The sequence below is a fragment of the Nocardia vermiculata NBRC 100427 genome (genome assembly GCF_001613265.1).
GTDB classification, from domain to species: domain Bacteria; phylum Actinomycetota; class Actinomycetes; order Mycobacteriales; family Mycobacteriaceae; genus Nocardia; species Nocardia vermiculata.
In genome coordinates this window covers 1-57,671 of the sequence record NZ_BDCA01000003.1, presented here as the reverse complement: position 1 = coordinate 57,671, position 57,671 = coordinate 1, and the positions used below count along the sequence as shown (strand labels likewise).

General features: G+C 67.4%; 53 protein-coding genes, 1 tRNA gene and 1 pseudogene (1 of these 55 running past the window's edge). 36 read left to right on the top strand and 19 right to left on the bottom strand.

Annotated features, from left to right (window positions below):
* Positions 1 to 829, top strand: the 3' portion of a protein-coding gene (locus NV2_RS06125) for an ESX secretion-associated protein EspG (RefSeq protein ID WP_067870479.1). Its footprint begins 5 nt before the window's first position; 829 of the gene's 834 nt are visible here — the last part of the coding sequence; its start codon lies beyond the left edge, outside the window; its stop codon occupies positions 827 to 829.
* Between the two features lie 41 nt (positions 830 to 870).
* On the opposite strand, the gene NV2_RS06120 is transcribed toward NV2_RS06125, so the two are convergent.
* The 3 genes from NV2_RS06120 to NV2_RS06110 form a co-directional block, all read right to left on the bottom strand.
* On the bottom strand, positions 871 to 1,572 hold the full coding sequence (locus NV2_RS06120) for a histidine phosphatase family protein (RefSeq protein WP_067870478.1): 702 nt from the start codon (positions 1,570 to 1,572) through the stop codon (positions 871 to 873).
* On the bottom strand, positions 1,569 to 2,489 hold the full coding sequence (gene pheA / locus NV2_RS06115) for a prephenate dehydratase (protein WP_067870477.1): 921 nt from the start codon (positions 2,487 to 2,489) through the stop codon (positions 1,569 to 1,571). Before pheA ends, NV2_RS06120 begins: the two co-directional genes overlap by 4 nt.
* Positions 2,490 to 2,577: 88 nt before the next feature.
* Positions 2,578 to 3,039: a hypothetical protein gene (locus NV2_RS06110; protein ID WP_084474041.1), complete on the bottom strand. Its 462-nt coding sequence runs from the start codon at positions 3,037 to 3,039 to the stop codon at positions 2,578 to 2,580.
* A 107-nt stretch (positions 3,040 to 3,146) separates the two neighbouring features.
* Here NV2_RS06110 and NV2_RS06105 point away from each other — a divergent pair, with 107 nt between their 5' ends.
* From NV2_RS06105 to NV2_RS06090, 4 genes are all read left to right on the top strand, one after another.
* Positions 3,147 to 3,920, top strand: a complete 774-nt coding sequence (locus NV2_RS06105) for a DUF2470 domain-containing protein (protein ID WP_067870474.1) — start codon at positions 3,147 to 3,149, stop codon at positions 3,918 to 3,920.
* A 41-nt stretch (positions 3,921 to 3,961) separates the two neighbouring features.
* Positions 3,962 to 4,756, top strand: a complete 795-nt coding sequence (locus NV2_RS06100; RefSeq protein WP_067870473.1) for a CPBP family intramembrane glutamic endopeptidase — start codon at positions 3,962 to 3,964, stop codon at positions 4,754 to 4,756.
* A gap of 313 nt (positions 4,757 to 5,069) precedes the next feature.
* On the top strand, positions 5,070 to 6,299 hold the full coding sequence (locus NV2_RS30675) for an LCP family protein (RefSeq protein WP_210749062.1): 1,230 nt from the start codon (positions 5,070 to 5,072) through the stop codon (positions 6,297 to 6,299).
* 200 nt (positions 6,300 to 6,499) lie between these two features.
* The gene (locus tag NV2_RS06090) at positions 6,500 to 7,048 is read left to right on the top strand and encodes a ferritin (protein WP_067870472.1); all 549 of its coding nucleotides are present in this window, start codon (positions 6,500 to 6,502) and stop codon (positions 7,046 to 7,048) included.
* Positions 7,049 to 7,162: 114 nt separating this feature from the next.
* On the opposite strand, the gene NV2_RS06085 is transcribed toward NV2_RS06090, so the two are convergent.
* From NV2_RS06085 to NV2_RS06070, 4 genes are all read right to left on the bottom strand, one after another.
* The gene (locus NV2_RS06085) at positions 7,163 to 8,089 is read right to left on the bottom strand and encodes a DUF5926 family protein (RefSeq protein ID WP_067870471.1); all 927 of its coding nucleotides are present in this window, start codon (positions 8,087 to 8,089) and stop codon (positions 7,163 to 7,165) included.
* 56 nt (positions 8,090 to 8,145) lie between these two features.
* The gene (locus NV2_RS06080) at positions 8,146 to 8,913 is read right to left on the bottom strand and encodes a glycerophosphodiester phosphodiesterase (protein ID WP_067870469.1); all 768 of its coding nucleotides are present in this window, start codon (positions 8,911 to 8,913) and stop codon (positions 8,146 to 8,148) included.
* On the bottom strand, positions 8,910 to 9,902 hold the full coding sequence (locus NV2_RS06075; protein WP_245662470.1) for a DUF4328 domain-containing protein: 993 nt from the start codon (positions 9,900 to 9,902) through the stop codon (positions 8,910 to 8,912). Before NV2_RS06075 ends, NV2_RS06080 begins: the two co-directional genes overlap by 4 nt.
* A 74-nt stretch (positions 9,903 to 9,976) precedes the next feature.
* Complete coding sequence (locus NV2_RS06070; RefSeq protein ID WP_067870679.1) at positions 9,977 to 10,354, bottom strand: rhodanese-like domain-containing protein; 378 nt, start codon at positions 10,352 to 10,354, stop codon at positions 9,977 to 9,979.
* Between the two features lie 453 nt (positions 10,355 to 10,807).
* Here NV2_RS06070 and NV2_RS06065 point away from each other — a divergent pair, with 453 nt between their 5' ends.
* The 4 genes from NV2_RS06065 to NV2_RS06050 all read left to right on the top strand — a co-directional run bounded on the left by NV2_RS06065 (position 10,808) and on the right by NV2_RS06050 (position 14,244).
* The gene (locus NV2_RS06065) at positions 10,808 to 11,416 is read left to right on the top strand and encodes a hypothetical protein (protein ID WP_067870467.1); all 609 of its coding nucleotides are present in this window, start codon (positions 10,808 to 10,810) and stop codon (positions 11,414 to 11,416) included.
* A gap of 238 nt (positions 11,417 to 11,654) precedes the next feature.
* A complete protein-coding gene (locus tag NV2_RS06060) occupies positions 11,655 to 12,278 on the top strand; it encodes a superoxide dismutase (protein WP_067870466.1) in 624 nt (207 codons plus the stop codon).
* A gap of 284 nt (positions 12,279 to 12,562) precedes the next feature.
* On the top strand, positions 12,563 to 13,099 hold the full coding sequence (locus NV2_RS06055; protein ID WP_067870465.1) for a peptidase: 537 nt from the start codon (positions 12,563 to 12,565) through the stop codon (positions 13,097 to 13,099).
* Positions 13,100 to 13,491: 392 nt separating this feature from the next.
* The gene (locus NV2_RS06050; RefSeq protein ID WP_084473998.1) at positions 13,492 to 14,244 is read left to right on the top strand and encodes a TMEM165/GDT1 family protein; all 753 of its coding nucleotides are present in this window, start codon (positions 13,492 to 13,494) and stop codon (positions 14,242 to 14,244) included.
* Between the two features lie 156 nt (positions 14,245 to 14,400).
* Here NV2_RS06050 and NV2_RS06045 read toward each other — a convergent pair.
* Positions 14,401 to 15,351: pseudogene (locus tag NV2_RS06045) on the bottom strand (helix-turn-helix transcriptional regulator); the annotation flags it as partial.
* A gap of 61 nt (positions 15,352 to 15,412) precedes the next feature.
* On the opposite strand from NV2_RS06045, the gene NV2_RS06040 reads away from it, so the two are divergent.
* Both NV2_RS06040 and NV2_RS06035 read left to right on the top strand, forming a co-directional pair.
* Positions 15,413 to 15,982, top strand: a complete 570-nt coding sequence (locus NV2_RS06040) for a DinB family protein (RefSeq protein WP_067870463.1) — start codon at positions 15,413 to 15,415, stop codon at positions 15,980 to 15,982.
* A gap of 1 nt (position 15,983) precedes the next feature.
* Positions 15,984 to 16,421, top strand: a complete 438-nt coding sequence (locus NV2_RS06035; protein ID WP_067870462.1) for a VOC family protein — start codon at positions 15,984 to 15,986, stop codon at positions 16,419 to 16,421.
* Between the two features lie 97 nt (positions 16,422 to 16,518).
* Here NV2_RS06035 and NV2_RS06030 read toward each other — a convergent pair whose 3' ends face one another.
* On the bottom strand, positions 16,519 to 17,295 hold the full coding sequence (locus tag NV2_RS06030) for a TetR/AcrR family transcriptional regulator (protein WP_067870461.1): 777 nt from the start codon (positions 17,293 to 17,295) through the stop codon (positions 16,519 to 16,521).
* A gap of 203 nt (positions 17,296 to 17,498) precedes the next feature.
* Here NV2_RS06030 and NV2_RS06025 point away from each other — a divergent pair, with 203 nt between their 5' ends.
* Together NV2_RS06025 and NV2_RS06020 are read left to right on the top strand one after the other, a co-directional pair.
* On the top strand, positions 17,499 to 18,266 hold the full coding sequence (locus NV2_RS06025; RefSeq protein ID WP_067870460.1) for an SDR family NAD(P)-dependent oxidoreductase: 768 nt from the start codon (positions 17,499 to 17,501) through the stop codon (positions 18,264 to 18,266).
* 283 nt (positions 18,267 to 18,549) lie between these two features.
* Positions 18,550 to 19,839 (top strand): lipase family protein, encoded by a 1,290-nt coding sequence (locus tag NV2_RS06020; RefSeq protein ID WP_067870459.1) that lies wholly within the window; start codon positions 18,550 to 18,552, stop codon positions 19,837 to 19,839.
* Positions 19,840 to 19,956: 117 nt separating this feature from the next.
* Here NV2_RS06020 and htpG read toward each other — a convergent pair whose 3' ends face one another.
* Positions 19,957 to 21,963, bottom strand: coding sequence for a molecular chaperone HtpG (htpG, locus tag NV2_RS06015; RefSeq protein WP_067870458.1), 2,007 nt, complete (start codon positions 21,961 to 21,963; stop codon positions 19,957 to 19,959).
* A complete protein-coding gene (locus NV2_RS06010; RefSeq protein WP_245662486.1) occupies positions 21,960 to 23,669 on the bottom strand; it encodes a TM0106 family RecB-like putative nuclease in 1,710 nt (569 codons plus the stop codon). The genes htpG and NV2_RS06010 overlap by 4 nt, the downstream gene beginning before the upstream one ends.
* Before the next feature lie 292 nt (positions 23,670 to 23,961).
* On the opposite strand from NV2_RS06010, the gene NV2_RS06005 reads away from it, so the two are divergent.
* From NV2_RS06005 to rraA, 6 genes are all read left to right on the top strand, one after another.
* Positions 23,962 to 24,603, top strand: a complete 642-nt coding sequence (locus NV2_RS06005) for a DUF6474 family protein (RefSeq protein ID WP_067870456.1) — start codon at positions 23,962 to 23,964, stop codon at positions 24,601 to 24,603.
* 684 nt (positions 24,604 to 25,287) lie between these two features.
* The gene (locus NV2_RS06000; protein ID WP_067870455.1) at positions 25,288 to 25,962 is read left to right on the top strand and encodes a YcnI family copper-binding membrane protein; all 675 of its coding nucleotides are present in this window, start codon (positions 25,288 to 25,290) and stop codon (positions 25,960 to 25,962) included.
* The gene (locus NV2_RS05995; protein WP_067870454.1) at positions 25,959 to 26,522 is read left to right on the top strand and encodes a copper resistance CopC family protein; all 564 of its coding nucleotides are present in this window, start codon (positions 25,959 to 25,961) and stop codon (positions 26,520 to 26,522) included. Before NV2_RS06000 ends, NV2_RS05995 begins: the two co-directional genes overlap by 4 nt.
* Positions 26,519 to 27,460, top strand: a complete 942-nt coding sequence (locus NV2_RS05990) for a CopD family protein (RefSeq protein ID WP_067870453.1) — start codon at positions 26,519 to 26,521, stop codon at positions 27,458 to 27,460. The genes NV2_RS05995 and NV2_RS05990 overlap by 4 nt, the downstream gene beginning before the upstream one ends.
* 27 nt (positions 27,461 to 27,487) lie before the next feature.
* Positions 27,488 to 27,946: an SRPBCC family protein gene (locus tag NV2_RS05985; RefSeq protein WP_067870451.1), complete on the top strand. Its 459-nt coding sequence runs from the start codon at positions 27,488 to 27,490 to the stop codon at positions 27,944 to 27,946.
* A gap of 33 nt (positions 27,947 to 27,979) precedes the next feature.
* A complete protein-coding gene (gene rraA / locus NV2_RS05980; protein WP_067870450.1) occupies positions 27,980 to 28,465 on the top strand; it encodes a ribonuclease E activity regulator RraA in 486 nt (161 codons plus the stop codon).
* Between the two features lie 39 nt (positions 28,466 to 28,504).
* On the opposite strand, the gene NV2_RS05975 is transcribed toward rraA, so the two are convergent.
* The gene (locus NV2_RS05975; protein ID WP_067870449.1) at positions 28,505 to 28,726 is read right to left on the bottom strand and encodes an RNA-binding S4 domain-containing protein; all 222 of its coding nucleotides are present in this window, start codon (positions 28,724 to 28,726) and stop codon (positions 28,505 to 28,507) included.
* A gap of 72 nt (positions 28,727 to 28,798) precedes the next feature.
* Between NV2_RS05975 and lysX the strand changes: the two genes are divergently transcribed.
* The 6 genes from lysX (at position 28,799) to NV2_RS05945 (ending at position 35,300) form a co-directional block, all read left to right on the top strand.
* Positions 28,799 to 32,197, top strand: coding sequence for a bifunctional lysylphosphatidylglycerol synthetase/lysine--tRNA ligase LysX (lysX, locus tag NV2_RS05970; RefSeq protein ID WP_084473996.1), 3,399 nt, complete (start codon positions 28,799 to 28,801; stop codon positions 32,195 to 32,197).
* 96 nt (positions 32,198 to 32,293) lie between these two features.
* Positions 32,294 to 32,926 (top strand): histidine phosphatase family protein, encoded by a 633-nt coding sequence (locus tag NV2_RS05965; protein WP_067870448.1) that lies wholly within the window; start codon positions 32,294 to 32,296, stop codon positions 32,924 to 32,926.
* A gap of 139 nt (positions 32,927 to 33,065) precedes the next feature.
* Positions 33,066 to 33,359: a hypothetical protein gene (locus tag NV2_RS05960; protein WP_067870447.1), complete on the top strand. Its 294-nt coding sequence runs from the start codon at positions 33,066 to 33,068 to the stop codon at positions 33,357 to 33,359.
* A gap of 137 nt (positions 33,360 to 33,496) precedes the next feature.
* Positions 33,497 to 33,931 carry a VOC family protein gene (locus NV2_RS05955; protein WP_067870677.1) on the top strand — a complete coding sequence of 145 codons (435 nt, stop codon included), beginning with the start codon at positions 33,497 to 33,499 and terminating at the stop codon, positions 33,929 to 33,931.
* A 35-nt stretch (positions 33,932 to 33,966) separates the two neighbouring features.
* Positions 33,967 to 34,431, top strand: coding sequence for a GNAT family N-acetyltransferase (locus NV2_RS05950; protein WP_067870446.1), 465 nt, complete (start codon positions 33,967 to 33,969; stop codon positions 34,429 to 34,431).
* A gap of 8 nt (positions 34,432 to 34,439) precedes the next feature.
* Positions 34,440 to 35,300, top strand: a complete 861-nt coding sequence (locus NV2_RS05945) for an aminoglycoside adenylyltransferase domain-containing protein (RefSeq protein WP_084473994.1) — start codon at positions 34,440 to 34,442, stop codon at positions 35,298 to 35,300.
* Here NV2_RS05945 and NV2_RS05940 read toward each other — a convergent pair.
* From NV2_RS05940 to aroQ, 5 genes are all read right to left on the bottom strand, one after another.
* Positions 35,232 to 35,849 carry a histidine phosphatase family protein gene (locus tag NV2_RS05940; protein ID WP_067870445.1) on the bottom strand — a complete coding sequence of 206 codons (618 nt, stop codon included), beginning with the start codon at positions 35,847 to 35,849 and terminating at the stop codon, positions 35,232 to 35,234. The two genes, NV2_RS05945 and NV2_RS05940, sit on opposite strands and share 69 nt — an antisense overlap.
* A gap of 10 nt (positions 35,850 to 35,859) precedes the next feature.
* Positions 35,860 to 36,783 carry a cutinase family protein gene (locus NV2_RS05935; protein WP_067870444.1) on the bottom strand — a complete coding sequence of 308 codons (924 nt, stop codon included), beginning with the start codon at positions 36,781 to 36,783 and terminating at the stop codon, positions 35,860 to 35,862.
* Positions 36,784 to 37,006: 223 nt separating this feature from the next.
* Positions 37,007 to 38,476 carry a glutamate synthase subunit beta gene (locus NV2_RS05930; protein ID WP_067870443.1) on the bottom strand — a complete coding sequence of 490 codons (1,470 nt, stop codon included), beginning with the start codon at positions 38,474 to 38,476 and terminating at the stop codon, positions 37,007 to 37,009.
* A complete protein-coding gene (gene gltB, locus NV2_RS05925) occupies positions 38,469 to 43,157 on the bottom strand; it encodes a glutamate synthase large subunit (RefSeq protein ID WP_084473991.1) in 4,689 nt (1,562 codons plus the stop codon). The genes NV2_RS05930 and gltB overlap by 8 nt, the downstream gene beginning before the upstream one ends.
* A gap of 714 nt (positions 43,158 to 43,871) precedes the next feature.
* Positions 43,872 to 44,555 (bottom strand): gamma subclass chorismate mutase AroQ, encoded by a 684-nt coding sequence (aroQ, locus tag NV2_RS05920; RefSeq protein ID WP_168436084.1) that lies wholly within the window; start codon positions 44,553 to 44,555, stop codon positions 43,872 to 43,874.
* A 195-nt stretch (positions 44,556 to 44,750) separates the two neighbouring features.
* Between aroQ and NV2_RS05915 the strand changes: the two genes are divergently transcribed.
* From NV2_RS05915 to NV2_RS05895, 5 genes are all read left to right on the top strand, one after another.
* Entirely contained in the window at positions 44,751 to 46,544 is a 1,794-nt protein-coding gene (locus NV2_RS05915; protein ID WP_067870438.1) for a DUF4407 domain-containing protein, read from the top strand.
* 241 nt (positions 46,545 to 46,785) lie between these two features.
* Entirely contained in the window at positions 46,786 to 47,706 is a 921-nt protein-coding gene (locus tag NV2_RS05910) for a hypothetical protein (RefSeq protein ID WP_067870436.1), read from the top strand.
* The gene (locus tag NV2_RS05905; protein WP_067870434.1) at positions 47,703 to 48,746 is read left to right on the top strand and encodes a DUF4129 domain-containing protein; all 1,044 of its coding nucleotides are present in this window, start codon (positions 47,703 to 47,705) and stop codon (positions 48,744 to 48,746) included. Before NV2_RS05910 ends, NV2_RS05905 begins: the two co-directional genes overlap by 4 nt.
* A gap of 10 nt (positions 48,747 to 48,756) precedes the next feature.
* Positions 48,757 to 49,740, top strand: coding sequence for an AAA family ATPase (locus NV2_RS05900; RefSeq protein WP_067870432.1), 984 nt, complete (start codon positions 48,757 to 48,759; stop codon positions 49,738 to 49,740).
* A gap of 2 nt (positions 49,741 to 49,742) precedes the next feature.
* Positions 49,743 to 51,035, top strand: coding sequence for a DUF58 domain-containing protein (locus NV2_RS05895; RefSeq protein WP_067870430.1), 1,293 nt, complete (start codon positions 49,743 to 49,745; stop codon positions 51,033 to 51,035).
* On the opposite strand, the gene NV2_RS05890 is transcribed toward NV2_RS05895, so the two are convergent.
* A complete protein-coding gene (locus NV2_RS05890) occupies positions 51,013 to 51,831 on the bottom strand; it encodes an RDD family protein (protein ID WP_067870428.1) in 819 nt (272 codons plus the stop codon). The two genes, NV2_RS05895 and NV2_RS05890, sit on opposite strands and share 23 nt — an antisense overlap.
* An 89-nt stretch (positions 51,832 to 51,920) precedes the next feature.
* Between NV2_RS05890 and NV2_RS05885 the strand changes: the two genes are divergently transcribed.
* The 3 genes from NV2_RS05885 to NV2_RS05875 all read left to right on the top strand — a co-directional run bounded on the left by NV2_RS05885 (position 51,921) and on the right by NV2_RS05875 (position 54,268).
* The gene (locus tag NV2_RS05885; protein WP_067870676.1) at positions 51,921 to 52,922 is read left to right on the top strand and encodes a stage II sporulation protein M; all 1,002 of its coding nucleotides are present in this window, start codon (positions 51,921 to 51,923) and stop codon (positions 52,920 to 52,922) included.
* A 690-nt stretch (positions 52,923 to 53,612) separates the two neighbouring features.
* Entirely contained in the window at positions 53,613 to 53,951 is a 339-nt protein-coding gene (locus tag NV2_RS05880; protein ID WP_067870426.1) for a GNAT family N-acetyltransferase, read from the top strand.
* Between the two features lie 86 nt (positions 53,952 to 54,037).
* Positions 54,038 to 54,268: a LapA family protein gene (locus NV2_RS05875; RefSeq protein ID WP_067870424.1), complete on the top strand. Its 231-nt coding sequence runs from the start codon at positions 54,038 to 54,040 to the stop codon at positions 54,266 to 54,268.
* Between the two features lie 88 nt (positions 54,269 to 54,356).
* Here NV2_RS05875 and NV2_RS05870 read toward each other — a convergent pair.
* Positions 54,357 to 54,439, bottom strand: a tRNA-Leu gene (locus tag NV2_RS05870).
* 305 nt (positions 54,440 to 54,744) lie between these two features.
* On the opposite strand from NV2_RS05870, the gene NV2_RS05865 reads away from it, so the two are divergent.
* The 3 genes from NV2_RS05865 to NV2_RS05855 all read left to right on the top strand — a co-directional run.
* Positions 54,745 to 56,193 carry an FhaA domain-containing protein gene (locus NV2_RS05865; RefSeq protein WP_067870422.1) on the top strand — a complete coding sequence of 483 codons (1,449 nt, stop codon included), beginning with the start codon at positions 54,745 to 54,747 and terminating at the stop codon, positions 56,191 to 56,193.
* 184 nt (positions 56,194 to 56,377) lie between these two features.
* Positions 56,378 to 56,845 carry an FHA domain-containing protein FhaB/FipA gene (locus NV2_RS05860; RefSeq protein ID WP_067870420.1) on the top strand — a complete coding sequence of 156 codons (468 nt, stop codon included), beginning with the start codon at positions 56,378 to 56,380 and terminating at the stop codon, positions 56,843 to 56,845.
* On the top strand, positions 56,842 to 57,671 hold an 830-nt coding region (locus tag NV2_RS05855), incomplete at its 3' end, for a PP2C family protein-serine/threonine phosphatase (protein ID WP_169811550.1). The genes NV2_RS05860 and NV2_RS05855, both read left to right, overlap by 4 nt.

Below are 57,671 nucleotides of genomic sequence, written 5' to 3'. Positions count from 1 at the left end.
GGTTCTCGGTGCGGGCCGCGGGCCATCCATGCTCGATGCCGTCGTATTGTCGCTCGACGAAATGCAGTTTCTGCTCGAGAAGCTGGAAATCGACGAGGTGCCGGTCGTGCTGGACGCGATCGGCCGCTACGACAATGTCGACACGCACGATGCGGCGATGGCCGCGGCCGCCGAATCACTCACCGCGCGTGAGTTACTCGTCGACGATGAGGTTCATCGCGACCTCGAGGACCGGTTGCGGGGACTGTACCGCCCACACTGGGCGATCGCGCTGCGCTGGTACATCGGTGAGCGGGTGAACCGCTTCTGCCTGGCCAAGGGCGACGACATGGAGGTCATCGCCCTGCGCGGCCCCGATTCCTACACCATCGACGAGGCCGGGCACGATCTGCCGGGCACCATCATGGCCGCACTGGGCGCTGCCGACCCACTCGAGCTGAGCGGAATGAACGTCCTCACCGAGGAACTCAAGCCGATCCTCGCCGACGCCGGGGATGCGGCGAGTACCGCGCAACGCCTGAGCCGGGTCGGACGTCCACCCCGCGACGCGCAGACGCTGGCCTCGGCACTGGTCGAGATCCATTCGCACGCTTCGATCGTCGGCGTCGTCTACAACGATGCCAGTCGCGATGTCGCCGACGGCATGATCGCGGTGTACAACACCCGCAACGGCCGGTTCATTGCCGTCACCACCCGTTCCGAGGACGAAGTGATGTGGACGTCGCTCGCCGGCGGCACCTCGGGCCGGTTGCGTACCGCCCTCAAGGATCTCATCGACAAACTGCCGCTGCGCGCGGATTTCGATCCCACCACACCCGGGCTGTCCTGAGCCCGGGGTGGCGCTGACAACCGCTGACAACCGCTAGAAACTCAGCCCATCGGATCGTCGGGCGTCGGCTCGACCTCGTATCCGAACGGCGGTGTGTAGCGTCCCCAGCGAACGCAGGTCCAGCCACCGTCGGCGGTGGGGAGCAGTTCGATCGTCTCGGTGTTGTCCAGATGGTTGTTGGTGGTGAACGGCGGTGCGATACCGGAGAGTTCGCGGGCCACCAGTCGCATCGCCGCGCCGTGGCTCACCAGCATGACGTCATGGGGGTCGGTCGCGGCGGTCAGGCAGCTCCCGCGCAGGGCGTCCACCGCGGGCAGATACCGCGCGAGCACCTCCTCGCCCGATTCGCCACCCGGTAGCCGCGTGTGCAGTTCGCCCAGATGCCAGGAGCGGTAGATCCGCTGGAACTCCCGATGCGCGGCCTGGGAGTTCTGCCCCTCCAGCTCCCCGACCTGGACCTCGTACACACCGTCCAGTACATCGGCAGCGATACCGGTCACCGACTCGACATGTTCGGCCGTCTGCCGTGCCCGCAGCGCGACCGAGGAATACAGCCGCACCGGCGGCACCGTGAGGCGCGCGGCGAACGACTTCGCCTGTGCTACTCCACGTTCGGTGAGCGGCAGGCCAGGCACGCGAGTATCGAGCACCTTGGCGACGTTGCCCTCGGTCTCGCCGTGCCGCACCAGAATCAACTTGCCCGGCGGGCGGGCGGTGTCGCGGCGTGCCCCGGATTCGCTCATAAGGCGTCCACCCCCTTCTTCAGATCGTCCAACCACGCTGCGGCCGGCTCGTCGGCGGGCGGCCGCGAACCACTCGGCGACCGTGTCGGCCACGAACCCAGGTAGCGGATTCGTCCCGCGGTGCGGTGCAGTGCTTTGAGCGCCTCGGCGACCGCGGTGTCCTCGATATGCCCCACACAGTCCAGATAGAAACGATAAGTGCCCATCCCGGTTCGGGTGGGGCGGGATTCGATACGGGTCAGATCCACGCCCCGGGTGGCGAATTCGGCGAAGACCCGCATCAGCGAACCGGGCTCGTTGGCCAGCTCGAGCACCACCAGTGAGGTGCGGTCCGCGCCGGTCCGTTCGGGGGCCCGGCGCGGGCGCGTGACCAGAACGAATCTGGTGACGGCCTGCTCGTGATCGGCGACGCCGGTAGCCAGTTCGATCAGCCCGAGCCGGCGGCCGGCCAGTGTGGTCGATACCGCGGCGTCGGCGTGCCCGGCCACGACATCCTCGGCCGCGGCCGCATTGGACGCCGAGGTATACGTCCCGGCCTGCGGAAGCCGGTCCGCCAGCCACAGTCGGACCTGGGCGGCGGCCACCGGATAGGCCGCGACCGTGCGCACCTGCGACAGTTCGGTACCGGGTTTCGCCACGATCGTGAACGCCACATCCAGTTCGGTTTCCGCGATGATCTGCAGGCGCGGTCCCGTCGCGAGCGCATCCAGGGTCGCCGAGATCGATCCCTCCACCGAACTCTCGATCGGGACCACCCCACCGTCGACCTCGCCGGAGCGGATCATCTCCAGCGTGGCGCCCTGACTGGGGGCTGCGATCCGTTCGACGGGGTCGTCGAAGGTGTTCGCGGACTCGAGTTCGGCGAGGGCCATCTCGGTGAAAGTTCCAGACGGTCCGAAATAGGCGATACGCGGCACGGATACGACACTACTGGCAGTGGGCCACCGGCCCCGCCGTGTGTGCTGTCCCCAGTGGTAACGAGCCAGGTCCGCGCCACCTCCCGGGTCAGCGGGCCAATACCCGCAGGGCCGCGTGCACCGCGTCGGGCTCGCTCGTCCGCACCGCCAGCAGCACGTCGCGCAGCGCCTGCACGGCGCCGGTGCCGAGGCCGCGCAGGAATTCGATATCGGGCTCGGCCAGTGCGGCCCGGATGTCCTCCCCACACAGCGCGGCCGCGGTGGCCGCCACGATCGCCACGGCACGCTCGCCCGAGGTCGTCGCCGCGATGAATCCGGTATCGGAATGCGCGACGCCGACCAGGAATTCGACGATGCGCTCATCGGGCAGGCTCAGATCGAGCACCGGCGCGGGTGCCTCCGTGGACTGCTCGGCGCCCGATTGTTCCTCGGCCCCCCGGACCAGTCCGTCGGTGAGTCCGGCGGGCGCGGCCGTCGGCACGCTCAGCGACAGCAGAACGGGCTCGGGGCTTGCGGATGCTCCGGATGCAGTGGGCGAATCGTGCGGCACTTTTACACCGTAGCGAGCGGAATGCTTGCGTATCCACATCCGGTGACTTAGCTTAGGTTTACCTAATAACAGCGTTGAGTTGTCACGGTTTGCCACGGGAGGTCCGAATGAGCCGCACGATCACATCCGCCGCTCCATCCGCTGCGGAGCGGATTCGCAGTGCGTGCGCCCACGCCGAGACTTCCGTGCTGGCCCTGCCCGGTACCGACCCCATCCCCACCAGCGTGCATCATCTGCGAGCCTGCGGCGATGTCGTGATCGCCGTCGCGCGCAATTCGGCCGCGGTGGCCGCAGCGGCCGCGGAGGTGGGTTCCCCCGGCGTGCTGGAACTCACCGATCTGGCACCGCTGCCGCTGCGCGAGCGGGTACGGGCTCTGGTGTGGCTGCGCGGCCGCGTCCGAGCCGTTCCCGGACATGCTCAGCGCGCCCTCGCCGCCCAGGTCGCCGGCGAATACCCGCATCCCGGGCTGCTCGATGTCGGCCACACCACGACACTGCTGCGGGTGGTGCTGGAATCGGCCGTGGTCGCCGATGCCGCCGGCGCCGAATCGGTATGCCCGCACGACCTGCGCAGCGCCGACGCCGACCCGTTCCGGGAACTGGAATCGGCCTGGCTGCAACATATGGATTCCGACCACGCCGATGTGATCGCCCGGTTGTCGCGGCATCTGCCGGTGCGCTTGCGGGGCGGATCCATCCGCCCGCTGGCCATCGATCGCTACGGGATCACTCTGCGCATCGAAGGGCCCGAAAACGATCACGACGCGCGGCTATCCTTCCACGCCCCGGTCGACACCGTGGAGTCGTTGAGCCGGGCGATCCGCCTGCTGGCCGGGTGCCCGTTCTTCGACCGGCTGCACGGATCCGAGCGCCCGTCCTGAGCGATCCCGGCCGCCGGGCCGCCACACCCTAGATTGGGCCTATGGTTTCGGCTGCCCGCTCCACCCCTGCCTGGCCCGAACCGGCTCCGGACCGCGAGCGGTTCGCAATCCGGATGGAGATCGCGCTCGTACTGGTCGTCACCTTCGGGACGAGCGGGGCCAGTTCGGCGCTGTCGCTGCTGCAGAGCGCACTCGCCCCGGGCGGAGTAAGTGGGCAGCAGGTTGCGCTGAACCCGTCCCGGGCCGGGCAGTCGGTCATCGACCTGCTGTTTCAACTATTGAGCGCGGGGCGACTGGTCGCTTGGGGAGCGCTGGGACTATATCTACTGTGGCGCAGCGGCATCGGACCACGCCTGCTCGGACTGGCCCGCATCCGGGTCCGCGGGGATGTGCTGCCGGCGCTGATTCTCGCGGCGGTGATCGGACTCCCGGGACTCGGGCTGTACCTCGCCGCCCACGCTCTCGGGTTCAGCGTCACGATCGTGCCCAGTTCACTCGACGAGCACTGGTGGCGGCTGCCGGTACTGGTGTTGTCGGCGATCGCCAACGCGGTCGCCGAGGAGATTCTGGTCGTCGGCTATCTGATCACCCGGCTGCGTCAACTCGGCTGGACGGAGAACCGGTCGCTGGCCGCCTCGGCGCTGCTGCGCGGCAGCTATCACCTGTATCAGGGTCTCGGTGGCGGCCTCGGCAACCTGGTGATGGGGGTGATCTTCGGCCGCTACTGGCAACGCACCGGACGACTGTGGCCACTGATTCTGGCGCACGCGACCATCGACACGGTGGCCTACATCGGCTACACCGCCCTGCACGGGCACGTGTCGTGGCTGCCCTGACCTGATTCTGCGGGTATTCGCCACGTCAGGACGGGTGTGCTGATGCACATGCCGACGTGACTCCCGGATCAGTACCATCTCGGTGGTGAACGGCGACGACCCCGAGCAGTATCCGCGGACCCGCCGGGTGCCGCCGCCCGCAGGACCGGATCGTAGACAACCACCCCCCGAACGCCCCGGATTCGACCAGCGCCTACCTCCGGGTCCCGGCCGCCCCGGCGGTCCCGGACCGGCGCGGCCGCCGGGACCGGCCCGAGGACGACCGCTGGGGCCGGACCGTGGCCATCCACAAGGCCCGGGCCCGGGGCGGCCGCTGCCGCCGGGCCCCGACGGTCCACCGCGCCGCCCTCCGGTCGAACCGACCCAGGTCATTCACCGGGACGGCGAGGACCCTCGTCCACTCGCCTGGTCGCAGGTGCCGGCGAACCCGCCACCCCCGCGGCAGGATGTGCCGCCGCGCCGGCGCAGTGCAGAAGCTACCCACGCCCCCACACAGCGACCGGTCCCGTACCGAGAGGCTCCGCCGCCACCGCCACCGCCCCCACCGGCGCGTCGCCGCCGCGACAACCGCCCACCACCGGAACCGCGCGCGCGTCGGCCCCGCCGGAAACGACATGTCGGCCGCTGGTTCCTGATCCTGCTGCTGGTGATCATCCTGCTGCCGGTGGCCGGCGTCATCTACCTGGACCGGTCACTGGACCGGATCGACGCACTCGGCCCGTACACCGACCGGGTGGCGCAGACCGAGGGCACGAACTGGCTGCTGACCGGCTCGGATACCCGCGACGGCATGACCGAGGATCAGGAACGGGCACTGTCCACCGGAGCTGCCGACGGTGACCGCACCGACACGATCATGCTGGTGCACATCCCGAAGTCGGGTAAGCCCACACTGGTCAGCCTGCCGCGCGATTCCTATGTGAGCATTCCGGGTATCGGCAAGGACAAACTCAATGCGGCGTTTTCCGCGGGTGGTCCGAAACTTCTCGTGCAAACCGTGGAAACAGCGACCGGATTGCGTATCGATCATTTCGCCGAGATCGGGTTCGGCGGCTTCGCCGGTATGGTCGACGCACTGGGTGGCATCGACATCTGCCTGCCCGAGGCGATCGACGACCCGAAGGCGGGTATCGACCTGCCCGCAGGCTGTCAGCAACTCAGCGGTCCCCAGGCGCTGGGATTCGTCCGTACTCGCGCCACCCCGCGCGCCGACCTGGATCGAATGAACAATCAGCGATTGTTCCTTTCCGCCTTGCTGAAGAAGGCGACCAGTACCAGCACCCTGATCAACCCGTTGCGACTGTGGCCGATGGCACGCGATGTGGCGGGTTCGCTCCGGGTCGACAAGGGCGACCACATCTGGGATCTCGGCCGCCTGGGGTGGGCGCTGCGCGGCGGAACCACCGCCACCACCGTGCCGATCGGCGGTTTCACCGATACCGACAGCGGCAATGTGCTGCTCTGGGACCGCGACCGGGCGAGCAGCTTCTTCGATGCACTGGCGCACGACCAGGCGATTCCGGAAGACCTCCTCACCCGATGACGGACGGATACGAGAAAAACCCCGCGATTCCGAGAAAATCGGATAGTGTGAATTTCGCTACTGCGGGAATGCACCGAAGAACGGGCTGCATTTATTTGGTTAGGCAGCCTTAAGTAAGGTGTCCTTCACTAAGGCAATACTTGCCTCAATAAGGGTGCACTTGGATGACAAGTGTTCTGACCAGCACTAATGTCGTAAGCATGTCCAGCCACCCCGATACTTCGCTCACCAAGTTTCACGCTCTGCTGCAAGACCAGATCCGTCACGAATTCAATGCCGAGCATCAATACATCGCTATCGCCGTGTGGTTCGACAATGCCGATCTTCCGGTTTTGGCAAAACACTTCTACGCCCAGGCTGTAGAAGAGCGCAATCACGCGATGATGATGGTCCGCTACTTCCTCGATCGGGAAATCGGTATCGAATTCACCGGAATTGATCCGGCGCATTCTCGGTTCGAGACGGCGCGGGAGCCGATCCAGCTGGCACTGCAGCAGGAGAAGACCGTGACCGACCAGATCGTCCACCTCGCCAAGACCGCCCGGGAAGAGGGCGACTACCTGGGTGAACAGTTCATGCAGTGGTTCCTGAAGGAACAGGTCGAAGAGGTCGCGCGCATGAACACCCTGCTCACCGTCGCCGAGCGCGCCGGCGCCAACCTATTCGATCTGGAGAACTTCGTCGCCCGCGAAATGAGCGGGGCCGGTGATACCTCCGGCGCACCCGCGGTCGCGGGTGGTGTGATCTGATTCGACGCTCCACTGCGCACGACCAGCTCGTGCAAGTGTGCAGAGAGCCCGGCCTACCGCACGGTGGGCCGGGCTCTCTGCACATCGGTTATCTGCGAGGCAGGTCCGTCGCCGCTAGCGCAGCGTGACCTGGCGCGAACGCAATCCGTCGCGGGAGCGTCGCTCGTCGGAGGTCAGCTCCGCATCCGTGGCCAGCGCTTCGGCCAGCCGTTCGCCGAACTCCTTGGTGGGCTGCACCCATTCACTCGCGTGCCGCTCCCGGTCCAGATCGAATACCGGTACCAGCAGGCCATGGGTGCGGAACGATCCGGCGAACCGGGAGCCCTCCCCCAGATGCAGACCGCCGGCGGCGTGCACCCGAGCCAACGCGGCCATCAGATCGTCCTCGTCTTCGGGCCGCACCCAGCGCAGATGCGCCTTTTCACCAGCATCGACCCACCAGGCGGCGCCCACGGCGTCCACGCCCAGATCCAGCCGGTCCGAAGGCATGATCGCATGATTGGCCTGTTCGATGGTCGCGGCGACCTGCGGATCGGGCTGCAGCCCCTCGGGCACCCACCAGTTGAAGTCCTGATGGACGGTCAGCTCCAGATTCGCCTTCGGATCGATCACCTCGGCCAGGGCGGGCACGGTGTCCGCGCTGTACTCGCTCGCCGCGGTGAGCGAGTCCCCCGGCTCGGCACCCTGGGTCCACAGAATCGCGGCGGCGAGGTCCGCAGCCGGATCCTCGGCCGGGAACTGCACCTGCACACCGACGAAACCGGACGGCTGGTCACCGGCCCGGACCAGGGCGGCGACGGCGCCCGGTAGCACGGTCGCCAGGGTCACCTGGCGCTCGGCGGCGACGCCCTCGGCCGGCTTCAGGACCGCGGTCGCCGACGGCACGAATTCGCGCAGCGCGACGAGATCGCATTCGGCGGCCAGCCCGGCGAAGGGCCGCGCCGCGGCTGCCGCGGCCTGCTGTTGTGCCGCACGACGTTCGGCGAGGCGCTGGGCCCGATTGCTGTCGGGCTTGGGACTGTTGCGCTTGCTCTTACCCACGAACGCAGAACCTACCGGGTGATCACCGCCGCAGTGCACAGGGGCGCGCAGCGGCCTCAGTTTCCGTCCAGCAGTTTCTTGATCCGCCCGGGGTGGTTGGTAGCGATCCAGCTGACCCCCAGCTCGGCACACAGTTCGACATCCTCGGGATCGTCGACCGTCCAGCAGTAGGTGGCCCGGCCGGCGGCCGCGGCCCGATCCACCAGTTCCGGATGTTCACGCAGCGTCTTCACCGACGGCCCCACCGCCGTCGCTCCGACCGTGGTGGCCGCACTGCCGCCCAGATACCGGGAGGACTCACCGAGCAGCACCGTCGGTAGCAGCGGCGCCGCGCGGCGGATACGCCAGACCGCGGTGGCCGCGAACGACATCACCACCGCGCGGGAGTGATCCGCCGAGGCCGGGGCGGCAATGCCGTACCGCTGCAGTTCCGCGAGCACCTTGCTCTCCACCAGCGCGCCGTAGCGAACCGGATGCTTGGTCTCGATGAACAGCTTCGTCGGCCGGCTGCGCCAGTCCAGGACGAGCGTGATCAATTCACGCAAGGTCAGTACCGGAGACGGGGCGCCGTTGTTGCCGAAGTCGAGGTCGCGCAGTTCGTCCAGGCTCATCTCGCTGACCAGACCGGTGCCCGAAGACGTGCGGTCGACGGTGCGGTCGTGGAGACAGACCAGATGACCGTCCCGGGTCAGGCGGACATCGCATTCGACGCCGTCAGCACCCTCCTGCAAGGCCAGCTCGTAGGCGGCGAGGGTGTGTTCGGGACGCGTTCCGGAGGCACCCCGGTGAGCGACCACGAACGGTGCGCGATTGTCCTGGGTCACTTGGCCATGGCCTCCTCTGTCTGGACCGGACGGACCGGCTCGATGACCTGCACCGCCGGCCCGGACGCGGGCAACCGGCGCTTGGGGATCACTATCCGCCCGCGCAGGTCACGGCCTTCGGTCAGCCGTACCACCCAGAGCGAGGCGACGGCCACGGCCGCGGCCACCAGGTCGGTGTAGACGGCGAAGATCACTCCGTTGGCCTGGCTCTGCAGCGTATCCGCAGTGCGCCAGCACAGGGCCACGATCACCATGCCACCGTTGAGAACCCAGACGCACCACCAGATCCGCACCGCCTGCAGCAGCCGGGGGTCACCGCCACGGGTGCGAGCCAGCTCGGTGAGGAACACACCGGGCCAGATCAGGTTGACCACGGGAATCAGCCCGCCGCACAGCAGCGCCGGAAGCGAGCGTGGGTCGCGGCGGCCGATGGTGGCGTACGCGTCCGCGCGCGCTCGGACCAGCCAGCCGATCAACCCGGCCGCCGTCGCCAGCGCACACAACAGGGCGGCGATGGTGGTGGCGTAGACGCTGAGATCGGATAGGAACAGCACGACCGGCTCGATCAGCCGGGTCCGATTGCGCAGCAGCACCAGATAGCGACCGAACTCGGCGGCTGCCGCCAGGGCGAAGAGCACGACGGTGGCGAACAGCAGACTGGTCAGGCGTTCGGTCAGCCGATCCAGCAGCGCGAATCCCGTGCCCGGAACCTTGGGGACCGGCGGCGGCCGATCCTGCAGCCCCCAGCGCGGGATCTCGGTGTAGCGGGGGGTCGAGGGGTCGATCGTGGCGCCGGAACTCGGGCGCACGACACGCGGTCCGCGGCCCGGTGGGCGGGCGACCCAGCGATAGTTGCGTTGTTGCGGGGGCGCGTCGACGGGTGCCGGCGACAGCAGCACTCCGCGGCAACGCGGGCACCAGTGCATCGGCGTACCGTGCACCGCCCAGCGGGCGCCGCACCGGGCACAGGGTTGCACGACCGTACTCACCGGGCTGCTCCCCCTTCCATCCTGTCGACGATTCTCATCGGTTGCTTGTGCTCGGGACCGGGTGTGGTTCGTGGTCAGTAGATCGTGGCGTCGTGGTCACCTTCACCGCACAGCGGGCGTCCGGCCTGCTGCCAGGCGACCATGCCGCCGACGACCTGATAGACCTCGAATCCCACATGTTCGAGATATTTGGCGACCTCGATCGAACGTCCGCCCTGCCGGCAGACGACGTAGATGTCGCAGTCGTAATCCAACTCGTCCAGGCGCGCGGGGACATCCACCATCGGGATGTGCCGGGCGCCGGGCGCATGACCCAACCGCCACTCGTCGTCCTCGCGCACGTCGAGCAGGATGGCGGGCGTAGTCCCGGTCTCGGTACCCGCCGGTGGTGCGGCATCGAATTCAGCGGGCAGGTCGCCGACCGGCACCGAGGGAATTTCGGAGCTCGTCACGGTTCTCGATCCTGCCATGTACCCGGGATCGGCGGGGAGACCCGGCACTGCAACCACTCGTTGAACCTTCGGTCGGTTCCGGGCCCGGATTCCGTGGCGCACACTCTTGGCAAACCGGTCTGTGCATAGCTTGCCCCCTAGTTATCCACATAATCCACAACCTCATCCACAGGTTCGGACTTTACAAACCGGCCGGTCGGCAACAGCTCCGGCGAGCGGATAGGGAACGGGGGCCACTCCGGAACTCCCCTCCTTGGTACCGGTGCGGCCCCCGCCGCCACCTGCGGGCTTCTGCGCTGGTCGAACGGTGTTCCACCGGCGTCCACGAGTTCCCGACACATACTTGGACGGAAGATATGTCCGTTCGGTTCCCTCCGGTTCGAGAAAAAACGACAACACTAGAGAGAATCCGAAATACCTGGCTCGACGGCGCGTACTCGGTAGCCTGGCGACATGGACGCGAGCAGGGGGTTACTCGACGGATTGGATACGGCCGGGCTCGACACCGCACTCTCCGAGGCAACATGTCTCGGGTTGGCAGTAGACGCCGCGGACGCACGACTTCGAATCGAACTGGAGGTGCTCACCCTCCCCGGTGACGGCCAGGCGGCCGACCGCCGGGTCACGCTGACGCTGTCCGGAGTGAGCCGGGTGGCGGCATCGTTGCGGCAGCAACGCTGGGACGACCTGGAACCGCGCATCTTCCCCCTCACCATCGACACCCTCGGCGAGGCCATCGCCGGTTTCGGCGGCGGGTCGCTACACGGCTGGAACTTCATCGACCTGGACGACAGCGGCTGGTCCCTGTGGAGTGAACTACTCAGCTTCGACACCACCGTGGGCGACCTGAGCCCGGCCCACGTCCTCGAGTTCTCACTGCAGGAGGGCACGGATCCGCGCGAACTGGACGTTCGAATCTGGTTCACCGATCTGAGTATTCACACCGCGGGCGGCCGGCAGCTCGAAGTCGACCAGTTCGCCGCCGGTGCGCGTCGCTGGTGGAAAGCGCACGATTCGTGCGATCCGCGCACCATGCTGCCCGACGTCGCGCCGCCGATGTAGCGGTCGATACCGGGCGCACCGGAGCACGGCACGGAAGGAACCAGTACTCCGAGTGAATAAAACTCCGTGTCTGGGCATAACTGGGTCATGTGCCCTCGATTCCCGGGCGCGTAACAGATTTCGGGTCACGGGAATCTAGGGTGGACCGGACCCGGTTGCATCGAGCGGGTGTACGAATGAAGGTTGGTGCGCTCGACAAGACCGGGCGCACGCGCCGACATCATGAGGAAGGGACATCGTGGCTGAGTACACGCTGCCAGATCTGGATTACGACTACGGCGCCTTGGAGCCTCACATCTCCGGGCAGATCAACGAGATTCACCACTCGAAGCATCATGCGGCCTATGTCGCCGGCGTCAACACCGCGCTCGAGAAGCTCGAGGCGGCACGTGAGGCCGAGGACCACGGCGCGATCTTCCTGTACGAGAAGAACCTGGCCTTCCACCTCGGTGGCCACGTGAATCACTCGATCTGGTGGAAGAACCTGTCCCCCAACGGCGGCGACAAGCCAGTCGGGGATCTGGCTGCCGCCATCGACGACCAGTTCGGTTCGTTCGACAAGTTCCGCGCGCAGTTCACCGCGGCCGCCAACGGCCTGCAGGGTTCGGGCTGGGCGGTGCTCGGCTACGACACCCTCGGCCAGAAGCTGCTGACCTTCCAGCTGTACGACCAGCAGGCCAACGTGCCGCTCGGCATCATCCCGCTGCTGCAGGTCGACATGTGGGAGCACGCCTTCTACCTGCAGTACAAGAACGTCAAGGCCGACTACGTGAAGGCGTTCTGGAACGTCGTCAACTGGGCCGACGTGCAGGACCGCTTCGCCAAGGCAGTCGCCCAGGGCAAGGGCCTCATCTTCGGGTAACAGCACAGCCCTATGCCGACGGAAGCACTGATTTCGTTCGAACATGGGTAACTTCCCATCCACCTCGAACCCGATCAGGGAAACCTACCGCCGGCCCTCAACGCGACTTCAGGCCATGCCAACTGGTATGGCCTGAAGTCGCGGAGAGGCGGACTAGCACTCTGTGGTACTTGTGTGCCAGACATTGTTCGAGTCATCCTCGGGTACCCCTATCTCAACGATAGGTCGAGGACGGGCTCGCTCACCGCGGAGCCGCCCCCGTTGACAGTTCGGGAGGCCATCCGATGCGTATCAACAATCCGGTCGGAATCACGCCGTTTCAGGCACACGGATTACTACGAGGTTTCCTCATCTCCGGGCGCTGGCCCGACACCACGAAGGAATGGGCGCAACTGCTGGCGTTGGCCGTGCGGGTGGCGAGCCTTCCCGGCCTGCTGTCCACCACGACGGTCTTCGGAGCCCGCGAGGAACTGCCCGACGATCCACGTCCGGGCACGGTGGGCCTGGTACTCGCCGAAGGTCCGGTCCTCGGTGAGCAGGCCGTCGAACCGGGTCACTTCGCCGCACACATCCCACCCGCGCTACTGATGCTGCATCCCCCTTCGGAAACCAGCCCCTCCCTGCCCGAATGCGCAGGAGCGGCCTCGGGCTGCGTGCTGCTTCCCGGCGTTCCACATCTGGGTCTCACCCATCGCGCGGCCTGGGTGGAGGCCGAACTCGACGGCACGGTGACCTCGATGGTGAGCCGCGTCGGCGTCGACCCGATCACGGATCCCGATACCGCCGTCCTGGCCATGCTCATCGAGAACGCTGCCGCCTGAGCAGGCGGCAGCGGGGCCGGCCCGAGAGCCCCGACCCGGCGTTCGCGGGCACGGGAACCGCCGGGCGCGGAGGGCCTGACGCCGCGCCCACGCCCGATCGAATCCACCTTCCACGGGTACCCGAAACTTTTCCGGCGCGTGGCCAAACTTATTGTGCGCATTGCGTTTTCGAGGCAAAGAAGTGGTGAACCGGTCGAAGTTAGGGTAGACTCTCTTACAGCGAAGGGGAGTAGCCCGAAATCGCATGGTCGACATACTGATCCGCCAGTCGGATCCGGCCATCCGAACCGGAGTTCCGGTGGGCGAGACCTTCGGCCGACGACCGACTTTCCGGTTCTTCGGCTGGAGGCGCCCCGTCTTCGGCCGATGTGCCGGTGACCTGGGAGCAATAGATGATCGCCGCCCTACTACTGAGCTTCGGCGTGCTTTTCGTCGCCGAACTCGGCGATAAATCGCAGCTCATGGCCCTCACCTTCGCGCTGCGTTACCGCTGGTGGATCGTGCTGAGCGGTATCACCGTCGCGAGTATCGCGGTGAATCTGATTGCTGTCGGCGTCGGGCACTTCCTCGGCGCGGCGCTACCCACCGATCTGATCGCCTTCTGCACCGGTGTCATCCTGCTGGCCGTCGGTATGTGGACGCTGTGGGAATCCCGGCGCGAGGACGGTGCGGACGAGGAGCCGGCAGCGACCGGGCCGGCCGCCCCCGGGCGCGCATTCCTCATCGTCATCTCGTCGTTCCTGCTCGCCGAACTCGGCGACCGGACCATGTTCGCGACCATCGCGCTGGCGTCCAACCACAGTTGGCCGGCGGTCTGGGCTGGCTCGGTCGCGGGTATGGTCGCCGCCGGTGGGCTGGCCATCGCCGTGGGCATCACGGTCGGCAAGCACATTCCCGAGCGGGCCGTGGCGGTCGCCTCCGGCCTGCTGTTCCTGTACATCGGTGCGGCCACACTGCTGGGCGCGGTCGCTCCCGAGCTGGGCAAACCCGGTGAGTACTCGATCGCCCTGGTGGTTCCGGTCGTCGCGGGCGCGGTGTGGTGGCTGCTCGCCCGGTCGAATGCCGCCCGCCACGGCGCTGCGACCCGGTCATCGCCGTCGGACCGGCCCTCCACCGGCGACCAGCACACCTGCGACCGACACTGAACCGCGCGGCCACCCGGTGAGGTGTGGTGGTGCCGCTCCGGAAACGAGCCGGCGGGCGGTGCGGGTTCAGCCCTCCGGACGATCGGAATCCGCATCGAATCCCGGGGCCGCCGCAGCGCCGGGCTGCGGGCCCGAAGTCCGGTCGGCATCCGGATCCCGCCCCAGTTGTGCGACGCGGTGCGCCATGGCGGTGGCCGCGGTGCGCAGTTCCGGCGGATCCAGCACCTGCGCTTCGTAGCCCAGCCGGGCGACCTGTAGCGCGATCCAATCCAGATCGTCGCCGCCGACCGTGAGCACGCACCAGCCGTCTCGCTCGTCGGTCACCCGTCCTACCTGGGGCGGGACCACCTCCCGGATGCGTTCCGGCCGGGCCCGCAGCCGCACTCGCGCAATATGGCGGTAGGGCGCGGCGGTGACCGCATTCTGCACGTAGCTCACCGGGTCGGGGTATTCGGTCACCCGGAATCGCCAGGTCGTCGCGCTCACTTCGCGCATGCGATCGAGCCGGAAGGTGCGCCAGTCGTCGCGGTCGATATCGCGGGCCATCAGATACCAGCGGCGGCCGGTGGTAACCATGCGCACCGGCTCGACGGTCCGTTCCTGCTCGGTGCCACCGCGGCCGGCGTAGCGAAACCGCACCCGCACCGCATCCCGGCAGGCGCGCGCGAGAACCAGCAGTGTTTCCGCATCGATCTCGACTTCCGGCCCCACCAGGGTCTCGGTGGCATCGTGCACCGCGCGTACCTCGGCTCGCAGCCGGGGCGGCATCACCTGGTCGAGTTTGGCCAGTGCACCCAGCGCCGCCTCGCCGGCACCCGTGACCGTCCCACCGGCAGCCAGGCGCAGCGATACCGCCGTGGCGATCGCTTCCTCGTCGTCCAGGAGCAGCGGCGGCAAGCGGGTCCCGGCGCCGAGTTGATAGCCGCCACCGACACCGGCCGCGGCTCGCACCGGATAGCCGATGGCCCGCAGACGCTCCACATCACGGCGCACGCACCGATCGGTGACGCCCAGTTCGGCCGCGAGTTCGGTGGCCGTCCAGGACGGCCTGCGCTGCAACAGCGCCAGCAGTCGCAACACGCGCTCCGTAGTGGCCTCGACCGACATTTCTCCATCCTCACACAGATCACGGAACGATCCTGTCCGCATTCCGGTGCATGCTCGGGTCATGACCACCTGGAACCCGCTGCTGCGCGAACAGTTCTCCTGGCACTGGACGACCCAGATCCGTCCCCGCCTGGCCGGACTCACCGACGACGAGTACTTCTGGGAGCCCGCCGCCGACTGCTGGAACATCCACCCGCGCGGCACCTCCACCGCGCCGGTACAGGCCGGTGGCGGCGCCATGACCATCGACTTCGCCTTCCCACCGCCCGATCCCGCACCGTTCACCACGATCGCCTGGCGCCTCGGACATGTGATCGTGGGCGTATTGGGCATGCGCAATGCGTCGCATTTCGGGCGTGCAGCAACCGATTACCAGTCCTTCGAGTACGCCGAGAACGCACAGCAGGCACTGGAGCAGCTGGACACCGAATACGACCGATGGGAAGCGGGCGTCGCCGAGCTGGGCGAGGATGGACTCGCGCGGCTCTGCGGTCCGGCGGAAGGTCCGTTCGCCGAGTACCCGATGGCGGCGCTGGTCCTGCACATCAACCGCGAGCTGATCCACCACCTGTCCGAGGTCTGCCTCCTGCGCGACCTCTACCAGCACACTCCAATCCGGGAGGCGAACTGAGATGACCCGCACTGTGCAGATCACCATCGATTGCGCCGATCCCGCCGGCTTGGCGGCGTTCTGGGCGGAGGCACTCGGATATCGGATCCAGGATCCGCCCGGCGGATTCGACACCTGGGAGCAGGCGCTCGACGCGATGGGGGTACCGCCGGAGCGCCGCAACGACGCCTCGGCGGTGATCGACCCCGACGGCACCGGACCACGATTGTTCTTCCAGCGTGTTCCGGAAGGTAAGCAGGCGAAGAACCGCGTGCATCTGGATGTGCGCGCCGCGCCGGGTCTTACCGGAGCGGAGCGGATGGCGGCCTTCGAGGTCGAAGCCGAGCGGCTGATCGCGCTCGGTGCCACCCGCCTGCAACGCCACGAACCGGCGCCGCCGCTCGGCGCCGGACATCTGGTGCTGGCCGATCCGGAGGGCAACGAATTCTGTTTGGATTGACCATCGGCAGCAGGCGAACACCCGCGGCGACCGCATCGTGCGGTACCGCGGGGGTCCGCGCTATCAGTTCGCTCCGGGCGATCGACCGCTCGACCGACTAGGCGGTGGCACCCGGCCCGGCAGTGCCGAGGCCTGCGGCAGCGAGATGCGCGACACCCGGATCGGCGAGTCGTGCGGTCGCCGCACCGAAGAGGTCGCCGCCACGAGAGACCAACTCCAGGACGGATTCACGCAAGGCACGCAGTCCGCCCAGGTCTCCGGCCGCGATATGGGTGGTGACCATGGAACTCAGGGCCGCCACCATCATGTGGCAGGCAAACCGTTGCCCTGCGGTGCGGGCGTCGACGAGTTCGGTCAGCAGGGAGACGAACGATTCCTGCAGTGTCGCCCGGCGGGCGATCGCTTCCGGGCCGGCAGCGTAGACCTCGACCAGGAACAGGCGCGCGTAAGCCGGTTCGGCCGCGATCCCGTCCAGGTAGGCGTCCAGCAGCGCCGCCATCGGAGCGCCGGTGCGGGATGCACCGGAGTCACCGTTCGCCTGCTGCGATACGGCGCCGGACTCCGGGAGAGGAGGCGGCGCTGTGTCCGGGCGGGGCACAGCGTCGCGAATACGTGTCAGCAGCAGTTCCACCGCGCGCTCGTAGGCGGCCTCGAAGCAGTCCTCCTTGGAGCGGAACTGTTCGTAGAAGGTCTCTCGGGATACCCCGGCGCGTTTGGTCACGGCGGTGACCGAGGTAGCGGCGTATCCGTGGGCGGCCATCAGCTCCGCGAGCGCGGTGAGGATCCGGTCACGCTGGTCACGCACCACCGTGTCGCGCGGTATGCCGTGCCGGCCCCGCGGCAGCCTACGGCGCGCGGCCGCCGAGCTCGTCATACCGCCAACTCCATTGATCGTTTCGCGACATCTTCCGCGATCAAGGTAGCCGGTAGACATCGAACCGCGTGGTCGCTCGCCGAGATGCCGTCCGTACCGGTGACCACTCCCACAGCCTGGCCGGGAACACCGCCGGATATGGTGCTGTTGACGGCCGGCCAGTACCCAGAAGAGGGCCGTCACTGACGAGAGGACCAATCACCGTGGAGATTTCGGGCTCTGCCGCGATCATCACCGGAGCTGCGTCCGGTCTGGGCGCCGCGACCGCCAAGCGCTTCGCCGACCAGGGCGCGACCGTCTTCGGTCTCGACCTGCAGCAGTCGATCGAGCGTGCCGGCGATAACGTCCCGGCCGGTGTCACCCTGCTTCCGACCGATGTGACCAGCGACGACGAGGTGACCGCCGCGGTCGCGAAGGTCGTCGAATCCGGCGTGCCGCTGCGCATCGTGGTCAACTGCGCCGGTGTGGGCTGGGCGGGACGCATCCTGTCCAAGAAGGGCCCGCACGATCTGGAGCTGTTCCGGACCGTCATCACCGTGAACCTGCTGGGCAGCTTCAACGTGATGCGACTGGCCGCCGATGCCATCTCCAAGACCGACGCGGTCGACGAGTACGGCCAGCGCGGCGTGGTCATCAACACCGCGTCGGTGGCGGCGTTCGAGGGGCAGATCGGCCAGATCGCCTACTCCGCGTCCAAGGGCGGTGTCGCCGGTATGACCGTTCCGGCCGCCCGTGACCTGGCGCAGTTCGGCATCCGCGTCAACACCATTGCTCCCGGCATCATCGACACCCCGATGCTCGCCGGTGTCACCGACGAGTACCGCAAGGGCCTCGAATCCGGCGTGCCGTTCCCGTCGCGGCTGGGCCGCCCGGACGAGTACGCCCAGCTCGCGCAGTACATCACCGAGCACGACTACCTCAACGGCGAAACCTTCCGCATGGACGGTGCGCTGCGCATGGCGCCGCGCTGACACCGCACCCGGTGCCAGGCTGCACCGCCCCTGAGCATGGCGGGGACGGGAGCAGGCTCTCGCACTGGTAGAGGCCGAAGCCGGGCCGGCACGGATTTCCGTGCCGGCCCTGCTGTTTCGAGCCACCGGAGTGACACGCATTTCCCCCTCCCGGGAAGAACGGCTATGTTAGGAAGGATTCTACTCGGGAGTAAGTTAGTTGGGGCAGGTCGAAGCCATGAAGCTGAATACCAGATCACCGCACACCGCGATGCGTAGATCATCGGGACCGCGGCGTCGGGGGATGGTCCGGCGGACCGTCACGCTCGCGGTCGCGGCCTGCGCCGGCGCCGCAGTGAGCTGTGCCGGTATCGGAAGCGCCGGTGCCGCTCCGGCCGACGACTTCTACACTCCCCCGGCGCACTTCGACACCACACCGGGTTCGGTCGTCAAGACCCAGCCGATGCCGGTATTCCTCGCACCACCCGGACTCGGGTCGTGGCCGGTGAACGCGCAGCAGGTCATGTACACCTCGCAGACCCAGGACGGCGCTCCGGTCGCGGTCAGCGGCACCTACATCGACGCCACCCGGCCCTGGCAGGGCAACGGGCCCCGGCCGACCGTGGTCATCGCGCCGGGCACCTCAGGGCAGGGCGACCAGTGCGCGCCGTCGAAGGCCTTCTCCACCGGCCTCTACGCGCAGATCACCCCACCGAGCATCTCCGCGAACCAGGAAGCCGTCTCGGCGATGACGTGGAATGCCCTGGGCGCCCGGGTCTTCGTGACCGACTACATCGGCCTGGGTACCCCCGGCGTACACACCTACGTGAACCGCGTCGAGGAGGCACACGCCGTACTCGACGCCGCCCGCGCGGCGAATGCGCTGTCCGGCACCGGACCGCAGACCCCGCTGGCATTCTGGGGATACTCACAGGGCGGCGGCGCCACCGCCGCGGCGGCGGAACTGCAGCCGAGCTACGCACCGGAACTGGATCTGAAGGGCGTATGGGCAGGCGCCCCGGTAGCAGACCTGTCGGCCGTGCTGCAGAAGATCGACGGCAATCTGATCGGCGGCGTGGTGGGCTACGCGCTCAACGGTTTCCTCGCCCGCTCCCCCGAACTGAAGCCCGAACTGGACAAGCGGGTCACCCCGGCGGCGCAGAATCTGCTCGCGGATCTGCAGAACGAGTGCGTCGGTGACGTCATTCTGAAGCACCCGTTCCTGCGCGGCAGCGACTTCACCATCGATCGCCGGCCGATCCTGGACAATCTGCGTGAAGTTCCGGCGGCCATCGACATCCTGGACCGCCAGCGCGTCGGTACCCTGACTCCCACCGCACCCGTCCTCATCACCAGCGGCATCAACGACGACACCGTCCCCTATCCGCAGGCCCGGCAGCTGGCCGACGACTGGTGCAGCCATGGCGCCACCGTCACCTTCCGCACCAACGGTCTGCCGCCGATCCTGCCCGGCGCGGCACTGCCGAACCACTTCGGCCCCGAGATCATCGACGGCTTCAGCCCGAACGGCGTGATCCCGTATCTGATGGACCGCTTGAACGACAAGCCGGTCGAGGGCTGCACCTTCGCCTGATCCGAGTCGGGGCGGACGAGGGGTCCGGTCCGATACCGAGCATCGACACACTGCAATAGGTAGGGCTCGCACGGAATCCCGTGCGAGCCCTGCCTATTGCCTACCGGACGGTGCGGCTCAGACCGTCTTGGTGAGCCGATCGGCCAGCAGCTGGGCGAAGTGTGCCGGATCCTTGAGCTCGCCACCTTCGGCGAGAACCGCGGTGCCGTACAGCAGTTCGGCGGTCGCGGCCAGCTCCTCGGACGGCTCCCCGGCGGCGAACCTATCGCGCAGACCGGTCACCAGTGCATGGTCCGGGTTCAGTTCCAGAATGCGCTTGGACTCCGGGAGTGCCTGACCCGAGGCCCGGTACATCCGCTCGAGTTGCGGTGTGAAGTCGAAGACGTCACCGACGACGCAGGCCGGGGAGGTGGTGAGCCGGGAACTCAGGCGCACCTCCTTGACGCTGTCGGACAACGTCTCCTGCAGCCACTTCAGCACGTCGTCGAAATCTTTGTTCTGCTGTTCGCGCAGCTGCTCGGAGGCCTTCTTCTCCTCCTCGGTCTCCAGATCGACCTCGCCCTTGGCGATCGACTGGAAAGCCTTGCCGTCGAACTCCGGTACCGAACCGACCCACATCTCGTCGACCGGATCGGTGAGCACCAGCACCTCGAGGCCCTTGGCCTCGAACGCCTCCATATGCGGCGAATTCTCGATCTGCGAGCGGGATTCGCCGGTCATGTAGTAGATCTTGTCCTGACCCTCGGCCATCCGCTCGACATATTCGGCGAGCGTGGTCGGTTCGGAATCCGAGTGGGTGGACGCGAAAGACGAGACCTGCAGGATGGTTTCGCGATTGTCGAAATCGGAGAGCAAGCCCTCCTTGAGGACTCGGCCGAATTCGTTCCAGAAGGTGCGGTACTTCGATTCGGTGCCGGCCTCGCCGCCGTCGGCCGCATCCTCGCTCGCGGTGTCGGCGGCCGCGTTCTGCAGGTCCTTGATCGTCGAAAGCACCTTACGCACCAGGCGCTTACGGATCATCTGAATCTGGCGATCCTGCTGCAGGATCTCGCGCGAGACATTGAGCGAGAGGTCCTGCGCATCCACCACACCCTTGACGAAGCGCAGATACTCCGGCATGAGCTCTTCGCAGTTGTCCATGATGAACACCCGGCGCACATACAGCTGCACACCCCGCTGATGCTCACGGGCGAACAGGTCGAACGGCGCATGCGAGGGAATGAACAGCAGCGCCTGATATTCGAAGGTGCCCTCGGCCTTGAGCGGGATGATCTCGAGCGGATCGTCCCAGGCGTGTGAAACGTGCTTGTAGAACTCCTTGTACTCCTCGTCGGAGACGTCGCTGCGCGGGCGCGTCCACAGCGCCTTCTGCGAATTGAGTGTCTGCTCCTCGAGGATGGTCTTCTCGGATTTCTCCTCCCCTTCCCCCTCGGTGACGGTGCGCTCCACCGTCATCCGGATGGGCCAGGAAATGAAGTCGGAGTACTTCTTGACGATCTCGCGGAGCTTCCACTCCTGCGTGTAGTCGAAGAGGTGATCGTCCTCGTCCGCGGACTTCAGGTGCAGCGACACCGCGGTGCCCTGCGGGGCCTCGTCGAGGGTCTCGATGGTGTAGGTGGAGCTGCCCGCCTCCGACTCCCAGCGGGTGCCCTCGGTCTCCCCCGCCCGGCGGGTGGTGAGGCTGACCTTGTCGGCGACCATGAAGGTGGAGTAGAAGCCGATACCGAACTGGCCGATCAGGTCCGCGGGAGCGGAGCCACCCGAAGACTCGGCGTCGGCTCCCTTCATCTCCAGCAGCTGGCGGCGCAGCTCGGCGGTGCCGGACTTGGCCAGCGTGCCGATCAGATCCACCACCTCGGCACGCGACATGCCGATGCCGTTGTCACGGAGGGTCAGCACCCGGGCCTCGGCGTCCACCTCGAGCTCGATGTGCAGATCCGAGGTATCGACCTCGAGGTCCTTGTCCCGGTACGACTCGAGCCGCAGTTTGTCGAGTGCGTCGGAGGAGTTCGAGATCAACTCGCGGAGGAAGGTGTCCTTGTTGGAGTAGACCGAGTGGATCATCAGTTCCAGTAGCTGATGGGTCTCGGCCTGAAACTCCAATTTTTCGACGTGTTCGGTCACGTGCAGATATTACGACGGACCCAGGCGGGCTCGCCAAAGTCGGTCATCGCCGGCACCTCCGCATCGGCGCTGTGCGGGGACGGGACCACGGGCGACATCCACTCACGCAGCACCTGCGTGGCGCGCACATCGTCCTCGTTGTACTCCAGCAGGCGGGTGCGCTGGGACAGGTCGGGTTCGCCGTCGTAGCCGACCGCCAGGCGATACCAGCTCATCGATGCCTCGCCGCCGGCCTCGGCATCGCGCCAGGCGAACCCGGCGACCGGGGCCACCTTCTTGAGTCCCTTGCCGTTGGGACAGATGAACTGCTCCGAGACGGCCTGGAACATGTCGACCCACTGCGGGCCGTCGACGAACGTGCGGATCTCGTCCACGCTCGGTACCCCGGGCAGGCCGGCGAACCGGCGGGCCGATTCGTAGAGCCACTTGTCCTCCGCGGTCCGCGAATAGCAATAGGCGGCGAAGGTTCTCCCGGTGGCCGCGGCCGCGGCGCGCACGTCCATCAACCAGGTCCAGAAGTCGGCGAACGAGCGGGCCTCGTCGGTGGTCGGCAGCGGATCCCAGGTCAGGAACGGCCGGTACACGCCGTCGAGCAGCGTGCCCCACAGATAGGCGCCGTACTCCTGATAGCTCTCCAGATCGACGTCGACCTCGACGTCGGCGCGTTGCACCTGTACCCGCGGCACCCGGCGCACCAACGGCGCACCGGAAATCCAGGCGCGGGCGGTGACCACGGTCTCGGAGAACGGTTCGTACTGCCAGTCCGCCGGTTCCGCTCCGGACCATTCGGCCAGATCGTCGATGGTTCGCACGCCGTGGCGGCGCAGCAGTTCCGACCGCGAGCCCGGCGCGACCAGGCTGACGTCGCGCTGTTCGGCCAGCCAGTCCGCACAGCTGAGGCCCGGCGCGGCCGTCGGATCGGCAGCGGCGGCTGGACCGCCCGACACCGCGGCGCGTGACCACCAGGGGCATTGCCGGCATTCGGGCACCTTCGAGGGCACCGTCCGGGTGTGTTCCCGGACCACCGCGATGCGGTCGGCGTAGCGGCGGTCGTATTCGTCGAGCACCGGAGCGAGGTCGTGGACCAGAATCCGATCGAAGTGGAAGCCGATCGCACCCCCGACCAAGGCCGGGCTCGCGAGGCCGTGCCGTTGCAGCATGCGGTACAGATGCGCCAACCGCTGCTGATCTCGGGTCTGGGTGCGGATGCGCACGTGGCGGTCCGGCTTCGGATTCCACCGATACAGGTCGGAGGTCGTCGGGTGATAGTCGGCCGGATCGGGCCGCCGCGGATCGGTCACCTTGTGGTTCACGACGATGACCGGGATATATCCGCCCCGGTCGGTGTCACGCAGCAGGATCTCGCAGCCACCCCGGCGGCCGGTGTCGGGCTCCTGCGGAAGGAGCGCGCCCCAGATACGCCGGGCACCCTGGGCACAGGCTCGCATCGTGTCCTCGGCCCGCGCGGCGGCGGCGCGGTCGGGCGCGATGACGACCCAGGAGTCCGGGTCGGCGGCGACCAAGGTGTCGCGCACCGTGGCCCGATGGGCGGCAGCGGCATCGCGGCGCTGCCGGATGCCGGCATCCTCCACGACACCGAGCAGCCGCTCCGGGTGGGTGGCGTCAAGATGCAAGCGATGTCGGCAGCCCACCAGTGACCGGGCATCCAGATAGGCGACGCGATCGGCGCGATCGGCGCCGGTCACCGCCGCCGCGGGCCCGGCGGCAGCCGGTGTGGCCGCCGCCCGAAGCTCGTCGCCGTCACCGCCACCTTCGTGACCATCCCGGTCACCGCTGCCCGAATACACGCTTAGCAGTATGGTCCCTACCTCCGACAGCCCATCGGTCCGTACCGCCCGGCCGCGCGACGCCCGACCGTCCACGCCTCGCCGCGGGCGGACGTGACCCGCCGCCGCCGAGCGCGCACCGCTACAGTTGGCGCAAACCGTGTGGCGGTGGGTAGATCAGCAGACGCCAAACTCGTACGGAGGACCTTCGATGGGGTTGTTCACCAAGCGCAAGCGGCGTGTGAACCGCAAAGCCGAGGCGAAAGCCCTCAAACACAAAGCCGGGGTGGAAGCCAAACTCGGCGCGCGAAACGAACGCAAACGCAACAAGGCCGAACTGCGCACCCAGCGCGATGTGGCCAAGGCTCAGATCTCGACGCTGAAAGCCGAGGAGAAGGCGGCCCAGAAGGCCGCCGAACGCGCCGAACGCGACCCGCTCAGCGCGGCCCAGGTCAAGAAGTACCTGGGTGTGGCACGGATCCTGATTCCGGTACTGGCCCCGCTGGCCTACCGGGGCGCCACCTATGTGCGCGGCCAGATCGACACGCGGCGCGCGCATCGGCTCGGCATCGGGATCGAGGATCTCGGCAACTTCAACGGACCCGGCGGGCGGCTGCAGGCGCGCATCGCCGGCGTCGAGGCCACCCTGGCCGATCTCGAGAAGTCCGGTGACAAGGACGGCGAGGCACAGAAGTTCGTGGTCGCCACCCGTGATCGGCTCAACAGCCTGGCCGCGGCGGTGCGTACTGCGGATCAGATGCCGGTGGCCCGGCGGCGGTCGGTGCACAGCTCCATCTCGCACGAACTGTCCGGCGTGGAAGCCGACATACTCGCCCGCCTCGGCGTGCGCTGACAGCCTCGTCCGTCATGCGTCACCGTCACCGAGTCACCGGAGGTCCGTCAGCGCGGCGTGCCTCCCGGCGACCCGGTGGCACCGGCGGCACTGTCCGTGGCGGCCTGGTCGGCGCGACGGTGGTGCTGCTCGCAATGGCCGCGCACGGCTGGGCCGGGGGCGGATATCCCGGGTCGACCGGCGCGACTCTGCTGTTGCTGTGTGGTGCGGTGGCCGGGACACTCGCGTCGGCACTGCCGGTACACGGTCTGCGCGCCCGCGCGGCGGTCGTCGCGGCCCTGGGCGCCGGGCAGGGCGCGGCGCATCTGTCGCTGAGCCTGCTGCACACCCACGGAGGCACCGAACCACTCGGTGACAGTGGGTCTCCCGTGTATGGACCATCGATACCCGGCTCGTGGATGATGGTCGCGCACGCCGTCGCGACGGTCGTCTGTGCCCTGCTCATCGTGGCAGCGGACCGCCTCTACGACGCGGTCTCGAGCCGTTCGTACCGTCACCACCCCGCTCGTCCTGCCGGCCCGTGGCGTCCCCGCACGGTGGCCGGGCAGCACACCGCGCCCGCGGCAGCGCCTGTACGGGCGCGCGCTCGGCTCCCGCGCACCTCCGGTACCCGCCTGACCCCGATTTCCGAATCCTCAGGCATATCGCCATGTACCGAGAAAGACACACATCGTGAGTTCACGCATGTCCACAGCGTTGTCGCGCGCCCTCGTGGTCTCCGGCGCCGCCGCCGGTGCCGCGCTGCTCGCCTCCGGCACCGCGGCCGCACACGTCACCGCCACCGCCCCGGATGCGGCACAGGGCGGCCACTCCGTCGTCACCTTCCAGGTGCCGACCGAATCGCCCACCGCCTCCACCACCAAACTCACCGTCGCCCTGCCACAGGTGGCCTCGGCCCGCACCGAACCGATGCCGGGCTGGACGGCGCAGACCGAGAAGAACGACAAGAACCAATTCGTGTCCGTCACCTGGACCGCCGCCCCCGGCAATCCCGGCATCGGGCCCGAACAGTTCCAGCGCTTCGTCCTCTCGGTGGGGCCGCTGCCGAAACAGGACGAGGTGAGTTTCCCGGCGACCCAGACCTACAGCGACGGCAAGGTCGTCAACTGGAACGAACCCATGACCGAAGGCGGGGACGAACCCGAACATCCCGCACCGATGGTGCAGCTCGCCGAGGGCGATGGCGGGCACTCGCACGGCGCCGGCACCGCCGACCACTCCGGTTCGGCATCCGCCGAGCAGTCCGGTACGGACGACAACGACGACACCGCCCGGTGGCTGGGCGGCATCGGGCTGATCCTGGGCGCGCTCGGTGCAGCACTCGGCCTGGGTGCGCTGCTGCGGGCGCGGCGCTCATGATGCGCCGGATACTGCTCGCCGTCACCGCCGCACTGACGCTGGGCGCAGCCACGATCATGGTGGCCGGGCCGGCCGCCGCGCACTCGGCGGTCATCGCCACCGATCCCGCCGACGGCGCCCAGCTGGCCACCGGTCCGGAACGGGTCACCGTCACCTTCAACGAGAATCTGCAGCCGGACTTCCCGTCGCTGACCGTGGTCGGCCCCGACGGAAATCTCTGGTCGAAGAGCGATCCGGTGGTCGACGGCCCGACGGTGAGCACCGAGGTCGGTGATCTCGGCCCGGTGGGTAAGTACACGATCGCGTACCGGGTCACCTCCGCCGACGGTCATCCGGTCAGCGGCACTCGCACCTTCGAGCTGACCACGGCCGGACACGGCACACCGGGGCCGCGCGCCGACGCGGGGAGCAGTTCCGGCACCGAAGACTCCGGCGGGGTTCCGATCTGGGTGTTCATCGTTCCCGCGGTGCTCGTTTTCGCCGCCGGACTGGCGTTCGCGCTCTTCGGCAGTGGTATCGGTCGCCGTCGCTCCTCGGGACCCGACCACGGCGAACGGTGAGCTCGAAGACGACCGGCAGCGGTTCGACCACGCTGCGGTACGCAGTACTGCTGGTCGTCCCGGTGCTACTGATCGGCGTGGCGATCGGCTGGGCTCTCGCCGCACCGGATCCGGTTCAGGCCGAGGCGGTGGTACGGGCGCCGGCCGATGCGCTGGCGGCCACCGTCCTGGGCCTGGCCGCGCTCCCCCGCCTGCACGACCGGCTGCGACCGGCATGGCAGCTGCTGGCGGTGCTGAGCGCCCTGTGGACGGTCGTCGAGATGGTTCTGCTGGCCATCGAGGCCGCGCAGGTGGTCGGGGTCGAGGTGACGCAGCTGTCGGCAAGCGACTTCGGTGCTTATCTGACCCACCTGAGCGGTGGTCAGATCGGGATGGCGGTGCTGGTCGGCACCGGGGCGGTCACGCTGTACAGCACGTTCGCCTACCGCCGCCCCGCGCACGCCACCACCGATCTGGTCCTGGTCTTCGCCGCGGTCGCGCTGTCGCTGCGGCCGATCACCGGTCATATGTCGCAGCAGACACTCGGGTCGGTGCTGGGCGCCGTCCATGCCCTGGCTGCGGCCGTCTGGTTCGGCGTCCTGATCGCGCTGGCGCTGGTGGTGCGCAGCCGGGGTGAGTGGGCGGCGGTGTTGCCGCGCTATTCGACCTGGGCGCTACCGGCGATCGCGGTGGTGACCGGGACGGGAGTGTGCAACGGTCTGGTCCGCATCGGGAATCCGCTCACCCTCGCCGATACCGGGTACGGCCGCATCCTGCTCGCGAAAACCGTGTTGCTGGCGGCTCTGCTCGGGCTCGGCTGGTGGTGGCGGCGCAGGTGGGTTCCGGCGGCGGCCGCGCACCGCATGAGCGCGGAGGCATCACTGCGCCGGGCCGTGGCCGAGGTGCTGGTCATGGCTGTGGTGTTCGGACTCGCCGCGACGTTGTCGGTCACTGCCTGAGGGTTCCGGCCGGTTACCGTGACACCCATGACCGCAGTGAAGATCGTGGCGGAGTGTGCCGCACCGGCCGAAACGGCGTTCGAATACGTCAACGATTACCGGAATCTGCCGGAATTCGTCACCGAGATCCACTCCTTCACCCCGGTCACCGACCAGGTAGCCGGTCTCGGCGCCAGTTTCGACACCGAACTGAAACTGGGTCCCGCCGCACTGGAATCACGGCTGCAGATCGTGCGCTGGGAGCGCAATGCCGCCATCGCCGTGAAGGCGATCACCGGATTCGAGATCGAGTCGACCTTTCTGTTTCACCCGCGGAGCACCGATAGCTGCACGGTGGATGCCATTGTCGAATACCGGGTGCCGGGCGGTCTCGCGGGCAAGGTGCTGGGTAAGACGATCGAGCCGTTCGTGAAGCTGGCGGTCAAACACACCGCACGCAATCTGACCACCAAGATCGAGGAATACCAGCGCGCCCGCGGTGACTGAGATGGCCTGCCGCCGACATGGCAAGCTGGTTCGGTGACCGATTCAGCAAACTCAGTGGCAACCGCCGACCTCGCCGATGAAATCGGCCCCGAGATCCGCAGTTGTGATACCCAATTCACACAGTTCGGCGGCGTTCCGGTCTTCAGCGGCCGGATCGTCACCATTCGCTGCTTCCAGGACAACCTGTTGGTCAAGCAGACTCTCAGCGAACCCGGTGACGGACGGGTCCTGGTCGTCGACGGCGGGGGCAGTGTGCACACCGCACTCGTCGGTGACATCATCGCCGGGCGCGGTGTGGACAACGGCTGGTCCGGCGTGATCGTCAACGGTGGTGTGCGCGACTCGGCAATTCTGCGCACCCTGAACATCGGCCTCAAAGCGCTGGGCACCAACCCGCGCAAGAGCACTCAAACCGGTTCCGGCGAGCGTGACGTGACGGTCGAATTCGGCGGTATCACTTTCGTTCCCGGTGAAATGCTCTACAGCGATCACGACGGGGTGGTCGTCCGCGCGGAATAACTCACCGATCGCCGCCGGGCGGTCCGGCCGGCCGCGGAACTATCCGCCCGCCACCCGCACCCGGTGGCCGGCGAGCGCGACGATATCTCCGGCGTGGAGCTGGCGCCCTCGTCGCAGCTCCACCTCCTCGTTCACGCGCACCAACCCGGCGGCGATCACGGTCTTGGCCTCCGACCCACTGTCGATGAGATTGGCCAGCTTCAGAAATTGCCCGAGCCGAATGACTTCGTCTTCGATCGGCACATCGACTGGATCCGACATGGGTTACATCTTGACCGGCGCGATCGAGAGGCCGTACACCGCCCCCATCGGTGCCCGGCGAAAGGATCGATAATGACCGTGCCCGAGCAGGACTCGCCCGGCGACCTTCTCCCCTCGGGCGCCGGCAGCACGCACACTGGTTCGGTGACTTCCCAGCAAGACCAGCTCCACGACCGCGAACGCAGAACGCCGGCGCCATCGGTTCCCCACCGCGCCCACGGTCGGCTCGGCGAAGTCCCTCACTTGATCGGCCTGGTCCTGGGTGTCTTCTCGATTCTGTGTGCACTGTGGAGCATTTCGCTGACGCTGCGCTATCTGACCTCGGCGCCGCGGCACTACATCGACCGGTACTACTTCGACGCACCCGATACGAATCTGATGTGGGCGGTGATCGTCGCCCTGCTCGCGGCCGCCACGGCCGCACGAAAACGGATCGCCTGGTGGCTGCTTGCGGTCTACATGGCGCTGTTCGCACTCGCCAACGCGCTCGACTTCACCGAGGAAGACGATCCACACGCGCTGGCCGCCATGCTGGTTCACCTGCTGGTGGTCGGCCTGCTGGTGGCGGCATGGCCGGAGTTCTACACCCGGGTGCGCCGGGCTGCGGTATGGAAGTCCCTGGGGGTGCTGGTCGGCGGACTGGTGATCGGCACGCTGCTCGGTTGGGGACTGGTGGAGCTGTTCCCCGGCAGCCTGCCGCAGGGCGCGCAGCGGCTGCTGTGGGCGGTGTCACGGGTCACCGCGACGATTCTGGTCGCGGACAACAACTTCGACGGCCATCCGCCGCACCTGGTGAATCTGTTGCTCGGCCTGTTCGGCGCGATCGCACTGCTGTCCGCCGCACTGGTCCTGCTGCGCTCACAACGCGCCGCCAACGCCATGACCGGACTCGACGAATCAGCGGTGCGCGGCCTGCTCGACCGCGGTGACATCGAGGATTCCCTGGGGTACTTCGCGACCCGGCGGGACAAGGCGGTGGTGTTCGCACCCAGCGGTAAAGCCGCGATCACCTATCGGGTCGAACTCGGCGTATGCCTGGCCTCGGGCGATCCGATCGGTGTGCACGAGGCCTGGCCACAGGCGATCGAGGCCTGGTTGCGGCTGGCCGACGAATACGGCTGGTCCCCGGCCGTGATGGGCGCGAGCGAGCCAGGCGCCACGGCCTATCGCCGCGCGGGCCTGTCGGCACTGCGCCTGGGCGACGAGGCGATCCTCGACACCCGCACCTTCTCCCTGGCCGGCCCGGAGATGAAACAGGTACGACAGGCCGCCAATCGACTGCGTAAGCAGGGCTTCGAGGTCCGGATCCGGCGCCACAGCGAATTGACACCCGATGAGATGGCGCAGGTCATCGCACACGCGGACGCCTGGCGCGACACCGAGACCGAACGCGGTTTCTCGATGGCGCTGGGCCGCCTCGGCGACCGGCTCGACGGCGACAACTTGCTGGTCGAGGCCGTCGACCACGACGGGCGGGTCTGGGGCATGCTGTCGCTGGTGCCCTGGGGACGCAGCGGTGTCTCACTCGATGTGATGCGCCGGGATCCACAGGGCCCCAACGGACTCGTGGAGTTCATGATTTCGCAGCTGGCACTGACCTCGGAACTGCACGGCGTCACGCGGGTCTCACTGAACTTCGCGGTGTTCCGCTCGGTATTCGAGGAAGGTGCCCGCATCGGCGCCGGGCCGGTACTGCGGCTGTGGCGCAGCGTGCTCATGTTCTTCAGCCGCTGGTGGCAGCTGGAGGCCTTGTATCGATCCAATGTGAAGTATCAGCCGCAGTGGGTGCCGCGGTTCTTCCTGTTCGAAGAACGCCGGCAGCTGCCACGCGTGGCGATGGCGAGCGCACTGGCCGAAGGCTTCCTGCCCCGCTTCGGCGAACAGCCCGACGTCATGGTGCATACCGGTGTCAGTCCGGCGGTACCGGAGACCGTCACCGGGCTGCACGCGGACGGCAGCCCGCCCGAACGGCCCGCCTCGGCACTGGAACAGGCCATCGCCCGGCGCCCCGAACAGGTCCGGGTGCGCATGGACAAGGTCCGGCGATTGGAACAGGCCGGCACCGATGCCTATCCGGTGGCCTACGCCCCGACACATTCGATCGCCGATGCGCGGCGCTCGCCCAAGGGCACCACGGTCCGAGTGTGCGGGCGGCTGCTCCGCATCCGCGATTACGGCGGTGTCACCTTCGCGGTGCTGCGCGACTGGTCCGACGATGTCCAGATCCTCATCGACCGGGAGCGCGTCGGTGACCGCCGGTCCCGCGCGTTCCGCGAATTCTTCGACCTGGGTGACCTGATCGAAGTCAGCGGCAGGCTCGGTACCAGCCGGCGCGGCGAACTGTCGCTGCTCGCCCAGGACTGGCGGATGATCGGCAAATGCCTGCATCCACTACCGGACAAGTGGCGCGGCCTGGCCGACCCCGAGGCGCGGGTCCGGCGGCGCTACGTGGACATGGCGATCAACGTCGAGGCGCGCGAGGTGCTGGCCAAGCGCAGCGCGGTGGTGCGCTCGCTGCGCGACACGTTGAACAGCTGGGACTTCCTCGAGGTCGAGACCCCGGTGTTGCAACAGGTGCACGGTGGCGCCAATGCCGCGCCCTTCCGCACCCATATCAACGCCTACGACCTGAACCTGTATCTGCGGATCGCACCCGAGCTGTATTTGAAGCGATTATGTGTCGGCGGTATGGAGCGAGTGTTCGAACTGGGGCGGGTCTTCCGCAACGAGGGTGTGGACTACAGCCACAACCCGGAGTTCACGATTCTGGAAGCCTATGAGGCGCACAGTGATTACCAGCGCATGATGCATGCCTGCCGGCAGTTGATCCAGGATGCCGCGGTCGCCGCCAACGGTGCCTGCGTCGCACTGCGCCCGGGGCCGGACGGTGACCTCGTCGAAGTCGACATCTCCGGCGACTGGCCGGTGCGTTCGGTGCACGGCGCCATCTCCGAGGCGGTCGGCGAGGCCATCACGCCGAATACCGGAGTGGACCGGTTGCGATTGCTGTGCGACAAGGCCCGGGTGCCCTATCAGACGGGCTGGGACGCCGGCCAGATCGTGCTGGAAATGTATGAGCACCTGGTGGAGGAACGCACCCAGGAGCCGACCTTCTACATCGACTTCCCGACCTCGGTGTCCCCGCTCACCCGGGCACACCGCAGCATCGAGGGTGTTGCCGAGCGGTGGGATCTGGTCGCCTGGGGAGTGGAACTGGGCACCGCCTACAGCGAGCTGACCAACCCGATCGAACAGCGCCGACGGCTCACCGAACAATCGCTGCTGGCGGCCGGGGGCGACCCGGAAGCCATGGAACTGGACGAGGAGTTCCTCGAATCCCTGGAGTTCGCAATGCCACCGACCGGCGGGCTGGGAGTCGGTGTGGACCGTGTGGTCATGCTCATCACCGGCCGCAGCATCCGGGAGACCCTACCGTTCCCGCTGGTCAAACCGCGCAGCGAGCACAGCTGAGGAGATCGGCACGAAGCTCTGGCACCCGCCCGGCCTCGAGCGGCCCTGGCGATGCCCCGTCGCCGACCCCGCACCAGCGTCCGGCACAGTAGATCCGTGCAGCTCGTTCTCGTTCGCCACGCCCAGCCCGGGCGGGTCCTGACCACCTCCGGCCCCGCCGACCCCGAACTCACCGAGTTGGGGGTGGACCAGGCCGCCCGGGTACCGCAGGTGATCGCCCGGCTCGCCGCCGGCGGCCACCGGATCACACGGGTGGTGAGCAGCCCGCAACGCCGCGCCCGCGCTACCGCGACACCGACCGCGCAGTATCTGGGGCTCCCGGTCGACATCGTGGACGGGCTGGCCGAATACGATCGCGACCTACCCGCCTACATCCCGATCGAGGACGCCAAGCGCGATTTCCGGGCGAGCTACGAGCGCATCAAATCCGGTCATCTGCCCGACCAGATCGATGGGCCCGCCTTCATCGAGCGGGTACTGTCCGCGGTCGCCGACCTCGTCGCCGCCGCGGACCCGGCCGACACCGTGGTCGCCTTCGCCCACGGCGGGGTGATCAACGTGCTGCTGCAGGACATCCTCGGCCTGGAGCGCCCACTGACCTTCCCGATCGACTACTGCTCGATCACCAGAATCCTGTTCTCCCGCAGCGGCACCCGCACCGCCGCGACGATCAACGAGAACAGCCATGTCTGGGAACTGCTGCCCCGCAACCGGGAACAGGCCGGATAACCGAAAGCCCAGCCCGGGCGCACAGCCGATTGCCAGTCGGCTACCACCGTGATCCAAGCTTCGGGCCTTGTGATGGTCGTGGCAGCCGCACCGCACAACCGTCACCGCGGCTGACTCGTCGCAGAGAAAGGCCCGAACCGTGAAGTCCATCGCGAAACAGCAGAACCGTACCCGCCGGGTGGCATCCCGTGTCGCCGTCGCAGGCGCCCTGGTCGTCGTCCCACTGTCCGCCGTGGCCGTACCGGCCTTCGCCGACACCCCGGACAACAGCGCCACCGCGGTCGCCCTCGACCGTGGCGACCACCACGGCGATCGGGGCGATCGCAGCGATCACCGCGGCCCGGACCGGGGCGAACACCGCGACCACCGCAACCACGACGTCCCGCCCGCTCCCGCGCTGCCCCCACTTCCGCCGACCGGATCGGCCGGCTGACCTCCACCGAACACGGCACGATCGAAGGCCACCACACCGTCGGGTGGCCTTCGTCGTTGCCGAGACGTTCGGCACGGACAATCATGAGAGATGAATCACACGGCTGGCTTCACATGACCGAACCGGAGGTGCTGTTCATGTCCGAACCCGACGCCGGGACCGCCACCACGCGTGCGACGTCCGACGATCCTGTGCTCACTCCCTATCTCGTGGTGAGCGATGCCCGACGTGCCCAGGACTGGTACGGGGAGGTCTTCGATGCTGTTCCGCGGGGTGAACCGTATGTGAACGAGGACGGCACCATCGGACATGCGGAACTTTCGCTCGGCGGTTCGGTACTGATGTTCGCCGAGCCCTCGCAGCTGTGGCCCGACGTCCCGGTCGGGGTGCCGACCGGGGGAAAGCACAGTCATTCGCTGCACCTGTGGGTTGTCGACGTGGATGCGGTCACCGACGCCGCCGCCGAGCACGGCGCTACCGTGGAACGAATGCCACAGGACCAGCCCTACGGACGCACATCGGTCGTCATCGACCCGTTCGGCCACCGCTGGATGCTGATGGCCCAGCCGTAGGCGAGTTCAGGTACGCAACCGACCGAAAGTGGGATATGACAAGCGGCGAGCACGACTACACCGTCCGCACAGCGCGGCCGGAGGACTTCGATTCGATCATCGGCGTGGTCGACGACTGGTGGGGACGCGCGGCATCCCGCGACCTGACCCGATTGTTCCTCGACCACTTCCACGACACCAGCCTCATCGCCCGGACGCCGGAGCTACCACTGGCCGGATTCGTGATCGGTTTCCTCTCCCCCGCGGACCCGGAATGTGCGTATATCCACTTCACCGGCGTCCATCCGGACATGCGCCGTACCGGGCTCGCGCGCGATCTCTACGATCGCTTCTTCACCATGGCTCGCAATGCCGGCCGGACGAAGGCCAAGGCGATCACCTCGCCGATCAACACCGGATCGATCGCCTTCCACGAGGCGCTCGGTTTCACTGCCGGAGAACCGGTCCAGGACTACGACGGGCCCGCACTCGATCGCGTGAGTTTCCTCAAGACGCTCTGAGCCCCTCGATGCCCCGCGACAGCGATGCGACGACCGTCGGCTTCGAGCGACTGGTCGACCACCTCCGGAGCCGACGGCCGGGCGACACCGTGGGGATATACCTCTACGGTTCCGCGGTCGCCGGTGGATTACGCCCCGACAGTGATATAGATCTGCTGGTCCTGGCCCGCCGGTCGCTGAGTACCGCCGAACGCGAGTCGCTGACCCGACTACTGCTGTCGGTCTCCGGTTGGCGCGGGCACCGCACCACCTTTCCCGAGGCCGGCGACCGGCGGCCGATCGAACTCACGATTCTCGTTGTCGGCGCAGACCATCCGTGGGTGCCGCAACCGCACTACGACTACCAGTACGGGGAATGGTTGCGTGCCAACATCTCCGCCGGGCACATGCTTCGTCCAGCCGACGAATCCGACATCCTGCTCCTCGTCGCGACAGCTCTCGACTGCCATCGCGTGCTGTACGGTCCTGCGCTGACCGAGATCGTGGCGCCGCTCGCACCCGAGACGATTCGGGACGCCGCAGTGGCGGTACTGCCGGATCTGCTCGACGGCTTGGCAGGTGACGAACGCAATGCCCTGCTCACCGTGGCCAGAATCGTCGTCACGGTCGAGACCGGCCGCATCGTCTCCAAAGACGCTGCGGCCCGGTACATCGCGGAACAGCTTTCGGACGCCGATCGTGGTCCGATCGAACTCGCCCTCGCCGGGTACCTCGGTACGGTCGACGACGAGTGGAGCGGTCGCACCGCGCAGGTGCACGACCTCGCGTCGCGATTGGCCGCGCGGGCGCGCCGAGGCCGGCTAGTCCAGATGGGCGACGTCGTCGAGCGAGACGATCCGCCGATCGAAGGTGACGGGATCCTCACGTAGGTGGGTGATCCCACCCGCTGACGCGGTGAGCTTCATGTATCCCACCGCAGCGAGCGGCATCGCGATCCACGCCGCCACGCAGTAGGTGAGCGTGCCGCCGTGCGCGACGATGATCGCGTGGTCCCACGGCCGGGCACATATCCGGTTCATCGCCCGGTACACCCGTCCGGCGAATTCACCTCGGGATTCGGAGCCGGGGACACCGTCACAATGGTTCAGCCGATCACCCTCGGCGGGCGGTGGCACGGCCGACATGGTCCCCACCGGCGTGCCTCCGGCCATGCCGTAGGACTGTTCGCGCAGATCCGGATCCGTCTCGACCTCGATACCGAGGGTGCGACCGAGCCGGCGTGCGGTGTCTTCCGCACGCCGCAGGTCCGAGGAGAAGATCCGGGTCTCGGGCGGCATACGGTGACCGAGCCGGTCCGCGATCAGCCGCGCCTGTCGCTCGCCGGTGGCGGTCAGCGCCGAGTCGTACCACCCTCCGACCAGGCCCTCCGTGTGGTGGGTGGCCTCGGGGTGGACGACCACGTACAGATCACGAGCCATCAGCGAGAGGTCATGCCATACCGGCGATCCAGTTGTGCATCCACGAGATCGCGGTCTGGCCACCGCCGACCGCATAGCTGCCGTAGGAGGTGTGGGTACCGGAGCTGTAGAAGTCCTCCAGCTGGTCCACGCGCTTCTGGTTGGCGCCCTGGCTGAGTTGCGTGCCCAGCGTTGCCATACCGCCGTTCGCCATCAGATCGCCGATGATCGACCCCGCTTCGAGCTGGTAACGCCACAGATTCGCGGGGCTGGCCCCGGAGGCCTGGGCCAGGAACCCGGCGAAGCGGGTGACGTAATCGGTGTCCTCGGTGGAGCAGTAGAGATCGCCTGCGGCGCAGATGGTGCGAACCCGGTCGTTGAGGAAGCCGAAGCCACCCACCCGGGGTCCACCGGCGCCGGCACCGCCGACCACCGGCCCGATCTGAATATCGGTGGGTGCCCGGCGCGGATCGGAGATCAGGCCGACACCGGCGACGCGATCCGGCGGCACCACGCCGAGCCCGGTACCGATTTCCGCCGCGACATCGCCTGCGGCGTCGGCACCCTGGCTGTATCCGACCAATGCATAACGGGTACCCGCGCACCGAGCCGCCATTGCCTTGATGAGGCCGCGGGTCTTGTCGGTCGCCTCCTTCTTGGAAGCGCCGTATACGTCGCCCTCCCAGGGGAAGGCGGTCGCGGAGTAACTGATGTAGTCGACCTGGGTGTTACCCGGTAGTCCGCGGGTCACTCCGGCCAGCATGCCGTGCCCGACCATATGGTCGGGCTTGTGACCGCCGGTCTCCCAGGTACCCGGAACCGCGACCACGTACAGGCCCGGGCACCCCGGATCTGCTGCCGCGGAACCACTTCCGAGCGCGGTGCCCGTTACCGTCATACCAGCCAGAACCGCCATCGCCGCCCCGGCGGCCGCGACAACCCTCTTGAACCGCATGCTGCTCCAGTCTCACCCGACCCGTAGCCGGACCAGTCCCGGCATGTCGGGGACAGGATAACCGGGTCACCAGCCCGCTGCCAGACGAGATCGAAAACCGGTCCGATTTCCGATGTTTGAGACCAGGATTTACGTTCCAGCACTACAAACCCGAAAAAGAAACGCTCACGGACTCGAAAGTCCGTGAGCGTTCCGGAAACTACGCGTCAGCGCGGCGAGTCGATCAGCGCTGCGGCGCCGTCGTCGGGGCGATCGGCACCGGCAGCGCGGTCTCACCCTCGAGATAGTTGTCCACCGCCGACGCGGCGGCACGTCCCTCGGCGATGGCCCAGACGATCAGCGACTGACCGCGGCCCATATCGCCGGCGACGAACACACCCGGCACCGTGGTCTGGAAGGCCTTGTCGCGCTTGACGTTGCCACGCTGGTCGTAACCGACGCCCAGATCCTCGAGCAGACCCGGCTTCTGCGGGCCGACGAAGCCCATGGCCAGCAGCACCAGATCGGCTTCCAGGGTGAAGTCGGTGCCCTCGACCTTCTCGAAACGGCCGTTGACGTTCTGCACCTCGTGCGCCTGCAGTCCGGTCACCTTGCCGTCCGCACCCACGAACCGCTCGGTGTTCACGGAGAAGACGCGCTCGCCGCCCTCTTCGTGCGCCGAGGAGACGCGATACATCAGCGGGTAGGTCGGCCACGGAGTAGAAGTGGCCCGCTCTTCCGGCGGCTTCGGCATGATCTCGAACTGGTGCACACTGCTCGCGCCCTGACGGTGCGAGGTGCCCAGGCAGTCCGCGCCGGTATCGCCACCGCCGATGATGACGACCTTCTTATCCTTCGCGTGGATGGGCGGCAGGCCGTCCTCATCGGTGACGGCGTCGCCGAGCTGCACCCGGTTGGACAACGGCAGGAATTCCATCGCCTGATGGATCCCGTCCAGATCCCGTCCGGGAATCGGCAGATCACGCGCAATGGTGGAACCACCCGCGAGCACCACCGAATCGAACTGCTCGCGCAGCTGCTCGGCAGTGATATCCACACCGACGTTCACACCGGTCTTGAAGACGGTTCCCTCGGCCTCCATCTGCGCCAGGCGGCGGTCGATGAAGCGCTTCTCCATCTTGAATTCCGGAATGCCGTAGCGCAGCAGGCCGCCGACGCGGTCGTCCCGCTCGAACACCGTCACGGTATGTCCGGCGCGGGTCAACTGCTGAGCCGCGGCCAGACCGGCCGGCCCCGAGCCCACGACCGCGACCTTCTTACCGGTCAGGCGGGTCGGGTAGACCGGCTGCACCCAGCCCTCGTCGAAGGCGTTCTCGATGAGCTCGACCTCGACCTGCTTGATGGTGACCGGATCCTGGTTGATCCCGAGCACGCACGACGCCTCACACGGCGCCGGGCACAGCCGCCCGGTGAATTCCGGGAAGTTGTTGGTCGCGTGCAGCCGATCGATGCCCTCGCGCCAGCGATCCCGGTAGACCAGGTCGTTCCACTCCGGAATCAGGTTCCCGAGCGGGCAACCGTTGTGGCAGAACGGGATACCGCAGTCCATGCAGCGGCTCGCCTGGGTCTGCAGAGTGTCGTGGGAGAAGTTCTCCTCGTACACCTCTTTCCAGTCCATCAGGCGCAGCGGCACCGGACGCCGAGTGGGCAGCTCCCGCTTGGTGTGCTTCAAAAATCCCTGTGGATCACCCACGTGCGGCCTCCATGATCGCCTCGTCGACATCCCGTCCAGCCTTCTCGGCCTCGGAGATAGCGAGCAATACCTTCTTGTAGTCGCGAGGCATAACCTTCACGAAGTGGTTCACCTGCTGCGACCAATCACCGAGGATGCGTTCGGCGACAGTCGAACCGGTCTGGTCGCGATGGCACCCCACCACATCGCGCAGCCAGGTGAAGTCCTCACCCTCGAGCTGCTCGATGTCGACCAGCTCGGAGTTGAGGTTGGCTTCGAACGTGCCGTTCGGGTTGTAGATGTAGGCGATACCGCCCGACATACCCGCACCGAAGTTGCGGCCCGTTTCACCGAGAATCACCACGCGGCCACCAGTCATGTACTCACAACCGTGGTCGCCCACGCCCTCGACCACCGCGGTGGCACCCGAGTTGCGCACGCAGAACCGCTCGCCGACGACACCGCGGATGAATGCCTCACCGCTGGTGGCACCGAACAGGATCACGTTGCCGGCGATGATGTTCTCCTCGGCCACGAAGGCCTCGGGTGCGTTCAGCGACGGCCGCACCACCAGGTGGCCACCGGACAGGCCCTTACCGACGTAGTCGTTGGCATCACCGAACACGCGCAGCGTGATACCGGCCGGGACGAAGGCGCCGAAGCTGTTGCCCGCCGAACCGGTGAACGTGATGTCGATGGTGTCGTCGGGCAGGCCGGCGCCACCGTAGAGCTTGGTGACCTCGTGGCCGAGCATGGTGCCGACCGTGCGGTTCACGTTGGTGACCTTGGTTTCGAACTTGACCGGCTTACCCCGCTCCAGTGCCTCCACGGCCTGCGCGATGAGCTGGTTGTCCAGCGCCTTGTCCAGGCCGTGATCCTGTGGCTTGGTGCAGCGGCGGTCCTGGGACATGAATGCCGTCTCGACATCGGCGAGGATCGGCGACAGGTCCAGCTGGCTGGCCTTCCAGTGCTCCTTGGCCTTGGTGGTGTCGAGCAGGTCGACCCGGCCGATGGCCTCGTCGAGCGAGCGCAGTCCCAGCGAAGCCAGCAGCTCTCGCACCTCTTCGGCGATGAACATGAAGAAGTTCTCGACGAATTCCGGCTTACCGGTGAAGCGCTGGCGCAGCACCGGGTTCTGGGTGGCGACACCGACCGGGCAGGTGTCCAAGTGGCAGACGCGCATCATGATGCAGCCGGACACCACCAGCGGGGCGGTCGCGAAGCCGTACTCCTCGGCGCCCAGCAGCGCACCGATGAGCACATCGCGGCCGGTCTTCATCTGGCCGTCGACCTGTACCACGATCCGGTCGCGCAGACCGTTGAGCAGCAGAGTCTGCTGGGTTTCGGCCAGGCCGAGCTCCCAGGGACCACCCGCATGCTTGAGCGAGGTCAGCGGCGATGCGCCGGTGCCACCGTCGTGACCGGAGATCAGGACGACGTCGGCGTGCGCCTTGGAGACGCCGGCGGCGACGGTGCCCACGCCGGGCTCCGAAACAAGTTTCACGTGAATCCGAGCCTGCGGATTCGCATTCTTCAGGTCGTGGATCAGCTGCGCGAGATCCTCGATCGAGTAGATGTCGTGATGCGGCGGCGGCGAGATCAGGCCGACACCCGGCGTCGAGTGCCGCACCTCGGCGACCCACGGGTACACCTTGTGCGCGGGCAGCTGACCGCCCTCGCCCGGCTTGGCGCCCTGGGCCATCTTGATCTGGATGTCGGTGCAGTTGGTCAGGTAGTGCGCGGTGACACCGAAACGACCCGAGGCCACCTGTTTGATCGCGCTCCGGCGCCAGTCGCCGTTGTCCTCCGGCTCGAAGCGAGCCGGCGATTCGCCGCCCTCACCCGAGTTGGAGCGGCCCTTCAGCCGGTTCATCGCGATCGCGAGGGTTTCGTGCGCCTCGGACGAGATGGAGCCGTAGCTCATCGCACCGGTCGAGAAACGCTTGACGATCTCGCTCGCCGGCTCGACTTCCTCGATCGGGATCGCGTGCCGCTTGCCGGTCTTGAACTTGAACAGGCCGCGCAGCGAGGCCAGCCGCTCGGACTGGTCGTCGACCATCCGGGTGTACTCCTTGAAGATCGAGTACTGGCCCGAGCGGGTCGCATGCTGCAGCTTGAACACGGTGTCCGGGTTGAAAAGGTGGTACTCCCCCTCGCGCCGCCACTGGTACTCGCCGCCGATCTCGAGTTCGCGATGGGCGCGCTCGTTGCGGTTCTCCAGGTAGGCGACCCGGTGCCGGGTGGCGACCTCGTCGGCGATGCCGTCGAGACCGATGCCGCCCAGGGGCGAGTTCATCCCGGTGAAGTACTGATCGCACAGTTCCTGCGACAGGCCGATGACCTGGAACAGCTGGGCACCACGGTAGGAGGCGACGGTGGAGATGCCCATCTTGGACATCACCTTCAGCACGCCCTTGCCCGCGGCCTTGTTGTAGTTCTTCACCGCCGTGGCGAAATCGGCACCCTTGTCACCGGTGCTGCCCGGCATCTCCAGAGCACCGCGCTCGAGCATGTCCTCGAGCGACTCGAAGACCATGTACGGGTTGATCGCGGCTGCGCCGAAACCGACCAGCATGGCCATGTGGTGCACCTCGCGGGCGTCGCCGGCCTCGATGACCAGGCCGACCTTGGTGCGGGTGCGCTCGCGCACCAGATGGTGATGAACCGACGCGGTGAGCAGCAGCGACGGAATCGGCGCCAGCTTCTCGTTGGATTCGCGATCGGACAGCACGATGGTGCGCGCGCCACCGTCGATGGCGGTCGACACCTGGTCGTTGATGGCCGCGAGCGCCTTGCGCAGGCCCGCACCGCCCTCACGCACCGGGTAGAGACCGCGCACGACCACCGAGCGCAGCCCGGGCTGCGAGCCGTCGTCGTTGATGTGGACCAGTTTGTCCAGCTCATCGTTGTCGATGATCGGCTGGGTCAGCGTGATGTGGCGACAGGAATCCGGGCCCGGATGCAGCAGATCGGCCTCGGGTCCGATGGCGCTGCGCAGGCTGGTGACGACCTCCTCACGGATGGCGTCCAGCGGCGGGTTGGTGACCTGCGCGAACTGCTGGGCGAAGTAGTCGAACAGCAGCCGCGGCCGAGCGGACAACACCGCGATCGGGGTGTCGGTGCCCATCGAGCCGAGCGCCTCACCGCCGGTCTTGGCCATCGGCGAGATCAGCAGATTCAGATCCTCGGTGGAGTATCCGAAGATCTGCTGGCGGATCAGCACACGATCGTGCGACATGTGCTCGTGCGGGCGGTCGGGCAGCTCGGCCAGCTTGGTGAGCCCGTCGTCGAGCCACTGCTGGTACGGATGCTCGGCGGCCAGCTCCGACTTGACCTCGTCGTCACTGATGATGCGGCCCTGCGAGGTGTCGACCAGGAACATCCGGCCGGGCTGCAGCCGGGACTTGCTGATTACCTTCGACGGCTCGATATCGAGCACGCCGACCTCGGAGGCCATGACGACCAGGCCGTCGTCGGTGACCCAGATGCGCGAGGGGCGCAGACCGTTGCGGTCCAGCACCGCGCCGACCACGTTGCCGTCGGTGAAGCACACCGAGGCCGGGCCGTCCCACGGCTCCATCAGCATAGAGTGGTAGCGGTAGAAGGCGCGCTGCGCCGGATCCATCGACTCGTGCCGCTCCCAGGCCTCCGGGATCATCATCAGCACGGCGTGCGGCAAGCTGCGCCCACCCAGATGCAGCAGTTCCAGCACCTCGTCGAAACGCGCGGTGTCGGAGGCACCCGGGGTACAGACCGGGAAGATCTTCTCCAGGCGGTTGTTGCCCTCCTGGTCGGTGCCGAAGACCTCGGAGTTCAGCAGCGCCTCGCGGGCCCGCATCCAGTTCTCGTTACCGGTGACGGTGTTGATCTCACCGTTGTGTGCCACGCGGCGGAACGGATGGGCCAGCGGCCAGGACGGGAAGGTGTTGGTCGAGAAGCGCGAGTGCACGATGCCCAGCGCCGACTCCACCCGGTCGTCCTGCAGGTCCAAGTAGAACGCCCGCAGCTGCGGGGTGGTGAACATGCCCTTGTAGACGAAGGTCTGCCCGGACAGGCTGGGGAAGTAGACGGTCTCGCGGCCGACCGCGCCCTCGCCGGCGCCCTGCTTGCCGAGCTCGTGCTCGACCCGCTTGCGCACCACGTAGGCGCGGCGCTCCAGAGCCATCCCGGAGAGCTGCTCGGCGCCGCCGGAGGGCGAGGCGATGAACAGCTGCAGGAAGGTCGGCATCGCATCGCGCGAGAGCGCACCCAGGGAGGATTCGTCGATCGGCACCTCGCGCCAGCCGAGCACGGCGAGGCCCTCTTCGCGGACGATCTTCTCGACGCGGTAACGCGCACGGGCCGCTTCACGACGTGCCTGGGGAAGGAATGCGATACCGGTGGCGTACGAACCTTCCGGCGGCAGCTCGAAATCGGCTCCGGATTCGGCCAGTGCGGCCCGGAAGAACTTGTCCGGGAGCTGAATGAGGATGCCTGCACCGTCACCGGAATTGGGCTCTGCACCCGCAGCACCGCGGTGCTCCAGGTTCAGCAGTGCGGTGATCGCCTTGTCGACGATGTCGCGGCTGCGGCGGCCGTGCATATCGACGACGAATGCGACACCACAGGAGTCGTGTTCGTTCGCCGGGTCGTACAGACCGATGCGACCGGGCGAATGGTGTCCCATTCGCGGCTCACCACGGTGGCCAGGAAGTTGCGTCATGCCTCTGCCTTCAAAAATAGGCGCCTTCAACGAAGAGGCCTTCGAGTCGTGCCTTCGTATGAACGGCCTTGTCGAATCGCCTCCGTCTAGACTGCGTCCGGACGTTGCGGCGACCAGCGGCGCTGATGGTCATCCCGTGCAGTCGAACTCTCCAGTTGTCACCCGCTTCGCTTCTGTAAACCGGGTGCTCGGCGACAGCGAAACTCGAACGGAGTTCACTACCTGCCGCGCCGTGCTCGCCCGTGGGCTGAAGCCCCCGGCTCGTGACCGGGACGGGCGATGAGTCGGACATTCCTCGCCCGACACCTAGAGCAAACGATAAGTCAGGACCGAAGCTCAACCAACTTAGGTTGGGCTAAATAATCCATCTACCTGGGCTTCTTCATCGGTCCTCCACTAACTGCGCGTTATCCAGTGTAAAGCAGGAAGAGCCGATTTCTTCAGTCGCGTTCGCCACTGCCAGCCGGTGCAGCCGGGCCTGGCCGTAAACCGGTCCGCTGACCGGTCACAACGCGCTCACCTGCATCGGAGCAGATTTCCCAGTCTGCGACCACGGCAAACCAGGGTGTTGCACGGCTAACTTCCCGGACACCGGGACGAGCCGTTACCGCTACCGGAACGACAAGCCACGCCAATGTGCGGACCGTACGGAATCCTTTTGGTTTGTGGGGTTCAGCACATTCTCGGCAAACCCCGCCACGGGGCGGCTGTGGTTTATTTCACAACCGTTGCGGGACACAGGGATACGGCCGCGCGCACGAGCGCCGCGGAATGCAGTGCATCTGCGGCACCCGAGGTCAGCACCGAAAACGCGGCGGCGGCCACCCGCTCGGTGCAATCCGACCCCTCCAACACACCTCGGTGCGCGGCCAGCTGCGCCAGAATTTCGTCGTTCACCTCATCGATGACCGGCCGGACCGAGGCCAGCTCGGAGGTACCGGGCGCCGGTGCCGACGCCGGATCGAAACGCCACCGCGCGAGCAGGCCGTGCTGCACGGTCTTGTTGGCCTCGATCTGGCCCCTGAAGACCTGCCGCACCCAGCTCTGCGGAAGTCCGGAGCGGGCGCCCGCCGCGGCCATCGACTCGTAGACCTGAGCCTCACGCGCCGGATCATCGACCACCGGCGGCTCACCGGTGCGCTGCGCGGTCGCCCACTTGGCGGCGGCCACCGCGTCGGCGGTGTTCAGCCGGCGCAGGGCCAGTTCGACGAGGGTGCGTAATTCGAACACCTGATCCCCCTCGGTCACCGTGACCTGCTCGGCGGCGATCGGCGCTGCCACCGCGGTGGGTAGTGCGGATACGGCAAGGGGAACGACCATGGCGGCCACCACGCCGACGAAAGCGACGGCCGACCTCGCCGGACGACCACCCTCGGTCTCCGAAACCTCTGCTGTCACACCAACACCATCGCACATGTGAGGCTCGCCACTCGCACAGCGCGACTCGCGGAGGAACCCGGGCCCGCCTGTCAGGCTGAATCCCGTTCTCGCCGAATCTCGTTCCCGCGCCCGACCGGACCACATGCGGGAATACGATGCAGCCCGTTGCGCCCGAGGGTGACAACGCCCGGTACCCGGAGGATGTGACCCCCGTTGATCGACGCCCAGACGCCCGGGCAGCAGGCCGCCACGCGGAAATCGTTGGCGGAGCCGTTGATCTGGCTCGGCGGCCGCGAATCCGGCCGCAGCGACCGGTACGGACGGCCGGCATACGCGGTCACCGGGACCGTGGTCGCGGGACTCGCGGTGTTGTCCGGGACGGTCGTGGGGTTCGCCGGTGCCGCGGCGCACTGGAGCCCTGTGGTGGTAGGCATCGCGGCACTCGTGTCTGCGGTGCTGATCGCCGCGATCGCGCGAGCCACCGCCGCGGGACCGGTTGGCGCGGAGACAGTCCCGGAGCCGACACATGCGGATCACCGCGTGGGAGGGTCGGCGATCCGGCCGGGTCGGCGCCGCACCGACCGCTTCGGCCGATCCGCGGTTGCCGTGCTCACCGGCGCCATCGTGGCCGAACTGGCGAGCACCCTGCTGTTCGGCGGACCGGTGAACCGGGCACTCGACGACCACGCCCGCCGAGCCGCCGACTCGGCCGCCACTGTGGTCAGCGCGCGCACCGCCCTCGACCAGTCACGCACTGCCCGTGCGGCACTGGAACGAACCCTCACCCAGGCACGCGGCGATATCGACGAAGCACTGATCGTGGCCCGCTGTGAATATCACCCCACACCGGAATGCCCGCAGACCAAGATCACCGGCATCCCCGGCCGCGGACCGGAAACTCGTGCGGCCGACGAGGTGCTCAGTGCCGCTCGGGGGCGGATGGATACCGCCCTGGCCCGCGTCGAGCCGCTCGATCGGCAGCTGTCCGATCGGCAGGCCGCACTCGACCGGGCCCGAAGCGCAGCGGTCGGCGCCAGCGACCGCGGCCTCGGCGCGCGGTGGCAGGCTATGCACGACTACACCACCACGCATTCCGGGGCCTTGCTGCTGCGGCTGGCAGTCCTCGCGATCGCGGTATTCGCAGCGCTACTGCCCCGACTGCTACGGCCCCGGCGCGATGCCACGATCGCGCTACTGCCGGACCGAATCCAGGCCGGTCCCGAAAAGCCTTACCGGAAAACGGAATCCGTAGCACTCACGAGCGCCGCTTCCACTGCCACGACCACCGCCGTCACGCACCGTCGACAACGTCCCCGGGTACTCGCCGCTATCGGCAACCTGGAAATCGGTGTCGCCGATCCGCACGGGCCGGTCGTCGCGGATCACGCAGCGCAAGCAGAACTTCCGGTGCTACCCGCGCTGCCGCCGGCCGAGCCTTCGACGGCACAGCAGGGTGGGCCGGTGGCAACAGCCACACTTGCGGCCGTGCCGGCCACAATGGTTCCCAACCCGCCCACAGCTCACACCCGGCCGGAACTACCTGCGGCGCGCACCTCCGGCGGCCGTACCCCGGTCCCGGACGTTGCGCCGAAACAGCATGCTGGACTGGAGCTTCCACTTCTCGGTACCGTGCCGTTCACCGATACCGCGGTGCAACTGATCGGTCCCCTGCTACCGAAGTTCGTGACCGGTGCCCTGGATCGAGCCGTGGAGAATGCGACAGCACCACTGCGCACCTTCGCCCGGGCCTTCGAAGAAGCCGAAGAGATCACCTTCACGCTCCGGCGCACCCGCACCATCACGGTGCATGCGCCGGAGTACCCCGGCCCGGACGGCTCGCCACACCTCGAGCGCGCGGTCCCTGCGGAGCCGAAGTTCACGGGCCACTACCCCACCGCGGCCACCATCTATCGCCATCCGCTGAAGAATCACCCTGCCCTTCCTCGCCTCGGTGGTTCCTGGCCGATGCCACCCCGGGGCGCGACCAGGCCGCCGGGAGTTCGGTAGGTGCGCCCGTTCCCGCCGAGCGCGGGCTGCCCGTCCCGAACTACGCCATGCCGGTGATCCCGTTCCGCTGGGCGGCAGTAATCGCTGGTCGCCGGCCGAACCCGGCGACCGATACGGCGCCGACCTCGCCCCGTCCCCGCGGAGAACGCCCCCGAAGCGCGGTGCCCGGAACCGCGCGACCTGGAGGGTGTGCCGCCCCGGATCACCGCCGCGGGTCCGCGCGGCTGGATAGACTCGGGCCGTGTATCCAGCCGTAGCCGATCGTGATGGGCGGTCGTCCACCTCCGGAGCGCCCCCGATCAATGCGTCGGCGCATGCGGGGGCCGGCACGGCGGTAACCGCTCCCGGCGAGGCCGAGCAGATTCCGATACGGCCGCTGTCGTGGCGGGAGCTCGCCGATCTGCCGTTCGCGGTGCTGCAAGCGCGGGTTCGACTGGTGGCCGGAATTGCGGGCATCGGGGTCGCCGTCGCACTCGGTGCTGTCCTGGGCGTGACGCTGCTGGTCTCCTGGGCGAGCGACGACTCGAAGGCCGGAACGGTCTGGGCCGCAGTTGTTTCCACACTCTGCTGCGCATGGTTGCTGCGACTGTGGATAACGGGCATGGCGGTTCCGGTCGCCGCCGCAGTCGTCCACCGGCAGCCGATCACGGCAGGCACGGCCGCCCGGCGACTGGGCGCGGTCTGGGCTCCGCTGGCACGACATCACCTCGTCTCGGCGCTGATCGGAATCGGGATCACCGCCCTCGGCGCACTGTTGGTCATCACGCTCATCCCGTCGACCATCTGGCTGGGCCGGGTGCGGGCGCGACGATGGGCGGTCGCGCCGGTCCTGTTCCTGGAATCGCAGCGCTACTCCGTCGCGGTGACACGGGCGAAAATGCTCGCCACCGGCCGTCTCATGCCGATCGCCGGGCTCTGGATATTCCTGCGCGGTCTGCTGATCGCACTCGCGGGCCCGGTCGTCGGCTTGCTGGGGTACCTGTCCGATATCTCCGGAACGCATCGCTGGGCGGTCATCGCACTGCTGGCGGGGGCCGCGCTGCTGGTCACCGCCTTCTCCGCGGCCATGGACGCCGCCACCGCGGTTGTCGTCCACATCGATCGGCGGTGCGCCCGCGAGGGTGCAGACCTCCGGATTCCGGGCGGGCAGGCTCCGCGATGACCGCCGAAGACTTCCCCGAACACCCGGCAGCTCCGGAACACCCGGCGCCACCCGCACCTGCCCTCGGCCCCGCCGCACAGCATCGCGAGGCCTCAGAAGCCGCCGCCGGGCAGCACGACTTCGACACCGCGCTGCGGGAACGGTTCCGGGCCGTGGTGCGGGGCCTGGAACAGGGCGGCGTCCTCGAGGTCGAGCGGGCTCGCACCGCACGCGAGACGGCAGCGGCAGCCTCGCACGCGCTACCCGGTACTACCGAAGACTTCGCCGGTGCCACCCGCAGTTTCGAGGAGATCGTCTACGGCGGCCGGGCGGCCACCCCGGACGAATATCAACGGCTCAGCGCGGCGGACCGCTATTCGCTGGCCCCACCACCGCCCCCGGACCCGACCGAGGTGGCCTCCGCCACCCGCACGGCCCGCGGCCGAATCCGGCTTCCCGGCCTGCCGCCGCTACTGCGCGACAAGCGTTTCTGGTGGGTCGTGCTCGGTGCGCTGGTCATCGCGGTGGCGGTCTACCTGATCCTCGAGCTGATCAACGCGCCGTCCGCACCGCCGTCGCCGCCGCCCGATCAGGGACCGTCGTCGGGTGGCGACACCCGGCCACCGCAGCTGGGCGAGGGCTCGGATTCGATCTTCGAGCGCTTCCCGCCGTGGCTGGTCTACGGCGGAGCACAGGCCCTGATCTGCGCCGCGATCGTGGTCTGGTGGCGCGGCCGCCGCCGCGGTGCCGTGGTCGGTGAGCCCCGGCCGGTGCAGGTGGCGGCCGGTGAACTGGCGGCCGGACAGGCCGCGCTCTACCAGCGCACCAAGGATCGCGACCATATCGCGGGCAAACTCCGGTCGGCGACCCTGCGCCGCCTGCGCGGGCGGCTGCAGTTGCGCGACAATGCCTCCCCGGAGCAGGTGGCGGCGGTGATCGCAACCCGGATCGGTATCGACGTCACACGTATCGCGGCGGCGTTCGACGGCCCCGTTCCCGACGATGCCACTTTGGAATATGTTGCCGCCCAATTGGACTGGATCGAATCGGAAATAGGATGACGGAGACCGGATGACAACGGCGCAGACCACCCCCGCCCCCACCGCCGACGAGGCACTCCGAGCGCTCGGTCAACTGCGCCTCGAGATCGGCAAGGCCGTCGTCGGCAACGATCAGGCGGTGCTGTATCTGGTACTCGCACTGCTCTGCCGTGGTCACGTACTTCTCGAAGGTGTTCCGGGCGTAGCGAAGACGCTGCTGGTACGCACCCTGGCCGCGGCACTGGAGCTGGAACACACCCGGGTTCAGTTCACTCCCGACCTGATGCCCGGTGATGTGACCGGCTCCCAGATCTACGACCCGCACACCACCGAGTTCACGTTCCGTCGCGGCCCGGTGTTCACCAATCTGATGCTCGCCGACGAAATCAACCGCACACCACCGAAAACACAGTCCGCGCTGCTGGAATCCATGGAGGAACGCCAAGTTTCGGTAGCCGGTGTGCCACAGCCACTGCCGGATCCGTTCATGGTGATCGCGACCCAGAATCCGATCGAGCAGGAGGGCACCTATCCGCTGCCCGAGGCGCAGCTCGACCGCTTCCTGTTCAAGGTCGATATGCAGCTGCCGGCTCGCGACGAGGAGTTCCGGATCCTGCAACGCCACGCCGCGGGCTTCGATCCGCGCGATCTGGACGCTGCCGGGGTCCGTGCGGTCGCAGGTCCGGCACATCTGGCCGCTGCGCGTGAGGCCGTCTCCCGGGTGACGATCAATCCGGAGGTGCTGGCCTACATCGTGGATCTGTGCCGGGCCACCCGCGCCTCCCCGGCCGTACAACACGGCGCCTCACCACGCGGCGCGACCGCCCTGCTGGCCTCCGCACGCGCCCTCGCCTGGCTGCAGAACCGGGCCTTCGTCACTCCGGACGACGTGAAAACCGTTGCGGTAGCCGCGCTGCGGCATCGCCTGCAGTTGCGTCCGGAGGCCGAGCTCGACGGGGTGACCGGTGCCGGTGTGATGACGTCGTTGCTGGCGTCGGTGCCGGTACCGGTGTAGCGATGATCGTCACCGGCCGTCTGGTGGCGGGGGCCGCCGTCGCCGCGCTAGTCGTCGTCTTCGCACTGCCGTCCTGGGTCGGAGTGGTGGCGATGACGGGCCTGCTCGTCGTGCTCGTCGCCGTCGACGTGGCGGCGTGCCGCACCGACGAACTGGACCTGCACCGGGCGCCGCTGACCACGGTGCGCGTCGGTCGCCCGGTCACCGTCGAGCTCACCGTGCACAATCGTGGTCCACGTACCGTGCGCGCGTGGTTGTGGGACGACTGGCCGCCGAGTGCGCGAGCGCCGGAGGCCACCCACACGGTGCGACTTCCACCCGGCAGCCGAACCACGCTGCGTACCACTGTATGTCCCGCACGGCGCGGCGATCGGGTCGCGGGGCCGGTGACGGTCCGCTGTGTCGGTCCACTCGGCCTGGCCGGGCGTCAGTTCCGCCGCACCGTCGCGGCGACGGTCCGTGCGCTGCCGGCGTTTCGATCGGAGCGGATTCTGTCGGCCAAGGTGAAGCGGCTGCACCATCTCGACGGTCGCTCGGTGGCGAATATGCGCGGTCCCGGTTCGGAATTCGACGCTTTTCGCGAGTATGTCGCCGGTGACGATGTGCGTTCCATCGATTGGCGCGCCACCGCCCGCGCCAGTGACGTGCTGGTACGCACCTGGCGGCCCGAACGCAACCGGCACGTGCTGATGCTGATGGATACGGGCCGTGTCAGTGCCGCCCGCCTGGGCGAACAGACCAGACTCGACACCGCGATCGAGGCGGCCCTGTTACTGGGTGGCCTGGCTGCCGCCGCCGGCGACACCGTCGATCTGCTCGCCTTCGATCGCGAGGTTCGTGCCGAGGTCCGGGGCGTACGTGGCAAGGCCGTGCAGTCCACGCTGATGCACGCGTTGTCGGGCATCGTTCCCGCCCTTGCCGATACCGATACTCCGGCGCTGGTGCGCACGGCCGTTCGCCATACTCGCCGCCGCAGTCTGGTGGTGTGGTTCACCAGCCTCGACGGCGCGATGGTGGAGGAGAATCTGCTGCCGGTCCTACCGGTACTGACCAAGCGCCATCGGGTGCTGATCGTTTCGGTCACCGACCCGGAGATTGCGGCGGCGGCGAAACGCCGCGACACCATCGGTACGATCTACGCGGCCGCGGCGGCCGAACATCTGCTCGCCGAACGCGCGATCGTGCGGGAGACGCTGCAGCGCCGTGGCATCGACGTGGTGGCCGCGGCTCCCGAACGGCTGCCGGAGGCACTGGCCGACGAATACCTGGAGCTCAAACGGACGGGCGCGCTGTAGGCGGCGAGACCGGCGCCGCCGGCACGGGCGGAACGGCCCAGAAGGGCAGCTGCGGTGGCGGCAACGTCCGGCGCTGCCGTTCGCCGATCACCGCACCCAGAATCTGCAGCGGCGGGTATCCCACGACCGGCGCGACCCGTAACTGACGACACACCGCCTGCACCAGGGCGGTGCCGAGGTCGGCCTGTGCCTGCGGAGTCAGCTGCGGATATCTGGTCAGGTACTGCCGCACCGACAGCGCGAGTTCCTCGGTGAGTCCGCTCAGATCCATGCCGGCGACCCATCCGGCCAGCCAGGGCGGCACCGTCGCCAGGGCGGGCATGGGAAGTCGCGCGCGATCCGACACCACCACGGTGCCGGCCAGGATGTCGCCGACCCGCCGTGCCCGCGGCGAGCACAGCGAGGTGACCACCGCGACGAAGCCGAAGCCGCCGAGATTCCAGAAGTCCACCAGTGCGGCGGCCAGGCCACGGGTCAGCGCATGCCGGAAGCCGATGGGCCCGCCGTCGTCGCGTACCACCCGCAGTCCCATCGCCATCTTGCCGACGGTCCGGCCACGCAGCAGTGTCTCGCTGACCACCGGATAGCCGACCAACACGGTGACGGTGCCGAGCAACAGGACCGTGTCGAGCCAGGCACCGTCCAAGCGTGGAACCAGCAGCACGGCCGCCAGCAGCAGCCCGAGTGCGAGTGCCACCTGCAACATCAGATCGACGGCGAACGCGGCCGCGCGGGTCGGAATGCGGGCGATCGGTAGCTGCAGGGAGACCGCCTCCCCGGTGATGAACTCGGCCATGGTTGTTCCAGTATCTCGAATCGGCCACCCAGGAACTAGCCTTCGAGGAGGGGGCGTGGTGCGCTCCGGGACGACTGGAGGAGGAGCCGATGGACGTCGACGCCTATTCGTACGCGCAGCGTCGGCATTGGGATCGACTCGATCGGCTGGCCGGACAGCGTCACCTGACCGGCGCCGAGGTCGACGAGTTCGTCGCGCTGTACCGCCGCACCTCCCAGCAGTTGGCCCGGTTGCAATCGCACTCTCCCGATCCCGAGCTGATCAACGGTGTGAGCGCGGTCCTGGCACGAGCCCGCGGACGGCTACTGGGCGCGCGGACCGATACCCGGTCCCAGATCACCTACTTCTTTACTCACCGCTTCCCGGCAGCGGTGTACCGGGCGTGGCCGTGGTGGACCGGTGTCCTGGTGGCATTTCTCGGGGTGTCGACCGGATTCGGCATCTGGGTGTCCGGCTCCGGCGCGGCGCGCCGGTTTCTGGGGGTGCCCGCCGACGCGCAACTACTGACCGCGCCCGGCGGCACCTTCGAGTCCTACTACTCCGAACATCCGCACGACGCCTTCGCCGCTCAGGTCTGGACCAACAACGCCTGGGTGTCGGCGATCGCGCTGTTCACCGGCATCGTCATTCTCCCGGCGGCCTATCTGCTGTTCATGAACGCGGTGAATGTCGGGATCTCGGGCGGCCTGATGGCCGATGCGGGTCGCCTCGATTCCTTCTTCGGCTTCCTGCTGCCACACGGAATGCTGGAGCTCACCGCGGTTTTCGTGGCCGGCGGGGCCGGGTTGCAGCTGGGCTGGACGCTCATCGATCCGGGGCGCCGGTCACGCGCGGAAGCATTGGCACGGCAGGGCCGCGCCACGGCGGCAATCGCCGTGGGGCTGGTGGGGGTGCTTCTGGTCTCCGGTGTGATCGAGGGCTTCGTCACGCCGAGTGGCCTACCGGCACCGGTGCGAATCGGTATCGGGCTGATTGCCGAAATCGGTTTTCTGGCCTATGTATTCGGTGCCGGACGACGAGCGGCGCAGGAACAGGCTGCACGCACTGCGGCGGAGCATGAGCTGAGCGCACTTCCGGTTAACATCCGGTAGCTTTATGCTGGCGCTGAGAAAATCCCTTGCGAGAAGTGAGGAATTCGGACGATGATCGGGTCCGGAATTTGAGATCCACTGGCCGCAGCGAGTCCAGCTCAGCTGCGGCCAGCGTTGCCGTTGACTCTACACAATCGTTACCGCCACGCAACCACCCGGCCATCGCGTCTGCCTGCGCGTAACCATCCCGAAACCGACTCCCTGACATCGACTCCGGAGACGGTGCGCAAATTCCTGGCGGGCGGTCCGAAATAACCACTCGACACAAACCTCAACAATTGTGTATGGGGGTTTTTCCCCTACTTTTCACCCACTCCCACACCACACGACGCCGTCTGCACGGATGTTTCCCGGTCACCCGTCGAGAGGCAGCCGAACGTCATCACCGCAGGTAAAGGCACTGATCGCCTCGTCAGCCAAAGCGTTTGAGCCCGCCGACACACCGGAAAAACAAACTGCAAGTATGTTTGCAACCTGAAATCCAAGGAGCTTGCCAGGCAAATCTCAGGAGGTCACATATAGGCATCCGCTGAATAACCGAGATAGAGCGACAGCGAACTCGAAATATCACTCCTCACACACCTGAACAGCCTCTGCCCCGCCCTGCGCAATGCGGCGAAGATCACACTGGTCGCAGCCGGGAAGGCGAACCTGCCCGCTTCCGGCACGCCGGACGGCAATACTGGAGCCATGACCACCGAACAGCAGCCGGACCCGGTCGTGACCCAGGCCGCGGAACGGTTCGACATCAGCGTGGACGATCGGCCCGCCGGCTTCGCCGAGTTCGTGGATCACGGTGGGCAGCGGATCTTCCATCACACCGAAATCGGCTCCGACTTCGCCGGCCGCGGTTTGGCGGGTGCTCTGGTATCGCAGGCACTGATTCGCACCAGGGCAGCCGGGCTGCGTGTCGTGCCGGTATGCCCGTTCGTCGCCGGATATATAGACAAGCACCCGGAGTTCGCCGATATCACCGATCCGGTCACCCCCGAGGCCGAGGACCACGTCCACAGCCGGAATCGGGACTAACGCAGCGCAACACCCGAACCGGCCGCTGGTCCACGTCGCCCGTCCGCACCCGATGAACAACTCCGGCCACGACGAAGGGACACCTGATGAGCACCTCGGAAAAGCGCTCGATACTCTCCCGCGTCTCCCCGACGCAGTGGGTGGCGTTGGTACTGCTGGTATTGGCGATCATCTTCGTCGCCGAGAACCGCGGGCGAACCTCGATCGAATTCCTGCTCATCGAGATCACTTCCCCGATGTGGCTGGTACTGCTGGTGATGTTCGCGGTGGGCTGGCTCGCCGGAGTGTTGACCATGCGACGCAGGGGCCGAAGGTGAGCAGCCGAATATCAGGTAAACGCAGTAGAGGCCGTGGATTCCGAAGAATCCACGGCCTCTACTGTCGTAGTTCATCGAACTACTTCTGTGGGCGAAGGGGGACTTGAACCCCCACGTCCCGAAGGACACTGGCACCTGAAGCCAGCGCGTCTGCCATTCCGCCACTCGCCCGAGCGACTGGATGACAGTAGCACGCACCGGGTACCCATATGAAATCGCCTGGTCAAAGGCAATACCAAGGAGGTTGCGACAGGAACTCTTCCGGAGATTTCACCCGGCGCGGGAACTCACCGGAGGTAATCGCGAGTTACAGGTGTGGAGGATCGTGGATATCATGCAGAGACCGTGTCTGTTCGACGACACGCCCTATCGGCATGTCGTGTCGCTGGATCGTGACATCAGGGCGACACGGCCCGATCAACCGGCGTGGACAGACCGGGTGAACGTACGAGGGTGGGTATCGAAGGGAGGCCGCTATGGGCATCGTCTCGCGTTTCGAACGACGTCTGCAGGGCGCCGTCGGTGATGCCTTCGCCCGAGTCTTCGGCGGTAGTGTCGTCCCACAGGAAGTGGAGGCGGCGCTACAACGCGAAGCATCGGACCGGCTCACCGAACTCGACGGTGGCCACATCCTCGCACCGAATGTCTACGTCATCACCGTCAACCCCACGGACCTGCAAGAACTCGACGCAGATCAGGAGTTGACGACCCGTGCGTTCGCCAGGCATCTACAGGACTACATCCGCGAGCAAGGGTGGCAGACCTACGGTGAAGTGCGCGTCGGATTCGAGACATCCCCTACGCTGCACACCGGACAGTTCAGGACGCACGGCAAGGTGGATCCGGATGCGGACGACCGGAATCGGCCGGCCCCGTACCGACCACCTGGTAAACCTGGACAACCCCCACAACGACCCGCACACCCGCAACCAGGAGCTGGCCCCATGACGCAGAACTCAGGCTACGACCCCAGCCGAGAGCCCGCGGAGTCCGATCCACGCAACCGCGGGTACGCGCCGCCGCCCGGGGGCCACCCCGCTCCGAACTATCCGGACGACTACGGCCGTGGTGGTCAGTACCCGGGTGCCGAAGGTCAGCCCGCCTACGGTGACTATCAGAACGGATACGACTACCAACAGGGTGGCGCGGCCTACGGCCAGCAGGGCTACGCCGACCAAGGTAGCTACGACCAGGGCAGCTACGACCAGGGTTACGGGCAGCAGGCCTATGCCGACCAGGGTTACGGACAGCAGCAGGCCTATGCCGACCAGGGCTACGACCAGGGTGGCTACGACCAGGGTTACGGGCAGCAGGGCTACGCCGACCAGGGCTATGGACAGCAGCAGGGCTACCCGGAACAGCCCTACGGGCAGCAGCCCGGCTACGGCCAGGCCCCCGGTTACGACCAGGGGTATGCCCAGCCGGCCTACGGCGACGGCCAGCAGGCCTACGCGGACCCGGGCTACGCCCAGCAGGGCTACGCGGACCCGGGATACGCCGATCAGGGGTATGCCGACCAGGGCTACGCGGACCAGGGCGCCTACGGGGCCGACGAGGGGTACGCCCAGCAGCAGGCCTACGGCCAGCAAGGCGGCTATGCCGCCGCACCACCGCCGGCCGCACCGCGCAGCGCATCCGGCTATTCGGCCACCCTGCATCTCGACGACGGCAGCGGCCGCACCTATCAATTGCGTGAGGGAAGTAACATCATCGGCCGCGGCCAGGATGCCCACTTCCGGCTTCCCGATACCGGGGTCTCGCGCCGCCACATCGAGGTCCGCTGGGACGGCCAGGTGGCCATGCTCTCCGATCTCGGTTCGACCAACGGAACCCTGGTCAACGGCTCGCCCGTACAGGATTGGCAGCTCGCCGACGGCGATGTGATTCGCGCCGGGCATTCCGAGATCCTGATCCGAATCGTCTGATCCCGTAAGCTCGCCGGAGCAGGTCACGATATGGCGCGAAAATCCCGCGCCCATATCGTGATCGCAACCGGTCATCGGCCCTACTATGCTGCCAACATTCGTTCGGCAGCCGGGCCGTGCTGACCAGCACGCCGGTTGGGGGACGAAATGCCACTACGGGACCGGTCGAACAGGAGGTGGAGCCGTGCAGGGACTCATTCTGCAGTTGACCCGTGCGGGATTCCTCTTGCTGTTGTGGCTGTTCGTGTGGGCGGTACTTCGAACTTTGCGCAGCGACATCTACGCGGCATCAGGCATCCGGATTCAGCCCCGACCCACCCGTGGTTCGGCGGTACTGCCATCCTTCAGCCGTGGCCAGAAGGGCGCCAAGTATCTAGTGGTGACTCAGGGTTCACTAGCCGGCACTCGGATCACGCTCGGCACCCAACCGGTGCTGATCGGGCGTGCAGACGATTCCACGCTGGTTCTGACCGACGACTACGCCTCGACGCGGCACGCGCGTTTATCGCCGCGCGGCGAGGACTGGTACGTCGAAGATTTAGGATCGACCAACGGGACCTACCTCGATCGAGCGAAGGTCACCACCCCTGTCCGAGTTCCGCTCGGCTCTCCTGTCCGTGTGGGTAAGACTGTGATCGAGCTGCGATCGTGACTCAAGTTCTCCGCTACGCAGCGCGTAGCGACCGTGGGCTCGTCCGGGCGAACAACGAGGATTCCGTCTACGCGGGTGCACGCCTGCTCGCGCTGGCCGACGGCATGGGCGGCCACGCTGCCGGTGAAGTCGCCTCCCAGCTGATGATCGCCGCGCTGGCCCATCTCGACGACGACGAACCCGGCGACGATCTCCTCGGCAAGCTGGACCGGGCAATTCGCGAAGGTAATGCCGCGATCGCCGACGAGGTCGAGGAGGATCCCGAACTCGACGGTATGGGCACCACGCTCACCACCATCCTGTTCGCCGGCAAGAAACTCGGCCTCGGCCACATCGGAGATTCTCGGGCCTACATGCTGCGCGACGGCGAGCTGGCGCAGATCACCCGTGACGACACCTTCGTGCAATCACTGGTCGACGAGGGCCGGATCACGCCGGAACAGGCACACACCCACCCGCAACGGTCACTGATCATGCGGGCGCTCACCGGTAACGAGATAGAGCCCACGCTCATCGTCCGCGAAGCACGGGCCGGGGACCGGTATCTGCTGTGTTCGGACGGCCTGTCCGACGTGGTGAGCGACGAGACCATCGAGAACACCCTGCGCGAGGGCAATACCGACGAGGCCGCCGACCGGCTCATCGAATTGGCATTGCGCAGCGGCGGTCCCGACAACGTCACCGTCGTGGTGGCCGATGTGATCGACCTCGATTACGGCCAGAGTCATCCCATCGTCGCGGGCGCCGCGGGCAGCGGTGAAGACGAGGACACTCCCCCGCCCAACACCGCGGCCGGCCGTGCCGCCGCCATGCGCCCACCGCGCGC

Coding starts and splice junctions, on each gene's coding strand:
- NV2_RS06050 (WP_084473998.1), top strand. CDS start 13,492: ATGATCGCCGCCCTACTACTGAGCTTCGGCGTGCTTTTCGTCGCCGAA.
- NV2_RS05935 (WP_067870444.1), bottom strand. CDS start 36,783: ATGCGGTTCAAGAGGGTTGTCGCGGCCGCCGGGGCGGCGATGGCGGTT.
- NV2_RS05875 (WP_067870424.1), top strand. CDS start 54,038: ATGAGCACCTCGGAAAAGCGCTCGATACTCTCCCGCGTCTCCCCGACG.
- NV2_RS06020 (WP_067870459.1), top strand. CDS start 18,550: ATGGTCCGGCGGACCGTCACGCTCGCGGTCGCGGCCTGCGCCGGCGCC.
- NV2_RS06035 (WP_067870462.1), top strand. CDS start 15,984: ATGACCCGCACTGTGCAGATCACCATCGATTGCGCCGATCCCGCCGGC.
- NV2_RS06030 (WP_067870461.1), bottom strand. CDS start 17,295: ATGACGAGCTCGGCGGCCGCGCGCCGTAGGCTGCCGCGGGGCCGGCAC.
- NV2_RS06040 (WP_067870463.1), top strand. CDS start 15,413: ATGACCACCTGGAACCCGCTGCTGCGCGAACAGTTCTCCTGGCACTGG.
- NV2_RS05890 (WP_067870428.1), bottom strand. CDS start 51,831: ATGGCCGAGTTCATCACCGGGGAGGCGGTCTCCCTGCAGCTACCGATC.
- NV2_RS05975 (WP_067870449.1), bottom strand. CDS start 28,726: ATGTCGGATCCAGTCGATGTGCCGATCGAAGACGAAGTCATTCGGCTC.
- NV2_RS05995 (WP_067870454.1), top strand. CDS start 25,959: ATGATGCGCCGGATACTGCTCGCCGTCACCGCCGCACTGACGCTGGGC.
- lysX (WP_084473996.1), top strand. CDS start 28,799: ATGACCGTGCCCGAGCAGGACTCGCCCGGCGACCTTCTCCCCTCGGGC.
- NV2_RS06120 (WP_067870478.1), bottom strand. CDS start 1,572: ATGAGCGAATCCGGGGCACGCCGCGACACCGCCCGCCCGCCGGGCAAG.
- NV2_RS05905 (WP_067870434.1), top strand. CDS start 47,703: ATGACCGCCGAAGACTTCCCCGAACACCCGGCAGCTCCGGAACACCCG.
- NV2_RS06005 (WP_067870456.1), top strand. CDS start 23,962: ATGGGGTTGTTCACCAAGCGCAAGCGGCGTGTGAACCGCAAAGCCGAG.
- NV2_RS05945 (WP_084473994.1), top strand. CDS start 34,440: ATGCCCCGCGACAGCGATGCGACGACCGTCGGCTTCGAGCGACTGGTC.
- NV2_RS06055 (WP_067870465.1), top strand. CDS start 12,563: ATGCGTATCAACAATCCGGTCGGAATCACGCCGTTTCAGGCACACGGA.
- NV2_RS05880 (WP_067870426.1), top strand. CDS start 53,613: ATGACCACCGAACAGCAGCCGGACCCGGTCGTGACCCAGGCCGCGGAA.
- NV2_RS05885 (WP_067870676.1), top strand. CDS start 51,921: ATGGACGTCGACGCCTATTCGTACGCGCAGCGTCGGCATTGGGATCGA.
- NV2_RS06000 (WP_067870455.1), top strand. CDS start 25,288: ATGTCCACAGCGTTGTCGCGCGCCCTCGTGGTCTCCGGCGCCGCCGCC.
- NV2_RS05985 (WP_067870451.1), top strand. CDS start 27,488: ATGACCGCAGTGAAGATCGTGGCGGAGTGTGCCGCACCGGCCGAAACG.
- NV2_RS06100 (WP_067870473.1), top strand. CDS start 3,962: ATGGTTTCGGCTGCCCGCTCCACCCCTGCCTGGCCCGAACCGGCTCCG.
- NV2_RS06105 (WP_067870474.1), top strand. CDS start 3,147: ATGAGCCGCACGATCACATCCGCCGCTCCATCCGCTGCGGAGCGGATT.
- NV2_RS05940 (WP_067870445.1), bottom strand. CDS start 35,849: ATGGCTCGTGATCTGTACGTGGTCGTCCACCCCGAGGCCACCCACCAC.
- NV2_RS05865 (WP_067870422.1), top strand. CDS start 54,745: ATGGGCATCGTCTCGCGTTTCGAACGACGTCTGCAGGGCGCCGTCGGT.
- NV2_RS05895 (WP_067870430.1), top strand. CDS start 49,743: ATGATCGTCACCGGCCGTCTGGTGGCGGGGGCCGCCGTCGCCGCGCTA.
- NV2_RS05950 (WP_067870446.1), top strand. CDS start 33,967: ATGACAAGCGGCGAGCACGACTACACCGTCCGCACAGCGCGGCCGGAG.
- NV2_RS06090 (WP_067870472.1), top strand. CDS start 6,500: ATGTCCAGCCACCCCGATACTTCGCTCACCAAGTTTCACGCTCTGCTG.
- gltB (WP_084473991.1), bottom strand. CDS start 43,157: ATGACGCAACTTCCTGGCCACCGTGGTGAGCCGCGAATGGGACACCAT.
- NV2_RS06065 (WP_067870467.1), top strand. CDS start 10,808: ATGGACGCGAGCAGGGGGTTACTCGACGGATTGGATACGGCCGGGCTC.
- NV2_RS05955 (WP_067870677.1), top strand. CDS start 33,497: ATGTCCGAACCCGACGCCGGGACCGCCACCACGCGTGCGACGTCCGAC.
- NV2_RS05900 (WP_067870432.1), top strand. CDS start 48,757: ATGACAACGGCGCAGACCACCCCCGCCCCCACCGCCGACGAGGCACTC.